The sequence below is a fragment of the Nocardia niwae NBRC 108934 = DSM 45340 genome, assembly GCF_001613465.1.
GTDB classification, from domain to species: Bacteria; Actinomycetota; Actinomycetes; order Mycobacteriales; family Mycobacteriaceae; genus Nocardia; species Nocardia niwae.
This window is the reverse complement of the sequence record NZ_BDCK01000051.1, coordinates 1-51,996: the sequence shown is the minus strand read 5'-3', so window position 1 is coordinate 51,996 and position 51,996 is coordinate 1. Positions and strand designations below refer to the sequence as shown.

Annotated in this window: 15 protein-coding genes; 6 read left to right on the top strand and 9 right to left on the bottom strand. The window is 70.2% G+C overall.

The annotated features are described in order from the left end of the window. On the bottom strand, window positions 1-1,198 hold a 1,198-nt coding region (locus tag NNI01S_RS30490), incomplete at its 3' end, for a PucR family transcriptional regulator (RefSeq protein ID WP_063024590.1). Between the two features lie 476 nt (window positions 1,199-1,674). Continuing rightward, window positions 1,675-2,322 (bottom strand): TetR/AcrR family transcriptional regulator, encoded by a 648-nt coding sequence (locus NNI01S_RS30485; protein ID WP_063024584.1) that lies wholly within the window; start codon window positions 2,320-2,322, stop codon window positions 1,675-1,677. Between the two features lie 176 nt (window positions 2,323-2,498). On the opposite strand from NNI01S_RS30485, the gene NNI01S_RS30480 reads away from it, so the two are divergent. Then, window positions 2,499-3,893 carry an ABC1 kinase family protein gene (locus NNI01S_RS30480; RefSeq protein WP_063024588.1) on the top strand — a complete coding sequence of 465 codons (1,395 nt, stop codon included), beginning with the start codon at window positions 2,499-2,501 and terminating at the stop codon, window positions 3,891-3,893. Window positions 3,894-3,901: 8 nt separating this feature from the next. Here NNI01S_RS30480 and NNI01S_RS30475 read toward each other — a convergent pair whose 3' ends face one another. Continuing rightward, complete coding sequence (locus NNI01S_RS30475) at window positions 3,902-6,112, bottom strand: SulP family inorganic anion transporter (protein WP_063024583.1); 2,211 nt, start codon at window positions 6,110-6,112, stop codon at window positions 3,902-3,904. A 565-nt stretch (window positions 6,113-6,677) separates the two neighbouring features. Here NNI01S_RS30475 and NNI01S_RS30470 point away from each other — a divergent pair. From NNI01S_RS30470 to NNI01S_RS30460, 3 genes are all read left to right on the top strand, one after another. Continuing rightward, the gene (locus NNI01S_RS30470; RefSeq protein WP_357036618.1) at window positions 6,678-6,884 is read left to right on the top strand and encodes a hypothetical protein; all 207 of its coding nucleotides are present in this window, start codon (window positions 6,678-6,680) and stop codon (window positions 6,882-6,884) included. A 457-nt stretch (window positions 6,885-7,341) separates the two neighbouring features. Continuing rightward, window positions 7,342-7,677 carry a MarR family winged helix-turn-helix transcriptional regulator gene (locus NNI01S_RS35530; RefSeq protein WP_169813042.1) on the top strand — a complete coding sequence of 112 codons (336 nt, stop codon included), beginning with the start codon at window positions 7,342-7,344 and terminating at the stop codon, window positions 7,675-7,677. 265 nt (window positions 7,678-7,942) lie between these two features. Further along, window positions 7,943-9,163, top strand: coding sequence for a PucR family transcriptional regulator (locus NNI01S_RS30460; RefSeq protein WP_245676428.1), 1,221 nt, complete (start codon window positions 7,943-7,945; stop codon window positions 9,161-9,163). Window positions 9,164-9,989: 826 nt separating this feature from the next. Here the strand turns inward: NNI01S_RS30460 and NNI01S_RS30455 are convergent. Continuing rightward, window positions 9,990-10,469 carry a DUF6802 family protein gene (locus NNI01S_RS30455; RefSeq protein ID WP_245676427.1) on the bottom strand — a complete coding sequence of 160 codons (480 nt, stop codon included), beginning with the start codon at window positions 10,467-10,469 and terminating at the stop codon, window positions 9,990-9,992. Between the two features lie 107 nt (window positions 10,470-10,576). Continuing rightward, window positions 10,577-11,806: an alpha/beta fold hydrolase gene (locus NNI01S_RS30450; RefSeq protein WP_063024576.1), complete on the bottom strand. Its 1,230-nt coding sequence runs from the start codon at window positions 11,804-11,806 to the stop codon at window positions 10,577-10,579. Between the two features lie 135 nt (window positions 11,807-11,941). On the opposite strand from NNI01S_RS30450, the gene NNI01S_RS30445 reads away from it, so the two are divergent. Further along, window positions 11,942-12,547, top strand: coding sequence for a TetR/AcrR family transcriptional regulator (locus NNI01S_RS30445; RefSeq protein WP_063024574.1), 606 nt, complete (start codon window positions 11,942-11,944; stop codon window positions 12,545-12,547). A gap of 166 nt (window positions 12,548-12,713) precedes the next feature. After that, complete coding sequence (locus tag NNI01S_RS30440; RefSeq protein ID WP_063024572.1) at window positions 12,714-14,744, top strand: NADPH-dependent 2,4-dienoyl-CoA reductase; 2,031 nt, start codon at window positions 12,714-12,716, stop codon at window positions 14,742-14,744. 49 nt (window positions 14,745-14,793) lie between these two features. Here the strand turns inward: NNI01S_RS30440 and NNI01S_RS30435 are convergent, their stop codons facing one another. The 4 genes from NNI01S_RS30435 to NNI01S_RS30420 are packed head-to-tail and all read right to left on the bottom strand — an operon-like array spanning window position 14,794 to window position 51,959. After that, a complete protein-coding gene (locus NNI01S_RS30435; protein WP_063024570.1) occupies window positions 14,794-15,327 on the bottom strand; it encodes a PaaI family thioesterase in 534 nt (177 codons plus the stop codon). A gap of 9 nt (window positions 15,328-15,336) precedes the next feature. Continuing rightward, window positions 15,337-26,136, bottom strand: coding sequence for a type I polyketide synthase (locus tag NNI01S_RS30430; protein WP_063024568.1), 10,800 nt, complete (start codon window positions 26,134-26,136; stop codon window positions 15,337-15,339). A gap of 24 nt (window positions 26,137-26,160) precedes the next feature. Continuing rightward, on the bottom strand, window positions 26,161-42,591 hold the full coding sequence (locus NNI01S_RS36225; protein WP_063024566.1) for a type I polyketide synthase: 16,431 nt from the start codon (window positions 42,589-42,591) through the stop codon (window positions 26,161-26,163). Between the two features lie 53 nt (window positions 42,592-42,644). Continuing rightward, window positions 42,645-51,959 (bottom strand): type I polyketide synthase, encoded by a 9,315-nt coding sequence (locus NNI01S_RS30420; RefSeq protein WP_281180706.1) that lies wholly within the window; start codon window positions 51,957-51,959, stop codon window positions 42,645-42,647. Window positions 51,960-51,996: the final 37 nt, after the last annotated feature.

Sequence of the window (51,996 nt, the reverse complement as noted above, 5' to 3'; positions counted from 1 at the left end):
TATCGGGTTGGCTGTGCTTGCTGAACGTGCGGGCGATGAGCGCCGAACGCAGCTGCCACACTCCCGACGTGGTGGTGGGGTCGAGTCCGGTGACCTGGCTGATGCGCCTGAGCCGATAGTCGACGGTGTTGGTGTGGATCTGCAACGAGCGGGCGGTGCGTTGGCGATTGAGGTTGTTGCTGATATAGCTCCGCAAGGTTTGGAGCAGCTCGGGGTACTCGTCGAGGGGGTTCAGCAGCGACCCGAGAGTTTCACGACCCGGACCCGGCCGGGTCAGCTGGTATTCCAGCGCCATATCGGCGAAACGGTACAGACCGGGGGCGTATTGCAGCCGACGCACCGTGTCGAGCAGTTCGTGGGCGCGGTCGGCTGCGCCGGGCACCAACGCGGCCGACGCTGTGACAACGACCGCTGTCACCGGTACGCGCGCGGCCGCCGACAGCTGGGCGAGCAGTTCGTCGAGGCGCTCGTCGTTCAGCGTCGGAGTCGGGATCAGAATCGTCCCGCCGTCGACACTCAGCAGCGCGAGTGCATTCTCGCCGCAGCGGCTGGCGAGTTCGGCTTGCAGGCGGCGCAGTTTGCGGCGGGCTACGACCTTGCCGTCGAGCATCGGATGCTCCTCGTCCGGATGTTTCGGAACATCCACTGCCAGTACCGAATACTCCTCGGCGATGCCGATTCCGTCCGCGCGGGCCGTCAGTGCGGTGGAATATCCCCCCAGCAGCGCGGAGGTCAGAGCGTGGACGGCAGTGTGCCGCTCACCGACCGCCGCCTTGTGCTCACGGACATACGCGCGGGCGACGGTGGCGCACATGATGTCGAGCCTTTCCACGACCAGTTTCATGCCGTGTACCAGATCGGCGTAGTCCCGCACCGTCCCGTTCGCGAAGACGAGATCCATACCGAGCTTCAATCCTTGATGGATGGAATGCATGACCGTGTCGATCGGCATGCCGTCGCGGGCCCAGTCGGTTGCCGCATCGGCCAGCCGGGCGGTCTTCGCCGGAATGTCCTGCCCGTCCAACATGCTGACCGACAGCTCGAGGCAGACCCGGGCGACATCGTCACCGGGCAGCACGGCGCGTGCCATCACGTTGTCGCCAGACTGCCCGACCAACTGCTGCACGCCTTGTGCGGGGAACGGCATCGGTTCGCCCGAGACGGTCGATCCACGCCGGAGTGCCCCGTTGGCTGTCATCGTCGACTCCCTTCCGCCCAGTTGCTGCGGTTCTACCGGCCGATGGTGCGGTCGGCAGCCGTGCCAGGCGGCCGAACTCCCACGGCGATCGCTTTCGACCTGTGGCCTGATCGGTCGTGGTCCAACGATAAGAGGATCCGGAACTCACCTTCCACTCTTCTTTGGCAACCCATTGCCGGCGGTGGATCACGGCGGCAACATGCGGCGGAAGATCGTTCGCATGACCTTCGAAGAGATATCCAGCTCGTTGCGTGAAGCGATTGCTCACTATTTGCTGTGACGCTCACAGGTCGAGCGCGCAACGAACGTCGGTCAGAAATTGCGCGTACTTGCTGCCGCTGGAGCCAACCGTGGACGCCCGTCGCCGCAGTCCGATCAGGGGATTCGGTGCGGGGTCCCTAGGTCGTCCAGCAGCTCGCGGGCGATCGAATGGCCGGCGAGATACAGTCCGGTCCGCCGAGCTCAGGGTCGTAAGATCAGTTGAGCCGCCGTATTTCGGACTCGAGCCATGCGCAGATGATCCGAGCGGTCATCGTGATGGCCTCGCGGCGTTCATGGCCGTGGATCTCCCGGGCCGTTGCGCGCAGCACCGCCGTGAAGCCGATGTCGACCAGCACGTATGCCATCACGTCATACCTGTGATCGTCTCCCGGGCCGAGCAACTGGATCAACAGCACCTTTACCAGCGGACGCAGACGCGCTTCGAACTCGGGAATGCCGCTGCCACGGCATTGAACTTCGCCGCCCAGCACGCGCACCAGATGCGCGTTGGCGCCCAGCTCCTCGGTGAGCAGCTCCAGCATCTCGGTGGGCACTTTCGGAACCAATGGGAGCAGCTTGGGAATCGGGCGCTTCGACAAGTCGGATACCCAGCGGGTCAAGCGCCGTTCCGCGTTGTCGAAAAGGCGCTCGCGAAGCTCATCGATGATTGCAGCCCGATCGGGGAAGTACCGGTAGACCGTACCGATGCTCAACCCGGCCGCCGCCGCGATCCGGTTCGTCGAGGTTTCAGCGATGCCGCACTCACCGAACAACCGCGCCGCGGTGTCGAGTATCTGCTCCCTCGTTTCCTTCGCGCGCTGCTGGGTCGGGCGACGGCGCTGTCGGGCAGCCTTCTGCGGCATCACACTTCCCTGTCTCGTGGGCGAAGAGTGAGCTTTGCTCACTTCAGCTTCAGCTACCGGATGTCACTGCCGCTTGTTGTATGTTGTTAGACCGTTGAATCGACGGCCGACGTCGCGGGAACGGCCGACACCCACGGCGCGCGAGATAGGTCACGGGCTGGCCAACGGAGGTGCTGATGGCAGCCGGTCAGCTGCCCAGAGGCAGATTGCTGCGGGGTAGTCGGCTGGGTCGACTGGTCGCGGGGCAAGCTGTGCGTGGAGTCGGAACTCGGCTGTCCATGGTCGGCCGGCCTGACGAAGCCCGTCGGATACTCGCCGAGCGGTCCACTCTGCAAGCCGCACAGCAGATGGTCACAGTGCTCGGCGGCATGAAGGGTGCGGCGATGAAGCTGGGCCAGATGCTGTCGGTTCTCGATGTCGACCTCGTCCCCGAATCCCACCGTGAACTGTTTCGCGTGAAGCTCGGCGAGCTTCGAGATCGCGCGCCGGAGGTTCCGTTCAGGGCGATGCGGAAGGTCCTCGAGGGTGATCTCGGGCCGATGTCCCGAGTGTTCGCAGATTTCGAGGAGACGCCGGTGGCCGCGGCCTCGATCGGGCAGGTGTACCGGGCGAGGTTGCATGACGGGCGAATGGTCGCGGTGAAGGTGAAATACCCCGGTGTGGACGAGGCCGTCCAGGCGGACATGCGTAACTTGCAGTTGTTCGCCAAGCTGTGGAGATCGGTGCTGCCGAGCGCGGCCGACGCCGCCGTCCTGGACGAGATCGCACGCAACATCGGCGGCGAACTCGACTACCTGCGCGAAGCGCGGACCCAGCATGAAGTCGCCGCGCGCTTCCACGAACATCCCTTCATCACCGTCCCCGACAGCGTCGAGGAACACAGCACGCACCACGTTCTGGTGACAGAGTTCGTCGAAGGGAAGTCCTTCCAAGAGATGCGGGCTCTGCCCGTGACCGACCGAGATCGGATCGGCGAGCTGATCTACCGCTTCTACATCGGTTCGCTGTTCTCCGACTACGAGTTCTGCGGGGACCCGCATCCCGGCAACATCCTTCTGGACGAAGGCGGTCGCGTCGTCTTCGTGGATTTCGGGCTGTATTACCGAATGGATCCCGCGGATGCCGAGTTCGAGCGTGCGTCCCTGCTGGCGGCCGCGGAACACCGGGCCGTGGATCTGTACCAGGCGTGGGTCGGCCGCGGCATCATCGACCTGGCCGCGGGCGTCACACCACAGGAATGCCTGGAATACGTGTGGGCGGCGTCGGGCTGGCATCTGCTCGACGAGGAGATCACGATCACTCCCGAACTCGCCACCGCGGCGGTAGTCCTCGCCGTCGATCCGAGGGCGGACGAATTTCGGGGTATGCGGCATCAATTGCTTCCGGCGGAGCACGTGTTCTCCAGGCGGGCGGAGTTGTTCACCTTCGCCGCACTCGGACAGCTCGAGACGACCAACAATTGGCATCGACTGGCCCGTGAGTGGCTCTACGGCGAGCCGCCGGCAACCGAGATCGGGCGAGCAACGGCACGGTGGCGAGCCGGGCGACTGCCCGGACCATCTCGCCGCTGACCAGGTCTTCACCGCACTGCGGAGACATCGAATTCGCTGATGCCGTCGGTGGTGACCTCGAGCATGCAGGCGGTGGAGATGTCGAAGAACAGGCCCGATACCGTCAGGCCGCGGGCAGCGGCGGCCCGACAGATCACCGGGTGGCGTCGCAGGGTCTCGAGCTGAACGGCGATGTTGACCATGCTCAGCTGGGCGGCTTCGCCATAACCCGCGGCAGCCGCGGCCGCGCGCACCGGGTGCCCGGCACGGTAGGCATCCAGGCTTGGGCGGGCATGGGCGAGCCAGGTGTCCAGTCGCGGTCCGGTGGAGGCGCCGGCCAGCAGGGCCTTCATGGCACCGCAGGAGGAATGGCCGCACACCACCACGTTGTGGACCTTCAGGTTGTCCACCGCGAAGGACAGGGCCGCCTCGACCGAGACGTCCGATCCGTCCGCGGGGTGCAGATTGCCGACGTTGCGGACGGTGAACAGGTCACCAGGACCGCTGTTGGTGATCACATTGGGCACGATGCGCGAGTCGGCACAGGTGAGAAACAACGAGTGCGGATCTTGCCGGTCACGCAGCTGGTCCAGGTGTGGCCGGATCACGTGGGCGTGGCTGCGATGGTAGGCGATCACGCCGGCCGCGACCGCGTCGCCGTTTCGGTCGCGCCACGGGCCGAGTACCTCATCGAGCATGCCGCGAGCCCGGCCGCGTCGAGGCGGGCCGGTCCTGCTGTGTTCCATGCGCGCGGTACCGATCTCGACGAATTCCACTTCTCCGCCGGTACTTTCGTGCTGCCGGGCCCAATCGCGGATGGTCTCGTAGCCGGCGTGATCGAGGAAGTCGACGGTCAGCTCGACCAGTACGTCGGTACCGGTCGGCACCGTGGCCAGTTTCTTGGTCAGCTTCGGCAGTGCCAGGAAGGTGCACGTGCCCTCGACGCGGACGACCCATCGATCGGTGCCCGTCTCCGGCGCGACCTGTACCGATACCTTCACCACTCGCCGCAGCAACATCGCGAACGCCACGGCCAGGCCGATCAGCACGCCCTCCAGCAGATTCAGGAAGACTACGCAGACCATGGTCACCGCGTATACCGCCAGGTCGCCGGTGCGATGGGCGAGCTGGATGTGCGCCAGTTTCACCAGCTGGACACCCACCACGACGAGCAACCCGGCCAGCGCCGACTTCGGGACCTGCTGTACGACGCCGACAAGCGCGATGGAGAACACCAGGATCCACGCGCCGTGCAGAATCGCCGAGGCCTGGGTGCGTGCACCGGCGGCCACGTTGGTGGAGCTGCGCACGATCACGCCCGTGACCGGGAGTCCACCGAGGATGCCGGAGGTCATGTTGGCCGCGCCCTGAGCCACCAGCTCACGGTCGAAGTTGGTCCGCCTGCCGGTGTGCAGCTTGTCCACCGCGACCGCCGAGAGCAGGCTCTCCACGCCGGCGATCAAGGCGATGGTAAGCGCCGCCAGCGCTACTCCGGCCCAGTTGCCGCTGGGTGGGACAGGCAGGCCGGTGGCGTCGAACAGCGAGCTGTCGATCTCGATGCGGTCCGGACTACCGGGCAGCACCAGCGAAAGCGCCGTACCCATCAGCACCGCGACCAGCGGGCCCGGGATCAGGCCAACCCTGTCGGGTACCCGTCGCCAGGCGACGATGATACCGATGACGATCACGCCGACGACGAAGTCGTCACCGTGCGCGTTCAGCAGCTGACCGGGGAGTTCGGTGATGTTCTCGAAGGCCGAGGTGCGCGACGCCCCACCCAGCAGCACGTGCACCTGTTGCAGCGCGATGGTGACTCCGATACCGGCGAGCATGGCATGCACGACGACCGGTGCGATCGCCAGCGCGGCACGCGCGATCCGGCTCAATCCGAACAGGATCTGCAACAGGCCGGCCGCAGTGGTGATGAAACAGGTCGTCTTCCAGCCGAACTGATGAATGGTCTCGGCGACGACCACGGTGAGCCCGGCCGCCGGCCCGCTGACCTGCAGCGGGCTCCCACCGAGGAAGCCGACCACGATGCCACCCACGGCGGCCGCGATCAGGCCGGCGGCAATCGGGGCGTCCGAGGCGATGGCAATGCCCAGCGACAACGGCAGGGCGACGAGGAACACCACGATCGAGGCGGGCAGATCATGCCGGGAGATCGACAAAAGTCGATCGGACCAGGCGCTCCCCGGCGGAGCGGCCGATAGGGGGTTCGCATCGGTGTCGGTGGGCATATTTCTCCTTCACCAGGCCTACGGGCCGGTCTGGTCGGTCGAACATGTTCTCCAGGCATCCCGAACAGCTGCGGCACGATTCCCGGAAATCAGTGCCCGCAGCCTCTCCGCCATGGGAGTTTTCCAAGATCAACGTACTGGCAAAAGCGCAGTGGAAAACGGGACGAACGAATGTTTGTGACCGGCACTATTCCGAGGGAAAGCATCTTCCTCGGCATCACAACGCGTCCCCGGGCAAATTTTGCTTCAGAAATGAGTTACCTGCGCCGGCAGATACCGCCGCTGTGCAGAGGTTTCACCCGGCAGTGCAGGGACCGGGTGTAGCACGACAGGCACTCATGGTCGACGTCGGCATATTCGATGCCGGGCGACGAAAGGCCACAAGCAATGAGCAGAACTATCGTGTGTATTCGGGTCACAGTTAGTGTTGATGCCACTGATTACTGTGATGATCTACGACGACTGAGGAAAGAGTTGATCTAGAAATCCAAATTCTGGAAAAGGACCTGGAAGGGCCCTCGAGTTCGTGATCTGATCGTTCCGTCCCGAACCCGGGAAATTCTCCATGAACACGACTGAGGATGACTGCATGAACTCGAGAATTATCCGCCCGCTCGCCGTGGCCGCATTCGCACTATCGGCCACCGCCCTCGGTGTCGGCACAGCCTCGGCGGATGCGGCCGCGGCCACCCCCGTCACGGGCTCGGTGGAATTGTGTATTCCCATCCCCCTTGGCTCGGCCGAGAACACCTTCTGCCTGCCTATCGGCTAGCGGAGTGGCACGCGGCGGTGCCGACACGGTCCAGGGTGAGCACCACGGCGCGCTGCCCGGTTCGAGCCGTCACCGCCGCGCAGCCTGCGCAACGTGGCCGCCGGTTGAGCGACGCCCGGCAAGGCACACCGAAGACCGCCCGGGTTGGGCACCATCCCTCGCTGATCGTGGGGGTCGGCGCCGGGATCGGGGGAACAGCCCCGCACACCGGCCGGTCACCAGGCGCGGAGGGAGCTGCCCGGGCGGCGCATCGGCCCTCGACGTGATCAAGCACCCGGCGGGCGGTGTCGAGGCAGAACGCCACCCACAATTCGCTTCCGATCGGGTGAGAGTGAGTAGTTGCATGTCGGCCGTTGATGTCGCGGACCCCACAGCACTGGCCGCCACAGCCGCGCGCCTGCGCATCGCATTGACCGTGATTTTGCGCCGCATCCGGAGTGATCCGAATGAGTGTCGATTGTCCGCGACGCAGTGGGCGGTGCTGGGACGGTTGCATCGAGGCGGAGCCATGGCCGCTGTCGATCTGGCTCGCCTGGAGATGCTGCGCCCGCAGACCATGCGCAATGTCGTCGACGGGTTACGAGATCAGGGGCTGATCGTCGGCGTACGCGATCCGGTCGACGGACGCCGCGTGAACCTGATACTCACCGACGACGGTCTGGCCTGGGTGCGCGGGCAACGGGGGTCGCTGAACATCACTCTCGCGCGTCTCCTATCGGAGAGCTTGCCACCCGACGAACGGAGCAAGGTGCATGAAGCGCTGGATCTACTGGAAAAGATCGCCTACGGGTGATCTACCCGAGCCACGCACCTGCCTGCGCACGTGAGCCGAGGTAGTCCTCGGCAGATCAGATCGGTCTCGGAGACTGTCATCGTGACGTATCACTATCGCCTGCCGACCGCTCCTCCTGAAATTCACGTTACTCGGAGTAATCCGTTCTCTGGGTTCGCGCGCTAGCTACGCTGATGCAATAGCGCAGTTAACGGGGGTGGAAGGAAGCTCCACCATGTCTCTCACCTTCGCCGGACGGCAAGGACTCACTGTATCCGGTCGGCCCATGTCACTGCCGCTGAAAGACGTGCGAGCCCTGTCGCGGCAGATGGTCGGGCATTTCGTCGAAACCGTCGCCCCCTGCGGGACCTTGCCCGGTGACGCGATCCATGGCGACATCACCGTCATCACCCGCGTGTGCTTGGAGTTGGCAGTCAGCATGCTGGATGGCAGCAACATTCCGGAGAAGGCCGGGCAACTTGAGGACGCCGCGGCGCAATGGGCTCGCGAAGGTGTGCCCATCGGTACCATTCACCACGCTGTCCATGAGGGCTTCAAGATCGGCTTCGACCTGGTGGTGTCCACCGCATTGGCCGAGCAGCGTGCCTCCGGCTCAGCTGACACCGAGCCGATGCTCACCGTCAGCGCCGCCGACTATCAAAGCATCCTCGACGCCGCCAAACTCGTCGTCGAAATGCTCGACACCATGACCACGGCGGTCTCGGTGGCCTATGTGCGCGAATTGCGCGCGGTTGTGTCGGAGCACCACACCGCGGTGCACACGCTCACCTCGGCGCTGCTGGGGGGCCACCCCACTTCCACCATGGCCCGCGAGTGTGGCATCGACATCTCCGACCGCTACCGCGTAATAGCCCTCGCCATTCCGTCCCACCCGGACGAGTCCAACTCGATGCTGGACGCGAAAGTCGTTGCCCGCCGCAAACTCCGGCGTGTGCAGGCGGAATTGGCCACCCGCTGCGACGACACCGTGCTGTCGCTGCTCTCGGTCGACGGCGGCACCCTGCTCATCCCCGCCGATCACATCACCAAGGCCGCCCTGAAGGAACTGATCGGGCATCTGTCGCGGGCGGCCCGCGTGCACATCACCGCGACCGAGGTGACCGCCTCCACCGACACCGTGCCCACTGCCGCGGATCAAGCCCACGAACTGCTCGACATGGTCACCCGGCTCGAGTCGCTGCCGGGCCTGTATCACTTCGACGAGCTGGCTCTGGAATACCAGCTCACCCGCCCCGGCCCCGCCCGAGAACAGCTCGGGTCGCTGCTCGATCCACTGGAGGAATATCCGGAACTGCTGGAGACTCTGCAAATCCATATAGCGCACAATCTCAACCGCCGGCGCACTGCGCGGCTACTACACGTACACACCAATACCGTGGATTACCGGCTCAAGCGGATCGGTCAGCTCACAGGGTTGGACCCCACCCAGGCGAATGGGCTTTGGCGCCTACGTTCGGCACTGGTCGCCCGCACATACCGCAAATGAGCAGAACGCGGCCGAGCGGGTGTGGAAATACTCCAGTCGATGCTCGTCCACTATTGCCGCCGCCGCGGATTGCTTCGCCCCACCGGACAGCGCCGCGGGTTGCCCCCAATCGCAGATTTCGCACGACGGGGTACCCCTCGAGCTGAATACAGTGGAATGTCCGCTCGCGTTCGGTGTCGACAACATCGGTAGTGGTGTGGAACACAACGTGATGTGAAAGAAGAATCATGGACGATACTCGACGAACTGAAGCAGACGGATTGCGGGCGACCTGGCGGGTGTTTCAGGACCATCTCATCTCTATCGTCGCCGTCCACGATGCCTCTGACGCCACGACAATCGCATCCTTCGGTCCCGACGATCTACCGGACCTCGTTCGAGCGCGAGAACTCCTTCCGGAACTCAACGCGTTGTGGGACGCCGTACGCCACGACTTCTGGACCAGACTCATCCCTCCGCAACCACAGTGCCGACGATGGCGACGGATGTGATCTCGTCGCCGCGGTCACTTTCGAGTCACTTTCCGTGGAGCCGGGCAGGGTGTTCGGTTCCACCGCGCGGCCGACCGGAAGAGTCCTTTTTCGGCAGCCCGCCAGTAACACCTGTCCTACTCCTCCCCCGCGGGTTCACTGCCCGTCCCCCGCACTGCACCCCGTTCCCCAACAACACCGCCGTGCAGAACCGCCCGGTCATCCAGGCCGTTCTGCTGGATATGGTTCGGAGGCACGCGATGTGGAAGCTCATCGCCCCGTGCTGGGGCAAGGCCCTGGTTCTGCCGTCGAACCGGTAAGCAGTTCTGCCCGAACCGGCGCTGCCGCACTCTCCCTCAGCGGGAAGGCGGCACCGCTCGAGTGCCCAGCCGCCCCTGGTCCGTCCGAATCCACTCCGAGGTTCCGTCCGGATGTCGATGGAACTCCCAGGCGGTGTAGTCGCCGTCCTTCTCCACCACCTTGACGTGATCGGCGAAGCCGTCGTGATCGATGTCGGTCCACACCTGCACGGCATCGTCGCCGGTGATGGTCGCGCTGTCGAGCAGACCGTCTTGGTCGATGTCCTGGGTGGGATGGTGCAGTTCGACGGCGCCGAGACCGCCTAATTCGGCGTGCGCGTCGACATGCGGTAGATCCAGTCCCGGAAGATCACCCGACGTGACCATCGCCCCCGCTTTCGCGCACCATGCCTTCGAAGAACTCGGCCAGCATCGGCCCAGAATATCGAGGTCTTCGTCGCCATTCAACACCTTGTACCACTGGTCGCCGAACTCGAAGCCAACCTGGGCCACCTGCACAACAACCGAAACTGCCACTCGCAGCACGCAAATCGCTCCATCGCCGCTACCACGACCCCGACGACGCGAGCCTGGCCGAACTCGCCGCAGAACCGCGAGCTCGCGCTGCTGCTCAGCCGGTCGGGTCACTCGGCGTCCGCTCGAGCGAGCGTTTCGTCGGCGAGAGCTTCCGCCGCCTCGTCCGGCGCGTAGGTGGCCAGCGCGGTGACGAGGTCACGGATATCGCGGCGAATCGACGGTGGCTGCTGGGCGTGGCGGGCGATGTCGAGTTCGTTGGCGACGGTCAGGACGGCGAAATCATGGAGTTCGGTTCCTTCGATCGTCTTCGATCCGCCAGTGAATCTGTCGATCACGGGTAAGGGGCGTCGGCCGAGTTCGCGGTAGGTGCGCGAACGATCGCATGCGCCGTAGAGATACACCAGCGCCGCCGCGTCAGGGCCGATGACGTGACGCAGCTGTTGGTCGTCCGTGGACGGCAGCAGGGCGTGCCGGAACCCGTCGGTGCCGTATGACGCGTGACAGATCGACGCCAGCCGAGTTCGTGGCGCGGCGTTCCATTCGACGGTGAGGGCGTGCACCCGGCGAAGGTGCTCGAACAGAGTCCCGCCCGGGTGCTCGATCTGTTCGGCGCCGAGCGAGCGCTGCAGCTCGAACGCGCGACGGACTACCTCGTCGGTGCCCAGCCACTTGGTGGCGTGCGCCGAAACGATGCGGGCGAGTTCTCCGGGGGCGTCGCGAGCGACGAGATGCCCGGCCTCCGGTACACGGGCAACGGTGACGCGTCTGTTGGCCGCGCGGAGCCGGTCCACGTCGGCGTCGCCGAGCGGAGAGCGTCGCCCTCCCCGCACGAGCAGGATGGGCAGGTCGGATGCCGCGACGATCGCGTGGAGCTCGGAGCGGGACGCGAGAATGTCGTCGGCGAGCTGGATGTTGCGCGCGAGGAGCCCGCGGTCGTCGAGCCAGCGGCGGGCGCGATCCGCATCGACGTCAGGAACGACGTCCACGAGCACGAGGCCGGCGACACGCTGCGCGACGGACGACTCCGCGAGGGCGGCGACGGCGGCGAACCCTCCGAGGGAGGCGCCCACCACGACGATCGGCGCCGGTTCGCGAGCCACCATCTCGATCACGTCGTCGGCAATCGGCCGCAAAGTGGTCGCCCGACCGGAACTTTCGCCGTGCCCGCGCAGATCGAAGGCCACCGTCCGCAATCCGCACTCGATCATCCCCTCCGCGACCGGTGCCCAGACGTCGCGACTCTCTTGGCCCGCGTGCAGCAACAGGACCGTCGGCCCCGTGCCGGTCACCGTGGCCCGAAGTATGACGTCGTGCAGCGCGAGGCTCATATCTGCCATCGCTTAGCCGCCTCCTTGCCGAATCCGCCTCTCAGCTCGTCGATTTCGAACATCGACATGCCCTCCGATCTACCTTGAGATATCAAGGTAACGGTACGCGGTAAAACCTTGGTAAGTCAAGGTAAGATTCCGCCGGTGACCAACCCGAGAACGCGCAGACCACCGGACGAAGCTCGCCGGTTGATCCTCGATGCCGCGGCTTCGCTGCTGGCCGAGGGAGGCGTTGCCGCCGTACAGGTGCGCGCGGTGGCAGCGCGGGTGGGCATGACCGACGCGGGCGTCACGCATCACTTCGGCAATCGCGAGAAGCTGCTCGCCGAACTCCTTCGTCACGGTGGACGCCGGCTTCGAGCCGCGCTCCAAGACGTCATCACCGCATGGCTGGAGCACGGCACCGATCTCCTCGACCTCATCGAGTCCCTCGAGACCGTGTACCGGGGCGGCTACGGCGAACTCGCAGCGGCGCTGCACGCGGCGGGATGGCGCGACCATGGCGCCGGCATGCTCGACCCGGTCGTCGACGCCCTGCATCGGAGCCGGCCCCCCGGAAGTTCTCTCGACGAGACACGACTCGCGGTCGCGGCCCTTCACCAGGCGATGGCAACCGAGCCCCTCTATGGCAGCGACTTCCGCCGGAGCGCCGGCATCACCGGCGCCGCAGCACAAGACTCCACCGCTCAGCTGCGCTGGTGGGCAAGCCAGCTTCAGCGCGCGCTCGACATCGAACCAGCGCGCCGTTGACCCGAGCGGGGTTGTCCGCGAGACCGGCGGCGAGGCCGGTCCCCGGAGGTTCGAGTTGCCGACTTGTCGCCCCTATCCCGGAGTGTGGACGACTCCAGCCGTGCGTCGCTGATGGCATGGGCCGCCAGCGATTGCGGAGGCGGGTAGCTGCCGTTAGGTTCATCCCATGAGTTCCGCCTTTCCTCATTTGCTGTCGCCGATCGAGCTGGGGAGGGTGCGACTGCGCAACCGAGTCGTGATGGGCTCCATGCACACCGGCCTGGAAGACCGGGCCTGGCACATCGACCGGCTGGCCGCGTTCTTCGCCGAACGCGCACGCGGCGGAGTGGGGCTGATCGTCACCGGCGGATACTCCCCCAGCCGCGACGGGTGGCTGTGGCCGTTCGCCTGCGCCATGCTGGACGAGACCGACGCGCAGCGGCACCGCGTGATCACCGAGGCCGTCCACGCGGAGGGCGGCAAGATCGCCCTGCAGATCCTGCACGGGGGCCGCGATTCGAATATCCCCACCAATCTGGCTCCCTCGGCGGTGGCGTCGCCGCTCACCGCGTTCGAGCCGCGGGCGTTCACCGAGCAGGAGATCGAGACCACGATCGCCGATCACGTGCGCTGCGCACAGCTGGCGCAGCTGGCCGGTTACGACGGTGTCGAGATCATGGGCGGCGAAGGCTTCCTGATCAACCAGTTCCTCGCGCCGCGCACCAACACCCGCACCGATCGCTGGGGCGGCTCGGCAGCGAACCGGCGACGGTTCCCGGTCGAGGTCGCCGCCCGGACCAGAGCCGCCGTCGGCGACGACCTGCTCATCATGTTCCGGATGTCGCTGGCGGAATTCGTGGAGGACGGGCAGACCTACGCGGAGATCATCGATCTGGCCAAGGAATTGGAAGCCGTCGGGGTGGACGTCATCAACACCGATATCGGCTGGCACGAATCGCGGGTGCCGACGATCGTCACCTCGGTGCCGCGGGCCGCGTTCGTCGGATACACCGCGGCGCTCAAGGAGCACATCTCGATTCCGGTGTGCGCGTCGAACCGGATCAACATGCCCGAGGTCGCCGAACAGATCCTGGAGCGGGGTGAAGCGGACCTCATCTCGCTGGCCCGGCCGTTGCTGGCCGATCCGGAGTGGGTGAACAAGGCCGCCGGATCCCGCGTGGACGAGATCAACACCTGCATCGCCTGCAACCAAGCCTGCCTGGACCACACCTTCACCCGGCAGACCGTGTCCTGCCTGGTGAATCCCCGCGCGTGCCACGAGACGCTGCTGCAACTGCTGCCCACCAGGCGGGCCAAGCGGGTGGCGGTCGTCGGGGCCGGTCCGGCCGGGCTGTCTGCCGCGATCGGGCTGGCCGAGCGCGGGCATCAGGTGGAGCTCTTCGAAGCCGAGGATCGGATCGGCGGTCAGTTCGACCTCGCCCGCCGCATTCCCGGCAAGGAGGAGTTCGACGAGACGATCCGGTACTACCGGCGCAAGCTGGAACTCACCGGCGTCACCGTGCGTTTGAACGCCCGCGTCACCGCCGAACAGCTCGCGGCCGGCGGCTGGGACGACGTGGTGCTGGCCACCGGCGTGCGTCCCCGTGTTCCCGACATCCCCGGTATCGATCACCCGATGGTGCTGTCGTATCCGGAACTGATCCGGCGGGAGAAGCCCGTCGGGGACCGGGTGGCCGTCATCGGCGCGGGCGGAATCGGATTCGACGTCGGCGAATTCCTCACCGCGGGCCACCAAGGGCCGTTGACGCTCGACCAATGGCGCGACGAGTGGGGTGTCACCGATGACATCCACGCTCCCGGCCAGCTGCGGCCCCGCAGGCCCGCGCCGGGAATCCGGGAAGTGACCCTCCTGCAGCGCAAGTCGGGGCCCTTCGGACTGACTCTCGGGAAGACGACCGGCTGGATCCATCGCGCCGCCCTGGAGGCGCGCGGTGTCGAGCAGATCGGCGGAGTCAACTATGAGCGGATCGACGATCGCGGCTTGCACATCAGTTTCGGCCCGCAACGGCAGGGCCGCCGGGTGATCGAAGTCGACAACGTCGTGGTGTGCGCGGGCCAGGAATCGGTTCGCGACCTAGGCGACCAGCTCGAATCTTTGGGCGTGCGCGTGCATGTCATCGGCGGAGCCGACGAGGCGAAGGAGCTCGACGCCGAACGCGCCATCCAGCAGGGCACCCAGCTGGCGGCGGAACTCTGATCGTGGACCGCGGTGGGCCCGGGGACCACATCCCCGGGCCCATCGGCAGTCACCCGTTTCCGCCGCCCACCCGCACGAAGGTCGCGACGGCGGTCGCGTAGACCTTGCCGTTGGCGTCGACCAGGCGGCTTTCGGCGGTGGCTGTGGTTCGGCCGACGTGCACCGCCTCCGCTATCGCCTGCAGCGCACCCTGGTTGTGCGAGACTCCGCGCACCAGATTGGTGGTCATGCTCACGGTCGTGAGCATGGATTTGTCGTCCACCGACAGCTGGACCGCGCCCCACATCGCGACGTCGAGCACCGTGCCGACGACACCGCCGCCCACGACGCCGAGGAAGTTCACATGCCGCTCGTCGGGGGTGAGGCTCAAGGTCATCCGCCCCGGCTCGGCGGCGACCACCTCGATGTTGAGCACTTTGGCCAGCGGCGGCAGCGGCAGGGCGCCGGTGCGGATGCGCTCGACGAGTTCGTCGCGGGAGAGCTGGATCATGCCGAGCACGGCGATACCGGGGTCGTCCCACTGCAGGTGCAGCGAGCGCACCCCATCGGTCACCGCGATCGCCGACGGGTCGTTGAGTGTCATGACTTTCCTCTACTTTCCGGAGATCTGCTGGTCGATGAGAGCGAACAGTTCGTCCGCGGTGGCGGCCGCCGCCACGGCGTCCCGGCCCTGCGCGGCGGCGGGCTCGGGTTCGGACTCGGGTTCGTCCACGGCGTCGGTCAGCGCCGCGCGGATCCGTTCGGCCAGCCGGGCTTTGTCCTCCGCGGACGGCAGCGTCGCGAACAAGGCGGTGAGCGCGGTGATCTGGTCGTCGATCGCCGAGGTGGTCGCGGTCGCCTCCCAGTGCGACCGCAGCAATTTCGCCACCGCGCTCACCGTCGGGTAGTTGAATACCAGGGTCGAGGGCAGACGCGTCCCCGTGCCTTCCGACAGGCGGTTGCGCAGCTCGACGCCGCCCAGTGAATCGAAACCCATCTCGCTGAACGGTGTTTCGGGATCGATGGCGTCCGCGGATCGGTAGCCCAGTACCGCCGCGGCGTGCTCGCGGACGAATCCGAGCACCAACGCGTCGCGTTCGTCCTCCGGCGCCGCGGCGAGCCGGTCGGCCAGCAGACCGCCGGACGTGCGCGCGGCCGTGACTCGCCGCGCACGGCTGGGCACCAGGCCGCTCAGCACCTCGGGCAGCAGCCCGGCACGTGCCTGCGCCGCCAGGGCGGGCTGGTCGAATTCGACGCAGGCGACCACGGCCGCGTCCGTGGTGAGCGCGGCGTCGAACAGCGACGTCCCGTCCGCCTCACCGAGGATCCGCAGACCCATGCGCTGCAGCCGCGCCAGCGTGGCGCGGTCCATCTCGGCGGTCATGCCCGTGCCTTGGTTCCACAGCCCCCAGGCGACCGACAAGCCGGGCAGCCCCTGTGCGCGGCGGGCATGCGCGAGCCCGTCGAGGAACGCGTTCGCGGCCGCGTAGTTGCCCTGTCCGGGCGACCCCAGAATCGCCGCCGCGGAGGAGAACACGACGAACGCCGCCAGATCCCGGCCCTGAGTGAGCTCGTGCAGGTGCAGTGCGCCGTCGACCTTCGGCGCGAGCACGCGATCGAGCTGTCGTTCGGTCAGCGTCTCGATGGTGGCGTCGTCGATCAAGCCCGCGGAATGGATGACCGCCGTCAGCGGATGCTCCTGCCCGATCGACTCCAGCACGGCGGCCAGACCCTCGCGATCGGCCACGTCGCACGCGGCGACCCGGGTGCGCGCACCCAGCCCGTCCAGCTCGGCGACCAGTTCCGCCACCCCGTCGGCGGACGCGCCGCGGCGCGACACCAGCAGCAGATGCCGGACGCCGTGTGCGACGACCAGGTGCCGGGCGAGCACCGCGCCCAATCCGCTGGTCCCGCCGGTGACCAGTACCGTTCCGTCTCCGAAAACGCCTGTGCTGAGCAGTGTTTCGGGTAGGTCGGCAGAGGCGAGGCGCGGTAGGTGGAGTTCTCCCCTGCGGACCGCCACTTGGGCGTGCCCTGATTCGATGACGCCGAGCACCGTCTTCGCGTCCAGGTCCTCGTCGTGGTCCAGGAGCACGATGCGGCCCGGTTGTTCCGACTGCGCGCTGCGGACCAGACCGGTCACCGCCGCGGCGGCCAGATCGATCGACTCGCCGGGCAAGCCCGTCGCCCGGCGGGTCGCCACCACGAGCCGAGTCTCCGCCAGCCGCTCGCTCGACAGCCAGGACCGCAGCAACTCCCATGTCGTACGTGTCGCGTGCCGCACGGTCCCCGGGTCCACCGGGCCCGCCGGACCGTCGCCGGGCGACCACACGACCACTTCCGGAAGCGGTTCGGCCGCAGTCAGTTCGGTGACATCGGCGTAGCGGCGCTCGACGCCGGATACCCGTGTCGGTCCCATCGTCGCCAAGCGGTCGGGCACGGCCCGCAACGCCGGTAGCTCCGCGCGCGTCCAGCGCAGGAGCAGGGGCGCCGCACGACGCCCCGCGGCCACGGGCCCCAGGGCGTCGGCCGCGATGGGACGAGCGGAGACCGCATCGATGCGCGCCACGGGCGAGCCGGTCTCGTCGGCGATGTCGATCGCGACCTGGCCCTCGGCATCGCGGACGACGTGAACGCGCACGGCGGTGGGTCCAGGTCGCCACAACCGCACACCGGCGAACGAGAAGGGCAACGGCACCTGCTCGGCGGGCAGCTCACCGATCAGATCGCCGAGCGCCGCGTGCAGGCAGGCGTCCAGCAGCGCCGGGTGGATACCGTACGACGCCGCCGCGGCGGTGACGGATTCGTCGAGGGAGACCTCGGCGAAAGTCTGCTCACCGCGCGACCACAGCGCGGTCACGCCTTGGAAGCCGGGACCGTAGTCCAGGCCGCGTTCCGCCAGCCGGTCGTAGAGCGACCCGTCCGACGGCGCCGCATCCGGAGGCGGCCATGCCCGTTCGCCCCAGACCGGCGCGAGGTCCTCGTCTGCCGTGCTCAAGACACCGCTGGCGTGCTGTACCCACGCCTGCGTGTCGGCCGCGTCCCGGGCCGCCGGGCGGGAGTGGATGGTGAAACTGCGCCGCCCTTCCTCGTCCCGCCCACCGACAGTCAGCTGCACATCGGTTTCGACGCCCGCGCTGAGCAGGAGGGGAGCTTGCAACAGGAGTTCCTCGACCACCCCGGCGTCCAGATGCGCGCCCGCGGCCAGGGCCATCTCCGCGAAGGCCGTTCCGGGCAGCAATACCGAGCCGAACACCGCGTGGTCGGCGATCCAAGGCTGGGTACGCGTGGAGCACCGGCCGGTGAACAGCCATTCGTCCTTCCCGGCCAGCGGTACCGCGCTGGTCAGCAGCGGATGCCCGAACGACCCCGTCACGACCTCGGGAGCGGGCTGCACCCAATAGCGGCGGCGCTGGAACGCGTACGTCGGCAGCGCCACCCGCGTGTCTCCCGCGGGCAGCAGCGACCGCAGGCGCACCGGTACCCCTGCGGCGTAGGACTGCGCGAGGAGGGTGACGAACTGGGCCACCTCGTCGACCGACCGCCGCGACGACGCCGCCACCAGCGACTTCGCCGCCACCTCCGGACGCTCGGCCAGGCATTCCCCGGTCATCGCGGTGAGCGCGGCGTCCGGCCCGACCTCGACGAAACGGCGTACCCCGGCGTCGAGGAGACTGCGCACCCCGGGAGCGAAACGCACACAGCTGCGCACCTGCGCCACCCAGTAGCCCGGATCGCACACCTCGTCACCGGCCTGCGCGCCGGAAACGTTCGACACGATCGGCACGGTCGGCCTGCGATAGGTCAGCCCCTCGGCCACCGCACGGAATTCCTCCAGCACAGGCTCCATCAGCATCGAATGGGACGCGTGCGAGATCCGCAGCAGGGTGGTCTTGCGTCCCGCCTCGGTCAGCCGCCGCTGCATCTCGCCGACGGCATCGGCGTGCCCCGAGAACACCACCGACTCCGGGCCGTTCACCGCCCCGATCGCGAGCCGGTCGCCGAGGCCGGTCAGCAGGTCCTCCGCTTCCGTCTCCGACACCGCGGCCGCCAGCATCGCCCCACCGGAGGGCGCGGCCCCCATCAACCGTCCTCGCGCCGCCACCAGGACACAGGCGTCGGCGAGCGACCAGACCCCGGACACGTATGCCGCGACGAGTTCGCCGAGCGAGTGACCCGCCAGCACATCCGGTACGAGACCGTACGACTCCAGCAGCCGGAACATCGCCACCTCGAACGCGAACAACGCGGGCTGCATCCAGTCCATCCGATCCAGCACCCCGGCCGCGTCGGTGAACATCACCTCCCGCAGCGAACCTCCGAGATGCCGGTCGAACTCCGCGCAGACTTCCTCCAGAGCGGTCGCGAAGACCGGGAACGCCCGGTACAGGTCCGCGCCCATGCCGACGCGCTGCGCGCCGCCGCCGGTGAACAGGAAGGCCGTGGCACCCGGCACCGCCTGTGCTTCGACCGCATGAGGCGATGCCGCGCCCGCCGCCAGCGCGGCCAGCCCGGCGAGCAGTTCCTGCCGATCGCGTCCGACCACCACGCCGCGGCGATCCAGGAGCGCGCGGGAGTCGAGCAGCGCGCGCGCCACCCGCCACGAGTCGATCTCCGGCTCGTCCCGCAGCCAGGAGCGCAAGCGTTCGGCTTGAGCCCGCAGCGCTTCGGAGGTTTTCCCGGAGACCACGAGCGGCACCGCGTCGCCCGCCACCGGATCGGGGCCCGCCGCCGTGCGCTCGTCGTGCGCGGACGGGGGCGCTTCCTCGAGGATCACATGCGCGTTCGTGCCGCTGATGCCGAACGACGACACTCCCGCGCGCCGCACCCGGTTACCGACGGTCCACGGCTCGGCGTCGGTCAGCACCCGCACCGATCCGGCCGACCAATCCACGTGCGGGGAGAGTTCGTCCGCGTGCAGAGTTCTCGGCAACACTTCGTGGCGCAGGGCCTGCACCATCTTGATCACGCCGCCGACACCGGCCGCCGCCTGCGTGTGGCCGATATTGGACTTGAGCGATCCGACCCGCAGGGGACCTTCCGGACGGCCCTGACCGTAGGTGGCGAGCAACGCCTGTGCCTCGATCGGGTCGCCCAAGGTCGTGCCGGTCCCGTGCGCTTCCACGGCGTCCACGTCGGAGGGGCCGAGCCCGGCATCGGCCAGCGCGGCCGCGATCACGCGCTCCTGCGACGGGCCGTTCGGCGCGGTGAGGCCGTTGCTGGCGCCGTCCTGGTTCACCGCGCTGCCGCGCACCACCGCGAGCACGTTGTGGCCGAGCCGCCGTGCGTCCGACAGCCGTTCGACCACCAGGACGGCCGCGCCCTCCGCCCAGGCCACCCCATCGGCGGCGGCCGAGAACGATTTGCACCGCCCGTCCGCGGCCAGGCCGCGCTGACGGGAGAATTCCACGAACACCGTGGGCGTGGCCATCACCGTCGCACCGCCCACCAGGGCGAGCGAACTCTCCCCCTGACGCAGCGCCCGGCACGCCACGTGCAGCGCCACCAGCGAGGATGAGCACGCCGTGTCCACCGTCATCGCGGGGCCTTCCAGGCCGAGCGAATACGCGATGCGCCCCGAGACCACACTCGCCGCCGAGCCGGTACCGACATAGCCTTCGGCCTCGGGACCGGCTTTGCGGGTCAAGACCTCGTAGTCCTGATACATCACTCCCGTGTAGACGCCGGTGTCGGTGCCCCGCAGCGACACCGGATCGATACCCGCGTGCTCGAGCGCTTCCCACGACACCTCCAGCAGCAAGCGCTGCTGCGGGTCCATCGCGTTCGCCTCCCGCGGGCCGATTCCGAAGAATCCGGCGTCGAAGTCGGCCGCGTCCGTCAAGAACCCGCCCTCCTTGACGTAGGAGGTGCCGGGGTGCTCCGGGTCCGGATGGATCAAGCGATCCAGATCCCAGCCGCGATCCGCCGGGAACTCACTGATGGCGTCCGTACCCGAGGCCACCAGATCCCAGAGCTCGTCCGGCGAGCCGACTCCGCCGGGGTATCGGCAGGCCATGCCGACGATCGCGATCGGTTCGTCGGCTCGCGTGCGCTGCCGCGCGCGGCGGACTCCCGGTCCGGCGCCCTCGATCCGGGAACGCAGCAACCGAGCGACGGCGGCCGAAGTCGGGTGGTCGAAGGCGAGGGTGGACGGAAGACGCAGACCGGTGGCCTTGGTGAGGCGATTGCGCAGGTCCACCGCGCCCAGCGAGTCGAATCCCAGCTCGCTGAACGGTTTGTCGGCCTCGATGAGATCGCCCGTTGGGTGGCCCAATACCTCGGCGACCTGCCCGCGCACGAATTCCAGCACGATCTCGTCGCTGCGGTCCGGTGGCGCCGACGCGAGCCGCTCCGCCAAGTCGCCGCCGCCCCCTGCGGCGCGGCGCGGTACCGCCACCAGCGAACGCAGCGGCGGCGGCAGCAACCCCGCGCGGGCCTGCGCGGACAATGCCGCGGTGTCGAAATCCACGGCGGCGACCAGCGGCGTGCCCGCGCCCGCGGCACGGTCGAACAACGCGAGTCCGTCGGACTCGGTCAGGGGCCGGAAACCCATGCGCGACAGCCGTTCCAGACCGGCGCGGCCCAGGTCGGCGGTCATCCCGCCGTTCTGATTCCACGGGCCCCAGGCCACCGTGACCGCGGGCAGTCCCGCCGCGGCGCGACGCCGGGCCAGCGCGTCCAGCACCGAGTTGGCGGCGGCGTAATTGCCCTGGCCCGCCGAGCCCAGGACCGCGGCGATCGACGAGAAGAGAACGAACGCCGAAAGGTTCCGGTCCCGGGTGAGTTCGTCCAAGTGGAGGGCGGCGTCGACCTTGGGCGCGAAGACCCGTTCGATCCGGTCGGGAGTGAGCGCGTCGAGCGTCGCGTCGTCCAGGACGCCCGCGGCATGGATCACGGCGGTCAGCTCCGGACCGTCGGCCAACTGGCCGAGCAGGGCCAGCACCGCGGCACGGTCGGCGACGTCGCAGGCCAGCACCCGCGGCTGGGCACCGAGTCCGGTCAGTTCGGCGACCAGCTCGGCCACACCGTCGGCGCGTTCGCCACGGCGGGACACCAAGACCAGGTCCCGCACACCATGCGTCGCGGCCAGGTGCCGGGCCACCAGGGCACCCAATCCACCTGTGCCGCCGGTGATCAGCACCGCGCCCGAACCCAGGTTGACGGGCGCGCCGGTCGCCTCGCCGCGCCGGGTGAGCCGGGGCGCGAGCAGGTCGCCGTCGCGCGCCGCCAGCTGAGGCTCGTCGGTGGCGAGGGCCACCGAGATCAGCTCGGGCCCGACGACCGCGCCGCGCTCGGCGTCCACCAGGACGATCCGGCCCGGATGCTCCGATTGCGCGCTGCGCAGCAGTCCCCAGGTCGCCGCGGCCGCCAGGTCCGGATCCTCGCCCGGCCGCCCGGCGCCGTTGCGGGTCACCACGACCAGCCGGGTATCGGCGGACTCGGGCAGGCGCAACCAGGACTGCACCGTGACAAGCGCGGTGTTCGCGCTGCGGCGCACGCTGTCGGCCTCGGCGCTGTCGGTGTGCCCGGTTCCGGGCTCGGCGAACCACACCACCGCATCGGCGTGGCGGCCGTTGGAGGTCCCGGCGACCGCGGTCAGCGCGGCCATATCCGGATGGTGTTCGTCGAAATCGGATCGGGCTGGTCCGCCGACCGCGGCCAGCCGCACCGCGCCGGACGGCGCGCCGGAGGACACCGCCACCCACTGCACGTCGTAGAGACCGTGGGGTGCGGCCGAGGGGGTGTCGCGCACCGCCTCGCGGTCGACCGGCCGCGCCTGCAGCGCGTCGATGGTGAGCAGCGACGCGTCCATATCGTCGCGCAACTCGACCCGCACCCCGTCCGCGCCCATGGGCCGGATCAGCGCCCGCGCCGCGCTCGCGCCACCACGAGACAACCGCACGCCGGCGAAGGAGAACGGCAGCGGCGCGTGATGTGCGGGCGAATCGGCGGCCAATACGTCGACAGCGGCGTGCAGTGCGGCATCGAGCAGAGCTGGGTGCACACCGAAACGCGAGGCATCCGAAGTCGTCTCGCCGAGACGCACTTCGGCCAGGACGGCGTCGTTGCGGCGCCAGATCCGGCGCACGCCACGGAATGCGGGTCCGTAATCGAGGCCGCGTGCGGCCAGTTCGTCGTACAGCGCGTCTCCGGTCGTCACGTCCTCGTCCGGGGCCGGCCCGTCCGTACCGCCGGAGTCCGGCGCGTCTTCGGTGGCGGGCGCGAGTACACCGCGTGCGTGCGTGGACCCGGCGGTCCGGTCACCGACTGTCCGCGACGCGATGACGAAGCGCCTGCGCCCCGCGTCGTCGGGTGATTCGACGCTGATCTGGAGATCGACCTCGGTTCCCTCGTCCAGCCGCAACGGCGCCTCCAGGACCAGTTCGTCGACCGTCGCGGCGTTCAGTCGCGCGCCGACCGCCAGCGCGAACTCCACGAACGCGGTGCCGGGCAACAGCACCGTGCCGAACACCGTGTGGTCGGCCAGCCACGGCTGTGACAGCGTGGACAGGCGGCCGGTGAACAGCCACTCGTCCGTGCCGGCCAGGGCCAGCGCCGCGCCGAGCATCGGGTGGTCCATCGCGGTCAGACCGGCGCGGCTCACATCGCCGATCCCGTCGGTCGGCGGCAGCCAGTACCGCTGACGCTGGAAAGCGTAGGTGGGTAAGGCGACTCGGCGCGGCGCGCGGCCGGCGAACAGCGGCCGCCAATCCACTTCGGCGCCCGCGGCGTGGGCGGCGGCCAGGAAAGCGGTGAGCTGCCCGGCCTCGTCCGCGCCACGCCGCGCGGCGGCGACCACCGTGCAGCGGGCCTCGATATCGGGTTGGTCGGCGAGACATTCCCGGGTCATCGCGGTCAGCACCGCGTCGGGACCGATCTCCAGGAACCGCACCACCCCGCTCGCGGCCAGCGCCCGGACGCCCGGCGCGAACCGCACCGCCGCCCGGACCTGACGGACCCAGTACTCGGGATCGGTCAGCTCGTCGCCTGCCGTCGCCCCCGAGACGTTCGAGACGATCGGGATCGTCGGCCGTCGATAGGCGACACCGGAAGCCACCGTCCGGAACTCGGACAGCATCGGGTCCATCCGCGCCGAATGGAAGGCGTGGCTGACGCGCAGCCGGTTCGTCCGGCGGCCTCGGTCGCCGAAGTGCCGCTCGATCTCCGCGACCGCGTCGGCGTCACCCGACAGCACCACCGACGACGGCCCGTTCACCGCCGCCACGGAGACCCGGCCGTGGTACGCGTCGAGCGCGGCCGACGCCTCCTCTTCCGGCACCGCCACCGCCAGCATCGCGCCGCCCGCCGGCAGGCCCCCCATGAGACGGCCGCGTGCCGCCACCAGCGCACACGCGTCGGGCAACGACCACACTCCGGCGACATACGCCGCCGCCAGTTCGCCGATGGAATGGCCGAGCAGCACATCCGGGGCCACACCGAAGGATTCGACGAGCCGGTACAGCGCCACCTCGAAGGCGAACAGCGCGGGCTGGGTGAACTCGGTCCGATCCAGCGGTCCCGGCGCGCTGTCGCCGTCCGGCGCCTCGGCACAGAGGAGGTCCTTCAGCGAACGTCCGAGCAGCGGATCGAATTCGGCGCACACCCGGTCCAGCTCCGCCGCGAACACCGGGAACGCCGCGGACAGTTCCCGTCCCATTCCGGCGCGCTGCGCGCCCTGACCGGTGAACAGGAACGCCGTGCGTCCCGCGCGAGCCCGGCTCTCGATCACGCCCGGCGTGGAGCGTCCCTCGGCGAGGGCCGCCAAACCGGCCAGGAGTTCGTCCCGGTCACGGCCGACGACCGCGCCTCGCCACTCCAGCCGAGCACGGGAGGTGAGCAGCGAATGCGCGAGATCCCGCGAATCCGTCTCCGGGGCGTCGGTCATCCAGCGGCGCAAGCGGTCCGCCTGTTCCCGCAGTGCGGCGCCGGAACCCGCCGACAACAGCAATGGAACGGCGTGCAGTGACGCGTCTTTCGTTTCGGCGGGAGCGGGCTCGGACTCCGTTTCGGCGGGGGCCGGGTCGGCGGGCGCTTCCTCGAGGACGACATGGGCGTTGGTGCCGCTGGCGCCGAACGACGACACGCCCGCGCGCCGGACCCTGGCACCGGTGGGCCACGGCTCGCTCTCCCGCAGCAGCCGCACGGTACCCGCCGACCAGTCCACATGGGGAGTGGGCGCGTCGATGTGCAAGGTCTTCGGCAGCATTTCGTGCCGCATGGCCTGCACCATCTTGATCACGCCCCCGACGCCCGCCGCGGCCGAGGTGTGCCCGATATTCGATTTCAGCGATCCCAGCCGCAAGGGCGTCTCGGTCTCCCGAGCGCCGTAGGCGGCGATCAGCGCCCGGGCTTCGATCGGATCGCCCAGCATCGTGCCCGTACCGTGCGCTTCCACCACGTCGACGTCGGCGGGCGCCAAGCCCGCGTCGCGCAACGCCTGCCCGATCACGGCTTCCTGCGACCGGCCGTTCGGCGCGGTAAGTCCGTTGCTCGCGCCGTCCTGGTTGATCGCGCTGCCGCGGACGACCGCCAGGACGGTGTGCCCGTGCCGCCGTGCGTCGGAGAGCCGTTCGAGCACCAGCACGCCGAGTCCCTCGGAGAAACCGGTGCCGTCGGCCGCCGCCGCGAATGCCCGGCACCGGCCGTCGGGAGAGAGGGCGCGCTGCCGCGCGAACGCGATGAGCAGGGACGGATCCGACATCACGGTGACCCCGCCCGCCAAGGCCAGGGTGGCGTCGCCGTTGCGCAGCGCCCTGGACGCGAGGTGCAGGGCGACCAGCGACGACGAGCATGCCGTGTCGATCGAGACCGCAGGCCCCTCCAGCCCGAGGGTGTAGGCGATCCGGCCAGACAGCACGCTGCTGGAAACACCCAGATAGGCATGGCCTTCCGTTTCGGCCGTGATATCGGGGGAGCCGACGCGGGGCCCATAGTTCTGGTGGGCCACCCCGGCGAACACGCCGGTGTCGCTACCGCGCAGCGACAGCGGGTCGATGCCTGCGTCTTCCAGGGCCTCCCAGGCCGCCTCGAGCATCAAGCGCTGCTGTGGGTCCATCGCGGCGGCCTCGCGCGGGCTGATGCCGAAGAAGCCCGCGTCGAAATCGGCCACGCTGTCGAGGAAACCGCCCTCCCGCGTGTAGACCGTCCCCGGGACGTCCGGATCGGGATCGAACAACCGCTCCAGGTCCCAGCCGCGGTCGGAGGGATACCCGCCGACGGCGTCCACGCCCTCGGCGGCTACGCGCCACAGGTCCTCGGCGGATCGGACGCCGCCCGGGTACCGGCAGGCCATCCCGACGATGGCGATGGGCTCCCGCGTCCGATCGGTGAGTTCGCGCAGGTGTTGTTTGGTCTCGTAGAGCTCCTTCGCGGTCTTCTTCAGATAGCGGCGTAGCTCGTCGGTGTCGGCCATCGGTGGGGCTCCTGATCGTGCAGTTCAGCTGAGGTTGTCGATGAACTCGAAGAGTTCGTGATCGTCCGCGGTGTCGAGATGGTCGGCGTCGCCGCTCGGATCGACCGCACCGGCGTCCCTGCCTTCGAGTTCACGCAGCAGGGCGGACAATGTGGTCGCCAGCGACGACCGGTCGGCGGCCGACAGTTCCGTGGAGGCGACGCTGCGGCCCAGCGCTTCCACGTCCGCCGCGATCCGTTTCGCGGGATCCTCCACCGGAGCGATCACCTGACGCAGATAGCCGGCCAGTTCCCGCGGACTCGGGTAGTCGAACATCGCGGTCGAGGGCACCGGGACGCCCGCGGCCGATTTCAACCGGTTGCGGAATTCCATGACACCGAGCGAGTCGAATCCGATGTCGGTGAAGGGTTTGTCCGCGGCGATGGACTCGATGTCACTTCCGAGCACCGCCGCCGCCTCGGCGCGTACCAGATCGAGGACGACGCGGTCCTGCTCGGCGGTCGGCAAGCCCGCCAGGCGGTGCACCGGCTCGGATGTGCCGGCCCCCGCGTTCTCGGCTCGGCGCCGGCTGGGTCCCAGCAGGTCGCGCATGATCGGACGCGGATCGTGCTCGGCGATCTCCGAGAGCGCGACCCGGGCCGCGACGAACGCCGCACGACTGTCGGACAGGGCGGCATCGAACAGGGCCATGCCCTCTTGCTCGCTCAACGGCGGGAAACCCTCCCGCCGCAACCGGGCGAAGTCGGCGTCACCGAGCGCCCGAGTCATACCGGTGTCCGCCTGCCACGGGCCCCAGGCGATCGAGGTCGCGGGCAGACCGTGCACGCGCCGGTGCTGGGCCAGCGCGTCCAGGAACATGTTCGCCGCAGCGTAATTCGCTTGTCCCGCATTGCCGATCACACCCGCGATCGACGAATACAACACGAACATCGACAGATCCGCATCACGCGTCGCCGCATGCAGGTTCCACGCCGCGTCCACCTTCGGCCGCAACACTTCCGCGACCTGCTCCGCCGTCATGTTCTCCAGGAGCGCGTCGGCCAGTACCCCTGCCGCGTGCACGACGCCGGTCAACGGATGCTCCGGTGGGATCGCCGCCAGTACCGCGTCCAGCGAATCCCGGTCCGCGGCGTCACAGGCGACCACGTCCACCTGCGCGCCGAGGCCGACGAGTTCGTCGCGCAACTCCGTGGCACCGGGCGTGCCCGGGCCGCGTCTGCTGGCCAGGACCAATCTGCGCACCCCGTACTCGGTGACCAGATGCCGCGCAGCCAACGCACCCAGACCACCCGTACCACCGGTGATCAACACCGTGCCCTCAGCCCGCAACGACCTCGGCACGGTCAACACGTTCTTGCCGATATGCCGAGCCTGACTCATGAATCGCAACGCCTCGGGAAGTTTCCGCACGTCCCATGCGGTCAGTGGAGACGCGGTGAGCACACCCGCCTCGAAGAGGTCGACTACGCGGACCAAGATCTCATGCAGCCGGTCGGGGTCCACGTCCATGAGCATGAACCCGCTGTAGGCGACTCCGGGGTGTTCGGTGGCGACCTGGGCTGGATCACGCCGATCCAGCATGCCCATTTCGACGAACCGGCCTCCCGGCCGGAGCAACCGCAACGACGCGTCCACGAACTCACCCGCCAACGAATCCAGCACCACATCGACACCACGCCCACCGGTCAGCGCGCCGAACTTCCCCTCGAACTCCAACGACCGCGAATCACCGATCTCCTCATCGCCGAAACCCAACCCTCGCAACACATCCCACTTCGGCCGACTCGCCGTCACCAGCAACCGCGCACCCAACCACCGCCCCACCTGCACCGCGGCCATGCCCACCCCACCAGTCGCGGCATGCACCAACACCGTCTCCCCGGCCTGCGTCCCGGCCACATCCACCAACCCGTAGAACGCCGTCGCGAACACCGCGGGCACCGCCGCCGCCTCCGCGAACGACCAGCCCGCAGGCATTCGCACCACCAACCGGCAATCAACCACCACCAACGACCCCACACCCGTCAAGAACCCGAAAACCCGGTCACCGGGCACGACTTCGGACACACCGGCCCCCACCTCGACCACCACACCCGCGCCCTCCACACCCAGCACAGCATCCGGGTCGGGGTAAGTGCCGAGCGCGACCAGCACATCCCGGAAGTTCAGGCCGACCGCCATCGTGCGCACCCGAATCTGCCCCGGAGCCAGCGGCGCCCGGGCGTCCCGGAGTTCACGCAGACCGAAGTTGTCCGCACCGAGCGTGCCTTTCCCGATCGGCGCGAGTTCCCATTCCCGATGGTCGGCGGGTCCGGCGGCGCGCAGTAGCTCCGCGCCGCGCAGGCCGGCGTGCCCGGCCCGGTGCAGTCGCGGTGCGTGCGGGACTCCGCCGCGGACGGCGAGTTGCGGTTCGGCCTCCAGCGCCAGCGCCGATACGACACTGTGCCGCAGGCGATCCCACTCGTCGACGTCGACGAGGGCGAGCCGGTCCGGGTGTTCGCTCTGAGCGGTGCGCAGCAACCCCCACGCGGCGGCCGCCGCCGGATCCACGGACTCTCCGGCGTGGACGGCCACCGCCCGCCGGGTCACTACGGCAACGCGGCCTTCCCGCGCCAGCAATTCCCGCAGGCGCGACGCCGTCTCGGTCACCACCGCGCGCACGGTCGCGGGCAGCTCTCCCCCGTCGACGTCGGTTTCGACCCGGGCCACCGTGATGTCCCGGCCCGCGAGGTGCACGGTCTCGAGGTCACCGGCGACGCCCCAGACTCCGGTGGCGCTCGGTTCTGCCACAGGCAGAGCTGTCCAGTCGAGTTCGTAGCCGACTGCGCGGTGCCGCACCGAGGTGAACGCGCCGGTCGCGAGACTGCGCAGGCTCAGCGCACCGATTTCGGCCACCAGCCGTCCCGAGGTGTCGGTGAGGGTCACCGCGATCCGGGTTTCTCCCGCCGCCGAGCCGGACACGGCGGCATGAACCCGCACCGTGGTGGCTCCGGCGGCATGCAATCCGACGTCTTCCCAGGAGTACGGCACAGTCACCGCACCGGCCACCGGCTCGGGCGCCAGCCCACCGACCAGAACCGAGTGCAGCGCCGCGTCCAGCAGCGCCGGATGCAGGCCGTACCCGCCGGCCTGGCTGCGCGCGGACTCGGGCAGCACGACCTCGGCGAAGACTTCGCCGTCGCCGCGCCACAGCGCGGTCAGCCCACGGAAAGCCGGGCCGTACGCATAGCCGAGTTCGTCCAGATCCGCATAGGCGCCGGCGAGATCAAGCGCGGTCGCACCGGACGGCGGCCGGCTCGCCCCCGCCGTGGCGGCCGACGGGCCATCCGCCTGCGCGGTCACCGTCGCGGTCGCGTGACGCGTCCACGGAGCGTCGGCATCGGGCTCCGCACCGGCGCGCGACCGCGAATACACCGTGACCGCCCGCGCACCGGATTCGTCCGGGCCACCGGCGACCACCCGCAACTCGATCGCACCGGCGGCGGGCACCGGCAGGGGCGCCTCGATCACCAGCTCGGACACCGCCGGGCAGGCCAGGACCGTGCCGACGTGCAGGACGAGTTCGACGAAAGCGGCGCCGGGGAACACGACCGCCCCGCCGACCGCGTGATCGGCCAGCCACGGATGATCCGCTGCGGACAATCGCCCGGTGAACACGACATCCGGCGAGTCCGGCAACCGCACCAGAGCACCCAGCAGTGGATGACCCGCGTCGTCCAGACCCGAGTGCGCGACGTCCGCCACCCGGACCGGCGGCAACCAGTACCGCTGCCGCTCGAAGGCGTACGTGGGCAACGCTACCCGCGTGATCGCACGGCCCGTGAACAACGGCGTCCAGTTCACCGGCACACCTCCGGCGGCGGACTCCGCCAGCGCGATCACGAACCGGTCCGGCTCGTCGGTCGAGCGCCGAGCGGCCGCGACCACGATCGACTCCGCTTCCGCCGCGGGCATTTCGGCCAGACACTGCCGGACCATCGCCGCCAGCACGGCATCCGGGCCGACCTCGAGGAACCGCCGGACGCCGTCGTCGATCAGGGTCGCGATGCCGGGCGCGAACCGGACACACCCGCGTATCTGGGCCACCCAGTAGTCCGGATCGGTCACTTCGGCGTCGACCAGAGCGCCCGACACATTCGACACGATCGGGACGGAAGGCCGATGGTATGTCAAACCTTCTGCTACTCGCCGGAATTCGCCGAGCATCGGATCCATCGCCGCCGAATGGAACGCGTGACTCACCCGCAGCCGCGAGGCCCGCACATTCGCCGCGGCCAGCCGATCGGCGATCGCGCCGATCGCGGTGGCCGCCCCGGAGAACACCACCGATCCCGGCCCGTTCACCGCCGCGATCGAGACCGGGCTCGCGAACTCGCCGAGCACGTCCACCGCCCTGTCCTCGGGCATCGCCGCGGCCAGCATCGCGCCGTCGCCGGGCAGTGCGCCCATCAACCGCCCGCGCGCCACCACCAGCGCGCACGCGTCCGGCAGCGACCACACTCCGGCGAGGTAGGCGGCGGTCAGTTCGCCGATCGAATGTCCGATGAGCACGTCCGGAACGACGCCGAACGATTCCAGCAGCCGGAACAGCGCCACCTCGAACGCGAACAAGGCGGGCTGGGTGAACTCGGTCCGATCCAGCAGCCCGGCGCCGTCCGGATCGAAGACCAACTCCCGCAGCGACCGGCCGAGCATCGGATCGATGTGGGCGCACAGTTCGTCGAAGGCCGTGGCGAACACACCGAACGCCGCGTACAGACCGGCGCCCATCCCGGCGCGCTGCGCGCCCTGACCGGTGAACAGGAACGCGGTGCGGCCGGTCGTGTTCGCCTTCGCCGCGATCGCGCCCGGGGTACCGGCGGCCAATTCCGCCAGCCCGGCGAGCAGTTCGTCCCGGCCCCGGCCGACGACGGCGCCACGCCACGGCAGCTGTGCGCGGGAGGTTATCAGCGCATGCGCGGTGTCCCACAGGGCGGCGTCGGGATGGTGGATCGACCACTGCCGCAGCCGCTCGGCCTGCGCTCGCAGCCCCGACTCGGAGTCGGCCGACACCAGCCAGGGCACGGCCGTCTCGAGGGGAGGCCCGGCAGCGGGCACGACCGGCGCCGGTGCGGGCGCCTCTTCCAGGATGGCGTGCGCGTTGGTGCCGCTGACACCGAACGACGAGACGCCCGCTCGACGCACCCGGTCACCGGACGGCCACGGCTGCGGCTCGGTCAGCAACCGCACGTCACCCGCCGACCAGTCCACGTGCGGGCTCGGCTCGTCCGCGTGCAGTGTCTTCGGCAGGGTCTCGTGCCGCAGCGCCTGCACCATCTTGATCACGCCACCGACACCCGCGGCGGCGATGGTGTGGCCGAGATTGGATTTGACCGACCCGATGAACAGCGGGCGACCGGCGCGGTCGCGCCCGTAGGCGTTGACGAGGGCAGTGGCCTCGATCGGATCGCCCAGCGTCGTGCCGGTTCCGTGCGCCTCCACCGCGTCCACGTCCGCGGGTGTGAGCCCCGCGTCGGCCAGCGCCGCGGCGATCACCCGCTCCTGGGACGGACCGTTCGGCGCGGTCAGGCCATTGCTCGCACCGTCCTGGTTGACCGCGCTGCCGCGAACCAGAGCGAGAACAGGGTGCCCGAGCCGCTGGGCATCGGACAACCGTTCGAGCACGAGCACCCCGACGCCCTCGGCGAAACCGACGCCGTCGGCGTCCGCGGAGAACGATTTGCAACGTCCGTCGGGCGCCAGGCCGCGCTGGCGCGCGAAGTCGACGTACAGATACGGATCCGCCGCGACCGTCACGCCGCTCGCCAGCGCCAGCGAAGTCTCTCCGTTGCGCAGCGCCCGGGTGGCCTGATGCAAGGCGACCAGCGACGACGAGCACGCGGTGTCCACGGTGACGGCGGGACCTTCGAAACCGAAGACGTAGGCGACCCGGCCGGAGATCACGCTGTGGGTGGTGCCGGTGAGACGGTAGCCCTCCAGGTCTCCGGTGATCCGGTCACCGTAACCGGATGAGCACGCTCCGGCGAACACCCCGGTATCGCTGCCGCGCAACGCGGCCGGGTCGATACCGGCGTCCTCCAGCGCCTCCCAGGTCGCTTCCAGCAGCAGGCGCTGCTGGGGATCCATGGCGGACGCCTCCCGGGGACCGATGCCGAAGAAAGCGGCATCGAAATCTCCCGCGCCGGACAGGAATCCCCCGCGCCGGGTGTAGGAGGTACCCGGTTTGTCGGGATCCGCGTCGAACAGTCGCGCCAGATCCCAGCCGCGGTCGGCGGGGAAGTCTCCGCTGGCGTCCGTGCCGGCGGCCAGCAGTTCCCAGAGGCTCTCCGGTGAGGTGACTCCGCCGGGGAAGCGGCAGCTCATGCCCACGATGGCGATCGGTTCGTCGACCGGTCGGTTGCGCCGGGGCGCCTGCTCGGCGGGTTCGGAGGCGCCGTCGGGCATAGCCAGGGACCGCACCAGTTTCGCCATCGCGGTCGCGGTCGGGTGATCGAAGACCAGCGTCGACGGCAACTGGAGGCCGGTCGCTTCGGACAGCCTGTTGCGGAATTCCATGACACCGAGTGAGTCGAATCCGATCTCGCGGAACGGTGTATCCGCCGGGATCGACTCCGCGCCGGTATGCCCCAGCACCGCAGCGGCCTGGGCGCGGATGAGGTCGAGCACGACGCGGTCCTGCTCCGCGGCGGAATGACCCGCCAGCCGCGCGGCCAATTCCGGACGTTGCGCCACGTCATCGGCGACCCGGCGGCGGGACGGCCGCGCCAGATCACCGGTCAGCGCGCGTGGTTTCGTCTCCGCCAGGGCGTCGCGGTCGACGCGGACGGCCACGAACCCGGACGCGCCACTCGCGAGCGCGGCGTCGAACAGGGCCATGCCCTCTCGCTCGCCCAACGGCGGGAAACCCTCCCGCCGCAACCGGGCGATGTCGGCATCGCCGAGCGCGCTCGTCATGCCGGTGCTGCGATCCCACAACCCCCACGCGATCGAGGTCGCGGGCAGACCGCGCACATGCCGGTGCTGGGCCAGCGCGTCCAGGAACATGTTCGCCGCAGCGTAATTCGCTTGTCCCGCATTGCCGATCACACCCGCGATCGACGAATACAACACGAACATGGACAGATCCGCATCACGCGTCGCCGCGTGCAGGTTCCACGCCGCGTCCACCTTCGGCCGCAACACTTCCGCGATCCGCTCCGCCGTCAGGTCGGTGAACAGACCGTCAGCCAGCACACCCGCGGCGTGGACTACGCCGGTCAGGGGATGCTCGGACGGGATCGCCGCGAGCGTCGCCGCGAGGGCGTCCCGGTCCGCCGCGTCACAGGCGACGACCTCCACGTGCGCACCGGCGGCCACGAGTTCCTCACGCAGTTCGGCCGCACCGGGCGTGTCCGGGCCGCGTCTGCTGGCCAGGACCAATCTGCGCACCCCGTACTCGGTGACCAGATGCCGCGCAGCCAACGCACCCAGACCACCCGTACCACCGGTGATCAACACCGTGCCCTCAGCCCGCAACGACCTCGGCACGGTCAACACGTTCTTGCCGATATGCCGAGCCTGACTCATGAATCGCAACGCCTCCGGCGCCTGCCGCAGATCCCATGCGGTCAGCGGGGACGACTTCAAGGTTCCGGTCTCGAACAGCTCCACGACCGTGGTCAGGATCTCCCGCAGCCGTTCCGGCGCCACGTCCAGCAGGACGAAACTCTCGTACCGCACTCCGGGGTGTTCGGCGGCTACTCGCTCGGGGTCACGGCGATCCAGCAAACCCATCTCCACGAAGCGGCCACCGGGCGCCAACAACCGCAACGACGCGTCGACGAACTCGTCCGCCAACGAATCCAGCACCACATCGACACCACGCCCACCGGTCAGCGCGCCGAACTTCTCCTCGAAATCGAGCGATCGCGAATCACCGATCTCCTCATCGCCGAAACCCGACCCTCGCAACACATCCCACTTCGGCCGGCTCGCCGTCACCAGCAACCGCGCACCCAACCACCGCCCCACCTGCACCGCGGCCATGCCCACCCCACCAGTCGCGGCATGCACCAACACCGTCTCCCCGGCCTGCGTCCCGGCCACGTCTACCAACCCGTAGAACGCCGTCGCGAACACCGCGGGCACCGCCGCCGCCTCCGCGAACGACCACCCCGCGGGAATCGGTACCAGCAACCGGGAATCAGTCACCGCGAGCGACCCCACACCCGTCAAGAACCCGAAAACCCGTTCACCGACGGCGAGTTCCGTCACCCCTGCGCCGACCTCGACCACCACACCCGCACCTTCCACACCCAGCACAGCGTCCGGGTCGGGGTACATTCCCAACGCGATGAGCGCGTCGCGGAAGTTGAGACCGACCGCCCGCACCGCCACCCGGACCTCGCCGGGGCCGAGCGGCCGCAATGCCTCCGGCGTCTCCAGCAACGTCAGGTTGTCGCCGGACAAGGTGCCCTTGCCGTGGTGGATCAGCGCCCACGCCTGCTCCCGCGTCGCCACACTCGCGTTCCCGACCTCGCCCGCGGCCCGGTGCAGGCGCGCGACGTGCGGGATGCCACGGCGAACGGCGAACTGCGGTTCGGAGCTCGTGGTGATCGCGAGGGCGACATCGTGCCGGTAACCGGCCCAGTCGTCGACGTCGACCAGGAGGATCCGATCCGGATGCTCGCGCTGAACGGTGCGCAGCAAGCCCCACGCCGCTCCCGCGGCCGGATCGACCGGCTCGCCGGGGTGCGCCGCCACGGCCCGGCGGGTGACCACGACGATGGTGTCTTCCCGATCCAGCAGCCGCTGGAGCCGGGTGGTCGCCGCGGTCACCACATCTCGCACCGATTCCGGCACGTCGCGGTCCCCGGTCTCGTCCAGCCGGATCACCGTCGCCGCCCGGCCCGCGAGATGGACGGTCTCGCTCTCCTCGGCGTCGCTCCAGACTCCGGTGTCCGCGATCGTGCCGGGCTCGGGCAAGGCGATCCACTCCACCCGGTAGCCGAGTCCCTCGCTGCGCGGCCGGGACCGTCCGAGTGCCGCGACCGGGATCGGGCGCATGGTCAACGCGCCCACTTCGGCAACCGGCAGACCCGATGCGTCGGTGAGCGTGACCGCGATCCGCTCGGCTGCGGCCGTGACGCCGACTACGGCCGCGTGGACCCGCACTGTGGTCGCTCCCGTCGCGGACAACTTGACGTTCTCCCACGAGAACGGGACCGCGACCGTCCCTTCCGGCACGTCGGATACGAGCCCGCCCAGCAGGATCGAATGCAGCGCCGCGTCCAGCAGAGCCGGATGCACCCCGAATCCGGCGGCCCCGGCGCGGGCGGACTCCGGCAGTGTCACTTCGGCGAAGACTTCGCCGTCACCGCGCCACAGTGCGGTCAGCCCTTGGAACACCGGACCGTAGTCGTAGCCGCGTTCGGCCAGATCCGCGTAGGCACCGGCGAGATCGATGGCGGGCACACCGGCCGGTAGCGCGGCGGCCACAGCCGGGCCCACGGCGTCCGCTTCCGCGGTAATGGGGGCGGAGGTAATGGTGGCGGAGACGTGGCGGACCCACTGCGGTGCGCCCGCGCTCTCGTCGGCCGCCCCGCGCGCGGCGTGAGACGTCCCGTCCGACCGCGAATACACCGACACCGAGCGGGTGCCCTTCTCGTCCGGAGCGGCGGCCACCACTCGCAGTTCGACCGCTCCCGTCGACGGGACCATCAGGGGCGCCTCGAGCGCCAGTTCGGACAACAGCGCGCATTCGACCACCGCGCCGACATGCAGGACGAGCTCCACGAAGGCGGCGCCGGGCAGCACGGCCACGCCCGCGACCGCGTGATCGGACAGCCACGGATACGCCGAACGCGACAGCCTGCCGGTGAACACCGCCTCGTCGCTGTCCGGCAGCCGCACCATCGCCGCCAGCAAGGGATGCGCCGCCTCGTCCAGGCCCGACTGCCGCAGATCCGGCGCACCGCCCGGCGCCAGCCAGTGCCGCCGGTGCTCGAACGCGTACCTCGGCAGGTCCACCCGGGTGGCGACGGGCGCCGACACGTGCCCCGCCAGTTCGATACCGGCGCAGTGGGCGCGGGCCAGCGCGAGCGCGAGCTGCCGCGGCCCGCCATGTTCGCGTTTCAAGGTGCCCAGGACGGCCACCCGATCGGACGCGCCCATGGCGTCCGCCGTCAACTCGATCCCGACCGTGAGGACCGGGTGCGGGCTGACCTCGATGAAAGCGTTCACCCCCGCTCGCTGCAGCGCTTCGACCGACTCGGCGAACCGGACGGGCTCGCGCAGGCCGCGATACCAGTAGGCGGCGTCCAGCAGCGCCGTGTCGACATAGTCCGCGGTCACCGTCGAGAAGAACGGCACGGAACCGGATTGCGGCGCGACCTCGGCCAGCTCCGCCAGGATCCGTTCGCGGATGGACTCCACCGCGGCCGAATGCGACGCGTAGTCCACCGGAATCCGTCTCGCCCACACGCTGTCGGCCGCGCAGGCCGCCAGGAATTCGTCCACGGCCGTGGTCTCACCCGAGACCACGGTCTGCGCCGGGCCGTTCACCGCCGCCACGGACAAACGGTTCCCGAACCCGGTCAACCGGTCCGCAACCGCGTCCGCCGCCAGACCGACCGACGCCATGCCGCCGGCTCCCGCCAGTTCCTCGGCCACGATCCGGGACCGCACGGCAACCACACGCGCACCGTCGGCGAGCGAAAGCCCGCCCGCGACCACGGCCGCCGCGATCTCCCCCTGCGAATGTCCCACGACCGCGGCGGGTTCCACCCCGCTCGTCCGCCACACTCGCGCCAGCGACACCAGCACCGCGAAAAGCGCGGGCTGCACCACGTCCACCCGGTCCAACGATGCCGCGCCCGGCTCTCCGCGCAGCACCGCGGTCAGCGACCAGTCCACGAACGGCGCCAGCGCCGCCTCGCATTCCGCGATCGACTCCGCGAAGACCTCGTGTGTGGCGAGCAGTTCGGCGCCCATCGCGGGCCACTGACTACCTTGTCCTGGGAAAACGAACGCCACCCTGCGCGCTGCGGCCCGGCCGGTCACCACGGCGTCGCCGTCGGCGCTCGCGGATGCGGCCAGGCTCGCGAGCCCCGACCGCAGATCATCGAGGTCGCGCCCGACGACCGCGGCGCGGAACTCCAGCTGCGCGCGATGCCGCAGCAGGGTGTGCGCCACATCGTCCGCGTGCACGTCGTCGCACTCCGTCAGCCATTCGGTGAGCCGAAGTGCCTGCGCGCGCAGCGCCTCCTGGGTGCGTGCCGTCACGGTCCACGTCCGGACGCTCCGATCACCGCAATCGTCCGAGACACCGGCGCTTCCGGCCGGAACCACCGACGGCGGCGCCTCCTCCAGGATCAGGTGCGCGTTGGTCCCGCTCATCCCGAACGACGACACCCCGGCCCGACGCACCCGGTCGCCGGCCGGCCAGGGCTCCGGCTCGCTCAGCAGCCGCACGGACCGCGCCGACCAGTCCACATGCGGGCTCGGCGCATCGAGATGCAGTGTCTTCGGCAGCATTTCGTGCCGCAACGCCTGCACCATCTTGATCACACCGCCGACGCCCGCGGCCGCGACGGCATGGCCGATGTTCGATTTCACCGATCCGATGCGCAGCGGTTGCGCCCGCTCGGCGCCGTAGGCCGCGATGAGCGCCTGCGCCTCGATCGGATCCCCTAGGGCGGTGCCGGTTCCGTGCGCCTCCACCGCGTCCACCTCGGCCGGGGTCAGCCCCGCGTCGGCCAGCGCCGCGGCGATCACCCGCTCCTGCGACGGACCGTTCGGCGCGGTCAGGCCGTTGCTCGCACCGTCCTGGTTGATCGCGCTACCGCGCACGACCGCCAGGACCCGGTGCCCGAGGCGGCGGGCGTCGGCGAGGCGCTCGACCACGAGCACGCCGACGCCCTCGGACCAGGTGACGCCGTCGGCCGCGGCGGAGAACGGCTTGCACCGCGCGTCCGCCGCCAGCCCTCGCTGGCGCGCGAAGTCGACGAACAGCGCCGGACTCGCCGAGATGCTCACGCCACCGGCCAGCGCGAGGGAGGTCTCGCCCTGTCGCAGCGCCTGACACGCCAGATGCAGCGAGACCAGCGACGAGGAGCACGCGGTGTCGACCGTGACGGCGGGACCTTCCAGGCCGAAGGCGTAGGCCACGCGGCCGGAGATCACGCTGTGCGAGGTCCCGGTCAGCCGGAAACCTTCGTACTCCCCGGTCACGCCCTCCGCGTAACCCGAGGCGCAGGCGCCGACGTACACGCCGGTGTCCGTACCGCGCAGCGCGGCGGGATCCATGCCCGCGTCCTCCAGAGCTTCCCAGGCGACCTCCAGCATCAGCCGCTGCTGCGGGTCCATCGCCGCCGCCTCGCGCGGGCCGATGCCGAAGAACCCGGGATCGAAATCCGCTGCTGCGGAAAGGAATCCGCCTTCCCGGATATAGACCGTGCCCGGCTGAGCCGGATCGGGATGGAACAGCCGCTCCAGGTCCCAGCCACGGTCTTCGGGGAACGGCGTGATCGCGTCGGTTCCGGACGCGACGAGATGCCACAGATCCTCGGCCGATCCGACACCGCCGGGGAAGCGGCAGCCGATGCCGACGATGGCGATCGGCTCGTCCGATCGGGTGCGGCGCGCGGCGCGCGGCGCGGCGGGATCCACGCCTTCGAGGCGCGCGCGCACCAGCCGCGCCACCGCGGTGGGTGTCGGGTGATCGAACATCAGCGTCGCGGGCAGTGCCAGTCCGGTGGCGGCGGCCAGCCGGTCGCGCAGCTGGACTCCGCTCAGCGAGTCGAATCCGAAGGCCGTGAACGGCAAGTCGGCGGGAACGGCTTCGGGTGACTCGTAGCCGAGTATCGCGGCGGTCTGCTCGGCGACGACCCGCCACACCAGCGCATCGCGTTCCGGCTCGGGCGCGGCGCGCAGTCGCGGCGCCAGCGGGCCTTCCACGGTGGCACGCCTCCTGCGCGCCGGAGCGGGCGCGGGCGCCGTGGACTCCCCCACCCGGTCCACCATGCGCATCCCCAGCGAGCCGAGTTCCAGGACGGGCTCACCGTCCTCGGATACGGCTGTCACGCGTACGGTGTCCGCACCGATCAGCTCGATCCGCACCCGGGCCGCGGCGACCCCGGTGCGATACAGCCGAGCGCCGGTGACGGAGGACGGCATCGGCGTGCCGGCGTCGTCGGCGAGCAGATCCGTCGCGGCGTGCGTCATGGCATCGAGCAGCGCGGGATGGATGCCGAACCGGCCCGGATCGCCCACCGACTCGTCCAGCGACACTTCGGCGAACGCCTCGCGACCGCGTCGCCAGGACGCCGTGACTCCCTGGAACGCCACGCCGTAGCCGAGCCCACGGCCGGTCAGCCGGTCGTACAGCCCTTCGGCGGTCACGGGCTCGAACCCGGTCGGGGGCCATTCGACGCCCGGCCGGGCGGAGGTCTCGTCGTGGTCCGCGGCCAGCACGCCCTGCGCGCACCGGGACCACTTCGCAGCGGCGGCGTCGGTGGCGGGCCGGGCGTGGACGGTGAAGGACCGCCGCCCGCTCTCGTCGGCGGCCGCGACGCGCACCTGGATCGCCCACGGCAGGTCCGCCGGGAGCGGCGCCTCGCTCCGCAATTCCTCGATCCGCGCAGCGCCCACCCGAGCGCCGACGCTCCATGCGGCCTCGAGCCACACCGCCGCGGGCACCGTGGGAGCGCCGAAGACGAGGTGATCCGCCAGCCATCGCTGGCTGTCCGGGGCCAGGAGCCCGGTGAACAGCCATTCGTCGCGCTCGGCCACCGGCACCGCCGCACTCAGCATCGGATGGTCCGGCGCGAGCAGCCCCGCGCGGCGCAGATCCGCGGCACCCGCGCCGACCTCCGGTGTCCAGCACCGGCGGCGCTGAAACGCGTAGACCGGCAGGTCGACTCGCGCGGCGAGCGGAGCCAGTTCCGCCGCCACCGCGTCGATGCCCGCGCAGTAGGCCCGGGCCGACGCGGCAGCGAACTCCTCGGGTCCCCCGTGACCGCGCCGCAGTGTGCCGCACACCGCCACCCGATCGGCCGCGCCCAGCGCCTCGGCCACCAGTTCGATCGCCGAGGCAACCACCGGATGCGGGCTCGTCTCCACGAACGCCGTCATCTCCGCGCGCAGCAGCGCCTCGATCGACTCGGCGAAGCGCACCTGCTCGCGCAACCCGCGATACCAGTACGCCGCGTCCAGCCCGGCCGTGTCCACGAACTCGGCCGTCACCGTCGAGAAGAACGGAACAGCACCCGTTTTCGGCTGGATCGGCGCCAGGTCGGCCAGGACCCGATCGCGAAGGCGTTCCACCGCCGCCGAATGCGACGCGTAGTCAACCGGAATGCGTTTCGCCCAGACCCCCTCGGCCGCGCACTCGGCGAGGAACTGCTCGATGGCGTCGGCCGCGCCGGACACCACGGTCTGGCCCGGAGCGTTCACCGCAGCCACCGACAACCGGCCGCCGAAGGCGGCCAACCGTTCCGCGACCGCGTCGCCCGGCAAACCGATCGACGCCATACCGCCCGAGCCCGCCAGCAGTTCCGCGACCGCGCGCGAGCGCAGGGCCACCACGCGCGCCCCGTCCTCCAGCGACAAGCCACCGGCCACCACCGCCGCCGCGATCTCGCCCTGCGAGTGTCCCACCACGGCGGACGGGCGCACACCGGCGGCCTGCCACCGCCGCGCCAGCGACACCAGCATCGCGAACAGCACCGGCTGCACCACGTCCACGCGATCCAGCGAGCCCGCTCCCGGCGTCCCGCGCAGCACCTCGGTCAACGACCAGTCCACGAACGGAGCCAGCGCCGCCTCGCATTCCGCGATCGACGCCGCGAAGATCTGATCGGACGCCAGCAGTCCGGCGCCCATGCCCACCCATTGGCTGCCCTGCCCCGGGAACACGAACACCACCCGGCGCGACGCGGCGCGGCCGGACACCATCGTGGGATCGCCGACGCCCGGATCGGGCGCCTGCTCGGCAAGGGTGGCGAGCCCGGCACTCATCCGCTCGGCGCCGGACCCCACCACCGCCGCCCGCCACTCCAGCGGCGTCCGGGTGTGGGCGAGCGAGTACGCCACCTCGGCGATATCGGCCCCCGGGTTCTCCGTCAGCCACTCCCGCAGACGAACTGCCTGCTGCCGCAACGCTTCCCGGGTCCGTGCCGACAGGACCCATACCGCGGGCCGTGGCTCGGCGGCGGCCGCCACGGCCGTCGCCGCGGGCGCTTCCTCGAGGATCACGTGCGCGTTCGTTCCCCCCATCCCGAACGACGACACACCGGCACGGCGCAGCGCGTCGCTCGTCCATGGCTGCGTGCTGGTCTGCACCCGCAACCCCAGCTCGTCCAGTGGGATCCGGGGATTGGGGTTGCGGAAGTTCAAGCTGGGCGCCAGCTGCCGGTGCCGTAGGCACAGTGCGGTCTTGATCAACCCCGCGATTCCCGCGGCGCCTTCGAGATGCCCGATATTGGTCTTGACCGAACCCACGGCCAGCGGCTGCCCGGCCGGACGGCCCGCGCCGTAGATTTCGCCGAGCGCCGCCGCCTCCACCGGGTCGCCCGCGGGCGTGCCCGTGCCGTGCAACTCCACGTACTGCACCGAGGGGCCGTCGACCCCGGCCGCCGTCAGCGCGGCCCGGATGACGGCGGCCTGGGCAGCGGCGCTGGGCGCGCTCAGCACCTGCCGTTCGTTGCCGTTGTTGACGGCGCTGCCACGGATCACGGCGTAGATCCGGTGTCCCGCGGCGATCGCTCGCTCCACCGGCTCGAGCACGATCATGCCGCCGCCCTCACCGCGGACCGTACCGTCGGCCCGGTCGTCGAAGGTGTGGCACTTCCCCGTCGCCGAATGCGCGCCGAACTGTTCGTATCGTTCGCCGCTCAACGGGGACAGGATGAGATTCAACCCGCCCGCCACGGCCACGTCGCACTCGCCGCCGCGGATCGCCTCGCAGGCCAGGTGCACCGCGACCAAGGAGGAGGACTGCCCGCTGTCGACGACCATGCTCGGCCCGGTGAACCCGTAGTAGTTCGAGATCCGGTTGGCGGTGACCCCTCGTCCGACGGCCCACAGCGAGTGCCTGCCGACGCCGGGTATGCCCTGTGCTGCCACGATCTCGGCGAAATCGGTGCCGGTGCACCCCAGGAACACGCCCGCCCGCGCACTCGCCCCGAGCCCGAGACCGGCGTCCTCCAGAGCTTCCCAGCTGAGTTCGAGCCCGAGCAGTTGATGCGGGTCGAGGGCATTCGCCTCGTTCGGGGGGACCCCGAAGAATCCGGCGTCGTATTCCGTAGCCGAGTCCAGGAATCCCGCGGTCTCCTCGACACCGGGCCGGTCGGCGGACGCGGACCCGACGGCATCGCGGCCCTCGCGCAGCAGTCGCCAGAACTTCTCCAGGTCGGACGCGCCCGGCATGCGGCACGACATTCCGACGATAGCGATATCACTCGCTGCTTCGACCATGAGATTTCCTCTGTCTCGCCTCTTCGATGCCACGTGTCACGCCCGCCCGGCGGTCATCGCGGAGCACCGTCACTGCCTGCCGCCGAACGCGCGAGCGCCGGCTCCGTTTCGCCGAGTTCGCCCAGCCAGCGCCGTATCTCGGCCGCGACGGCCGAGGTGGCCGCTCCGATGATCGAGAAATGATCGGCGTCGAGCTCGACCGTCTCGCCGGTGTGCAGCCAGGCCGGCACCGGCTCGGCGAGGTCCAGCCCCGGCAGCGGTGTCGCGGCCCGCAGGTCGAACGTCGGCGCGGTGATCGGCAACGGCAGGCGTTGCTCGAACAACCGCGCGTATTTCGCCATGGCGACCAGACCATGATCCGCGACCTCGGTGACCTCGTGTCCCAGGTCGAGGACCGAGCCGATCGCGCTCAGCAGCACCCGGCGGTTCTGCTCCGGATCGTCGGGTGAATACGTGTCCAGCAGGATCACCGCGGCCGGGCCGCTCCCGTCCCGCTCGAGCCGATGCGCCAGCGCGTGCGCGATCGCGCCGCCCGCCGAATAGCCCAGGAGCACGACCGGCCGGTCGTCGCCGCGGTTGCGCACCGCCGCCGCCAGGTGTTCCAGCAGCACGTCCCAGGATTCGGGCAGCGCCTCCCCGGGCTGCGTGCCGGGCAGGCGCAGCGCCGCGATCGTCCGGTCGGCGCCGAGTTCCCTGGCCAGCCGGGCGAACTGGTGCGGCCCGGTGCCGACCACGAACGACGGGACACAGAGCAGGGTCGCCGGTCCGGTTGCCCTGCTCAGCGGAATCGGCGCCGGTTCTGCCACATCGGTGAAGGTGTCCACGAGTTCTGCGCCCGCCAGCAGCATCGGTATCGCGGTGTCGACTCGGCCGCGCCGGTGCGCGGCCAGCACCAGCTCGGTGAGCGCGCCCCTGGATCCGGTTTCCACGGGCACCGCCACCGCGGTGGCGGGCGCGTCCGCGGGCGCCATCTCCGGAATCCGGGAAGTCACGTACGCCGCGAGAGCCTCGCCGGTGGGATGGTCGAAGACGAGTGTCGACGGCAGCGTCAGCCCGGTGGACTCGGCCAAGCGATTGCGGAACTCGATGCCCGCCAGCGAGTCGAATCCCAATTCCGTGAACGGAGCTCGTGGATCGACCGCGTCACCGGAGGCGTGGCCGAGGCTCGCCGCGATGTGCTCGCGCACCGCGGCGAGCACCACGCCGTGGCGCTCGGCTTCGGCGGTCACGGCCAGCTGCCGGGCCAACGACCGCACTCCGCCGGCCCGGCGCGGCGCGGCGGTGACCAGGGAACCCAGCATCCTGGGCAACGCGCCCGCCGCGGCGAGAGCGTTGAGCACCGCGGGATCCAGACGCACGCCGACACCGGTCGGCTCACCCGCGGCTATGGCGCTGTCCAGCAACGACATTCCGGAGGCGTCGTCGAGCGGTATCAGACCCTCGCGGCGCATCCGTGCGATGTCGGCGCCGGTGAGGGTGCTCGTCATTCCGCTGTCCGCGCGCCAGGGTCCCCACGCGAGCGAGGTGGCGGGCAGTCCGCGCTGGTGCCGGTGCTGCGCGAGCGCGTCGAGGAAGGCGTTCGCCGCCGCGTAGTTGGCCTGGCCCGGGCTGCCGATCGTGCCCGCGAACGAGGAGAACAGCACGAACATCGACAACTCGAGAGCGGCGGTGGCTTCGTGCAGGTGCCAGGCCGCGTCGGCCTTGGGCCGCAGGACGGCGGCGAGCCGCGCCGGGGTGAGGTCGTTCAGCAGTCCGTCGGCGAGTGTTCCCGCGGTGTGCACGACGGCGGTCAACGGATGCTGCGGCGGGACGGTCGACAGCAGCCGGTCGACCGCGGCCCGGTCGCTCACGTCGCACGCCCGCACCTCCACGTGTGCGCCGAGTTCGATCAGTTCCGCCGCCAATTCCGCGGCGCCCGGCGCGTCCGGGCCGCGCCTGCTCGCCAGCAGCACCCTGCGCACACCGTGCTCGGCGACCAGGTGCCGGGCGGTGAGCCCACCGAGGCTTCCGGTGCCGCCGGTGATCAGCACCGTGCCGTCGGGATTCGGGCGCGGAGCTGGTCTTCCGTGCGGGCCGGCCGCCGTCCGGCTCAACCGGGGCACGTACACAGCGCCGTCACGCACGGCCGCCTGGGCTTCGTCGGCCATGGCCAGCAGAGTCGCGACGGCACGGCGGTATCCCGCCCAGCCCGCCACGTCGAGGAGGAGAATCCGGCCCGGGTTCTCGTGCTGCCCGCTGCGCAGCAGTCCCCACACCGCCGCGCCGGGGAGGTCCACCGGCTCTGCCGGTGTCACGGCGACCGCCCCGCGGGTGACGACGACGACACGGTCGTGGCGGGTCAGGAGCTCGGTGACCCGTTCCGCCGTATCGGCCAGCCGGGTGCGCACCACATCGGGCACAACACTGTCCGCCGATGTGTCCTCGACCCGGAGCACCGCGACGGAACCTCCGTCGACGCGCACGATCTCGTCGGCGCCGGCAAGCGCCCAGTGCTCGTCCGCGCCGAGTCCGTCGCGCTCCCCGGTCGGCAGCGGCACCCACCGGAGCCGATACGGGTCGTGCCCGGTGCGCGCGGCGCCGGCGGACCGCAGCGTGTCGATCGGGATCGGGCGCATGGTCAACGCCGCGACCCGGAAGATCTGCTCCCCATTCACATCGGTGAGGGTCACCGTGATCGGCTGGTTGTCCCCGTCCCCGGATCGGTGCTCGGCCGCGGCCAACCGCACCCGCGCCGCGCCCGCGCCCAGGGCGTGCAGGTCCACGTCCTCCCACGAGTAAGGCACGTAGATCTCGTCCGGGGCGGGCTCGCCCGTGAGCCCGGTGAACCGTATTGCGTGCAGCGCGGCATCCAGCAGGGCCGGATGCAGCCCGAAGCGGTCGGTCGCCGAATTCTCCTGTCCGGGTAGGCGCACTTCGGCGAAGACCTCGTCGCCGCGCCGCCACAGTGCGGTCAATCCCTGGAACAGCGGCCCGTGCCCGTAGCCGCGGGCGGCGAACTCGGTGTACATGTCGCTGACGTCCACCGGCAGCGCCCCTACCGGCGGCCAGGGTTCCATCGTCGCGGTCGTCTCCGGCGAGGTCGACTGCGCGACAAGAGATCCGGTGGCGTGCCGGATCCATTCCGCCTGTTCCAGTGCGCCGGCGCGATGTGGACGCGAATACACCGACACCGCACGCGCGCCGGTGTGGTCGGGGCCGTCCGCGAGCACACGCACTTCGACCGAGCCGTCGGCCGGGACCGCCAATGGCGCCGTCACCACGAGCTCGGCCAGGCGCGGATTGCCGGTCATCGCACCGAGGTACAGCGCCAGCTCGGCGAAAGCCGTCCCCGGCAACAGCACGGTTCCGCCGATCATGTGGTCGGCCAGCCACGGATGGCTCGACAGCGACAAACGGCCGGTCGCCACCACACCGCGGGAGTCCGGCAGCCAGACGGCGGCGCCGAGCAGCGGATGGTCGACATCGTCCAGGCCGGAAGACCGCACATCGGGGGTGTGCTCGGTGGCGGCGAGCCAATACCGCTGATGATCGAACGCGTACGTCGGCAACGGAACCCGGCGCGCCGAACTGCCTTCCCACAGCGGTTGCCAGTCCACCGCCATCCCGGCGACGTGCGCGCGGGCCAGGAAGGTCACGAAGTGCCGCGCTTCCGCTCCCGCGCGGCGGGTTGCGGCGGCGGTCAGCAGGCCGCTCGCGGCCTCGTCCCCGAGACAGCCGCGGGTCATGGCCGTGAGTACGGCGTCCGGACCAATTTCGAGGAACCGGCGCACGCCGGTGTCGGCCAGCGCCCGGATACCGGGCGCGAACCGGACCGCGGCGCGGATCTGCCCGACCCAGTACTCCGGGTCGGTGAAGGTCTCCCCCACCGCCCCGGTCACATTCGACACGATCGGCATCAGCGGTTGCCGGTAGGTCAGCTTGGCGGCGACGGCGCGGAACCCGGCCAGCGCCGGTTCCATCCGCGCGGAGTGGAATGCGTGGCTCACCTGCAGCCGCGTCGTCTTGTGCCCCTGCGCCGCGATGGTCCGTTCCAGTTCGCCGATCGCGTCGTCGTCACCGGAGAGCACCACCGCTTCCGGTCCGTTCACCGCGGCGATCGAGGCGCGGTCGCCGAATCCGGTGAGCAGTCGCGCCGCATCGGTTTCGGAGACGGACACCGCCAGCATGGCTCCGCCCTCCGGCAGCGCACCCATCAAGCGTCCGCGCGCCGCCACCAACGCGCACGCGTCCGGCAGCGACCACACCCCCGCCACGTACGCGGCCACCAGCTCACCGACCGAGTGCCCGATCAGCACGTCCGGGACCACGCCGAACGACTCCACCAACCGGAACAACGCTACCTCGAACGCGAACAACGCGGGCTGCGTCCACTCCGTCCGATCCAGCACACCCGACGGATCGGCGAACATCACCTCCCGCAACGACGGCGCCGGATCGTCGGTCGAAGGCGTCTGCGCCGCACCGGATTTCTTTCGCAACCGGTCGAATTCGGCGCACACTTCGTCCAGCGCCCGGGCGAAGACGGGGTAGGTCGAGTACAGCTCGGCGCCCATGCCCCTTCGTTGCGAGCCCTGGCCGGTGAACAGGAACGCGATCCTGCCCGAGCCGGCCGTCCCCTCGATCACACCGGGCCCGGGACCGGCCGCCAATTCGGCGAGGCCGGCCAGCAATTGCTCCCGGTCGTCGCCGACGACGGCGCCGCGCCATTCCAGCTGCGCGCGGGTCTGCACCAGCGAACGTCCGATGGAATCGGCGTCGGCGTCCGGATGCTCGACCGCCCAGGTGCGCAGCCGATCGGCCTGCGCCCGCAGACCGGCCTCCGATTTCGCCGACACCACCCACGCGATCACGCCGTCCGGCTCGGATCCGCGGTCGCGCGCGGCGGGCAGCCGGTCGCGCGCGGGCGCTTCTTCGACGACGACGTGCGCGTTCGTCCCGCTGATCCCGAACGACGACACCCCCGCACGCCGTACCCGCTCCCCGGCTGGCCAGGGCTCCGCCTCGGTCAGCAACCGCACCGAACCCGCCGACCAGTCCACATGCGGCGAAGGGGAATCCACGTGCAGCGTCTTCGGCAGCATCTCGTGCCGCAGCGCCTGCACCATCTTGATCACGCCGCCCACGCCCGAGGCCGCGACCGAATGGCCGATATTCGACTTCAGCGAGCCGATCCGCACGGGTTCCCGCCGGCCCTGGCCGTAGGTCGCGATCAAGGCCTGCGCTTCGATGGGATCGCCCAGCGGGGTTCCAGTCCCGTGTGCCTCCACCGCGTCGACGTCGGCCGGTTCCAAGCCCGCCGCTGCCAGCGCCGCCGCGATCACCCGCTCCTGCGACGGACCGTTCGGCGCGGTCAGGCCGTTCGACGCACCGTCCTGGTTCACCGCCGAACCCCGGATCACCGCCAGTACCTCGTGGCCCGACCGCCGGGCGTCCGAGAGTCGTTCCAGGGCCAGCACGCCGACCCCTTCCGACCAACCGACGCCGTCCGCGGCGGCGGCGAAGGATTTGCACCGCCCGTCGGGGGCCAGCCCCCGCTGCCGCGCGAAGTCCACGTACAGCTCCGGGCTGCCCGACACGGTGACTCCGCCGGCCAGCGCCAGCGACGTCTCCCCGTTCCGCAGCGCCTGGCAGGCCAGGTGCAGCGCCACCAGGGAGGACGAGCACGCCGTGTCCACCGTCATGGCCGGGCCCTGCAGGCCGAGGACATAGGCCACCCGTCCCGAGGTGACGCTGTCGGAATTGCCGGTCATCCGGAAGCCCTCGTACGCACCGACCACCCGCTCGGAATAGCCGGACGGAGTGGCGCCGACGAAGACTCCGGTGTCACTGCCGCGCAGCGCGGTCGGATCGATGCCCGCGTCTTCCAGGGCTTCCCAGGCGGCCTCCAGCATCAGCCGCTGCTGCGGGTCCATGGCCGTCGCCTCACGGGGGCCGATTCCGAAGAAGGCGGGGTCGAACGCGCCCGCGTCGGTGAGGAATCCGCCCTCGCGCACGTAGGTGGTGCCGGGTTGGTCCGGGTCCGGATGGTAGAGCCGATCGAGGTCCCAGCCGCGGTCCGTGGGGAAGGGCGTGATCGCGTCCGTACCCGAGACCAGAAGCTGCCACAGCTGCTCCGCCGAACCCACGCCGCCGGGATACCGGCAGCTCATTCCGACGATGGCGATCGGCTCGTCGACCCGGGTCCGTGGCGTCACCCGCGCCGGGCGTGGTCGCGCGGCCGGCGCATCCCCGATCCTGGACACGAGGAACTCCGCCACCGCACGGGCGCTCGGATGATCGAACACCAGGGTCGAGGGCAGTGACAGTCCGGTGGCCTCGGCGAGCCGGTTCCGGAATTCCACACCGGCCAGCGAGTCGAAGCCCAGCTCGGTGAACGCGGTCTCGGGGTCGATCGCCTCAGCGGTGGCGTGCCCGAGTACCGCGGCCGCCTGTTCCCGGGTGACGGCCAGGGCCACTTCGGCGCGGTCGGCGGGTGTGGCCGAGGCCAGCCGTCCGGCCGGCTCCCCGCGAGTGCGGCCCGGCCGCGCGGATGCGGGGGCCAGCGCACTCAGCAGTGCAGGCAAGGCTCCCGCCTCGGCCTGTTCCGCCAGTCCCGATCGATCGAATTCCGCGCCGATCACCAGCGCCGACCCCGCGGTGAGCGAAGCGTCGAACAGCGACAACCCCGTCGTGTCGCCGAGCGGACGGAAACCCAAGCGCCGCAGCCTCTCCAACCCCGCCGGACCGAGGTCGGCGGTCATCCCGGTGCCCGCGTTCCACGGGCCCCAGGCCACCGAGACGGCGGGCAGGCCCGAGGTACGGCGCAGCCGGACCACCGCGTCGGCGAACGAATTCGCCGCCGCGTAGTTGCCCTGCCCGGGGGAACCGGCCAGCCCGGCGACCGATGAGAAGACCACGAACGCCGAGACATTCGCGTCCCGCGTCGCGTCGTGCAGCAGCCAGGTCCCGTCCACCTTCGGGCGCAGCACGCGGTCCACCTGCGCGGCGGTCAGGGTCTCGATCGTCCCGTCGTCGACCACACCCGCGGCATGCACGATGCCGGACAGCGGGAACTCCTCGGGTACCGCCGCCAGGACCGCGGTCAGGTCGTCGCGATCCGCGATGTCACACGCCTCGACGTCCACCTGGGCGCCCAGCGCCGACAGGTCCGCGAGGAGTTCGGGGACCCCCGCGGCGTCACGACCGCGTCGGGAGACCAGCAACAGCCGCCGAATCCCGTACTGGGTCACCAAATGTCGCGTGATCAGCGCGCCCAGGCCGCTGGTGCCGCCGGTCACCAGAACCGTGCCCGTCCCGAACGAGATCGACTCCGTTTCCCGTGCCGCCGCGATCCGGCGCACCCGGGGCGCCGACAGCCGGCCGCCGCGCACCGCGACCTGCGGTTCACCCGCGGCCAGCACCGCCGACACCGTCCCGGCGTCGATATCGCCGTCCCGATCGAGGAGCACGATCCGGCCCGGATGTTCCGCCTGCACGCTGCGCAGCAGACCCGCGACGGCGGCGGCCGCCGGGTCGGGCGATTCACCCGGCAACCCGAGCGCGTTACGGGTGACCACGACCAGCCGGGCCGCGTCGTACCGCGTATCGGTGAGCCACGACCGCGCCAGTTCCACTGTCCGCGTGACCCATTGCCGGGCCGCGTCAACCGGGTCGGCGTCCACCGTGTCGGCGGTCTCGGCCACCCACACGATCGTCGCCGCGTCCGAACCGTCGTCGTCCGGTTCGCGCGGGCCGGTGACGCGCAGGTCGATTCCCGCCACGCTGCCCGCGCCGAGCATCGCCATCGATCCCGCCGGCCCGGCGTCGCCGGTGGGTACCGGCGCCCAGTCCATCCCGTGCAGCGGCACCGGCGCCGTATTCGACCTGACCCGCTCCACCGTGCGCCGCTCGACCGGATGCACCACCACGGAGTCCACGCTCAGTACCGGTGCGCCGGTCTCGTCCACCACATCCATCCGGATCCGGTAACCGCCGGACAGCACCGCGCGAACCCGCACCGGCCCGGAGCCCGACCGGATCGTCCGCAGCCCACCGACGGTGACCGGCAGCGGCACCCGTCCGGCGGGCAGATCGTCCATGACGAAGTCGAGCGCGGGGTGCAGACAGGCGTCGAACAAGGCGGGGTGGATGCCGTAGCCCGACGCCTGTGCGGCGGTGGCGTCGTCCAGCGCTACCTCGGCGAACACCTCGTCGCCGCGCCGCCACGCCGCGCGCATGCCGCGGAACGCGGGACCGTAATCCATGCCCAGATGCGCGATCCGGCGATAGATCGCCTGTTCGTCGAGCTCTTCGGCGCCTGCGGGCGGCCAGACCCGATCCCAGCCGGTGCGGTCGCCGGGGCCGGGGTCGGGGTCGGCGGCGAGCACGCCACCGGCATGGGGCACCCAGGCCTGGGCGTCGTCGGAGTCCGCGGTCCTGGAGTAGAGGGTGAAGCGCCGCCGTCCGCCTGCTTCGGCCGCACCCACCGACACCTGCACGTCGACGGCGCGCTCCCCGAGGGCGAGCGGGATGTCCAGCTGTATCTCCTCCACCGAACCTACGCCGAGGCGATCGCCGATCGCCGACATCAGTTCGAGGTACGTGGTCGCCGGAACCACCGGTGTACCGAACACCACGTGGTCGGCGACCCACGGATGGCGGGCATTCGACAGCTGCCCGGTGAACAGCCATTCGTCCTTGCCGGCGACCGGGACCGCATCCAGCAGGATCGGATGGTCGATGGCGCCGGCCGCGACCGGCCGGACCAGGTCCAGCCAATAGCGGCGACGCTGGAAGGCGTAGGTAGGCAGGGGAAGACGCCTGAGGGACCGGCCCCCGAGCAAGGGCTCCCAGTCCACCTCGATGCCGCTGTTGTGGGCGTGGGCCAGGAAGGTCAGGAAATGCCGGACCTCGTCGACGCCGCGCCGTCCGGCCGCCGCGACCACTGACCGGGATCCGATCTCCTCGGGCAGGCACTGCCGCGTCATCGCCGCCAGCACGGCGTCGGGCCCCAGCTCCAGGAATCGCCGGACGCCCAGGTCCACCAGGGTGTCGACGCCCTGGGCGTAGCGGACGGTGTCGCGCACGTGACCGGCCCAGTACAGGGAGTCGGCGAACGCCTCGCCGCCGACGACCCCGAACACGTTGGAGATCACCGGCAGCAGCGAAGTGCGGTAAGCGACTTCTGCGGCCAACGCCTCGAATTCCGGCAGCATGGGCTCCATCAGCGCCGAGTGGAAGGCGTGGCTGACCCGCAACCGGGTTGTCCTGACCCCGTCGGCGGCGAGCGCGGGCTCGAGTTCGGCGATGGCGTCCTCCGTGCCGGAGAACACGATCGCCGACGGTCCGTTCACCGCCGCGATGGACAGCCGCCCGCGGAATCCGGCGATGGCTTCGGCCGCCCGCTCCTGCGGAAGCGCGGCCGCG

What these genes read in the sequence shown, in the direction of transcription:
- NNI01S_RS30450 (WP_063024576.1), bottom strand. Translation starts at nt 11,806, where the DNA reads ATGGCAGATATGAGCCTCGCGCTGCACGACGTCATACTTCGGGCCACG.
- NNI01S_RS30460 (WP_245676428.1), top strand. Translation starts at nt 7,943, where the DNA reads ATGTCACTGCCGCTGAAAGACGTGCGAGCCCTGTCGCGGCAGATGGTC.
- NNI01S_RS30485 (WP_063024584.1), bottom strand. Translation starts at nt 2,322, where the DNA reads ATGCCGCAGAAGGCTGCCCGACAGCGCCGTCGCCCGACCCAGCAGCGC.
- NNI01S_RS30475 (WP_063024583.1), bottom strand. Translation starts at nt 6,112, where the DNA reads ATGCCCACCGACACCGATGCGAACCCCCTATCGGCCGCTCCGCCGGGG.
- NNI01S_RS30470 (WP_357036618.1), top strand. Translation starts at nt 6,678, where the DNA reads ATGAACACGACTGAGGATGACTGCATGAACTCGAGAATTATCCGCCCG.
- NNI01S_RS30435 (WP_063024570.1), bottom strand. Translation starts at nt 15,327, where the DNA reads ATGACACTCAACGACCCGTCGGCGATCGCGGTGACCGATGGGGTGCGC.
- NNI01S_RS30430 (WP_063024568.1), bottom strand. Translation starts at nt 26,136, where the DNA reads ATGGCCGACACCGACGAGCTACGCCGCTATCTGAAGAAGACCGCGAAG.
- NNI01S_RS30440 (WP_063024572.1), top strand. Translation starts at nt 12,714, where the DNA reads ATGAGTTCCGCCTTTCCTCATTTGCTGTCGCCGATCGAGCTGGGGAGG.
- NNI01S_RS36225 (WP_063024566.1), bottom strand. Translation starts at nt 42,591, where the DNA reads ATGGTCGAAGCAGCGAGTGATATCGCTATCGTCGGAATGTCGTGCCGC.
- NNI01S_RS30480 (WP_063024588.1), top strand. Translation starts at nt 2,499, where the DNA reads ATGGCAGCCGGTCAGCTGCCCAGAGGCAGATTGCTGCGGGGTAGTCGG.